This window comes from Streptomyces sp. NPDC006134 (genome assembly GCF_040628835.1).
Taxonomy (GTDB): domain Bacteria; phylum Actinomycetota; class Actinomycetes; order Streptomycetales; family Streptomycetaceae; genus Streptomyces.
In genome coordinates this window covers 1-56,183 of record NZ_JBEXTV010000033.1, presented here as the reverse complement: position 1 = coordinate 56,183, position 56,183 = coordinate 1, and the positions used below count along the sequence as shown (strand labels likewise).

The window sequence follows — 56,183 nt, the reverse complement described above, 5'->3', positions numbered from 1 at the left end:
CCGAGCTGCGGTGATCATACTTCTATCGTGACCGATCCCCGGCCCCTGACCAGGGAGCATGTCTCTATGGGGACATAAGCTGGGGTTATGAGCAACACGGCAGAACGGGAGGACTCCGCGCGGACGCCCACCGGTTCGCTGGCCCACCGGGTGCCGGACCTCGGAGCCTTGGAGCTGCTGCTGGCGGTGGCGCGGCTGGGCAGTCTCGGCGGGGCCGCGCGCGAGCTCGGCATCACCCAGCCGGCCGCCAGCAGCCGCATCCGCTCCATGGAACGCCAGCTGGGCGTCGCCCTGGTGGACCGCTCGCCGCGCGGGTCCCGGCTCACCGACGCCGGCGCGCTGGTCACGGACTGGGCGCGGCGGATCGTGGAGGCGGCGGAGGCGTTCGACGCGGGGGCGCAGGCGCTCAGGGACCGCAGGGACTCGCGGCTGCGGGTGGCGGCGAGCATGACCATCGCCGAGTACCTGCTGCCGGGCTGGCTGCTCGCGCTGCGCGCCCAGCGGCCGGACACGGCGGTGTCGCTGCTGGCCGGGAACTCGACGGCGGTGGCCCAGCGGCTGCTGGCCGACGAGGCCGACCTCGGGTTCGTGGAGGGGCTCAGTGTCCCCTCCGGCCTGGACTCCACGGTGATCGGCCACGACCGGCTGATCGTCGTCACCGCCCCCGCCCACCCCTGGGCCCGCCGCCGGCGCCCGCTGGCCGCCGAGGAGCTCGCGTCGACCCCGCTGATCCTGAGGGAGAAGGGCTCCGGCACCCGCCAGGTCCTCGACGCCGCCCTGGGCGGCCTCGCCCGCCCGCTGATCGAGCTCTCCTCGACCACCGCCGTGAAGGCGGCGGCGGTCGGCGGCGCCGGCCCCGCCGTCCTCAGCGAACTCGCCGTCGGCGAGGAGCTGGCGATGCGGCGCCTGGTGAGCGTCCCCGTGGCGGACGTCTCCCTCGCCCGCGACCTGCGCGCCGTCTGGCCGACGGGCCACCGCCCGGCGGGCCCGGCCCGGGAGCTGCTGTCCCTGACGCGCGGATGAGACCCCGGCGCGCGGGTGCGGCCTCAGCCCGGCGCCCCGGCCGCCTCCACCAGCGCCCGCATCACCCGTACGTCCTCGCCCATCTCCGGGTGCCACTGCACGCCCAGCACCCAGGGGCCGGACGGGAGCTCCACGGCCTCCACCGTCCCGTCCGCCGCGTGCGCCGACGCCACCAGGCCCGCGCCGAGGCGGTCCACCGCCTGGTGGTGGAAGACCGGTACGGAGATCTCCTCCGGGACGACGGCGGCGTACCGCGTGCCCGGGACCGGCACGACGGGGTGGCGGCCGAAGACGCCCGGGGTCTCGGCGTGGCCGTCGAGATGCTGGACGAGGGTGCCGCCGAGGGCGACGTTCAGCAGCTGCATGCCGCGGCAGATGCCCAGCAGCGGGACGTCCCGCGCCAGGGCCGCGTCGATCAGGGCCAGCTCCCAGGCGTCCCGGGCCCGGTCGGGCGGGCCGGTGCGCGGGTCGGGTACGGCGCCGTAGCGGGCCGGCTCGACGTCCGGGCCGCCCGCGATCACCAGCCCGTCCAGCCGGGCCACGGCCGCGCCGGCGTGCTCCGGCGCGTCCGGCGGGAGCATCGCCGCCAGGCCGCCCGCCCGCTGCACCAGCCGCGGATACCCGGCGGGCAGCAGCGCCGCCTCCAGCTCCCACACGCCCCAGCGCGTCCCGGACTCCAGGTACGTACTGACGCCGATCAGCGGCCTGCCCGTCACCCGACCTCCCTGCAATGGACCGATCCCATACCTTTGCCGAAGCGCCCGCGGCACGGCAAGGCGGGGCCCACGGCTCCCGCCCTCGCCCTCACGCACGCGCTCACGCCAGGAACCCGCGCAGCAGCGCCGCCGTCCCCGCGCAGTGCTCCCGCATGACCTCCCGCGCCCCGTCCTCGTCCCCGTCGAGCACCGCCTCGACCAGCGCGGTGTGCTGGCGCTGGGAGTGCTCCAGGTTGCGGACCAGCAGGGGGATGCAGTCGAGGAGGCCGTTCACCGTCGCCCGCACCGCCGCGTACTGCGCGGCCAGCGACGGCGATCCGCACAGCTCGGCGAGGGTGAGGTGCAGCATCGTGTCCGCGCGGCGGTAGCCGGCCGGCGCCACGTCGTGCGTCCCGGCCAGCGCCCGCCGCAGCCGCTTGGCCCGTCCGCCGTCCCGGCCGCGCGCGGCGCACAGCCCGGCCGCGCCCACCTCCAGCACCTCCCGGAAGCGCAGGACGTCCTCCAGGTCGACCCCGGCGACCCGGCGCCGCAGCTCGTCCTCGCCGCCCGCGTCCGCCCGCGGCAGCACAAACGTTCCGCCGTACCGCCCGCGCCGCGACTCCACCAGCCCCTGCTCGTGCAGCACCCTCAGCACCTCGCGCAGCGTCACCCGGCTGATCCCCAGCCGCTCGGCCAGTTCCCGCTCGGCCGGCAGCCGCTCGCCCTCCGCCACCAGCCCCAGCCGCACGACCTGGAGGATCTGCTCCAGCGCCTCCTCGAAGCCGTTGCCCGCGCGCACCGGCCGCAGCACCGGCGCCAGCCGGTCCGCCACCGTGCCGCCGCCCCTCTCCTCCGCCACGCGGACGCGCCCCCTTCCCAAGCAATGGTTCCCGGCCATACCTTAAGGGCCGGTTCACGGCTCCCGGCCGGCCCAGCGCGCAGCAGCCCCAAGGAGGCTCTCCCGTGGCAGACCGCACCGCGCCGCTCGGCGTCGAGGAACTGCACGCCCTCGTCGCCGGCGGGGACATCGACACCGTCGTCCTGGCCTTCCCCGACATGCAGGGACGCCTCCAGGGCAAGCGGTTCGCCGCGCGCTTCTTCCTCGACGAGGTCCTCCACCACGGCACCGAGGGCTGCACCTACCTCCTCGCCGTCGACGCCGAGATGAACACCGTCGACGGCTACGCCATGTCCTCCTGGGACCGCGGCTACGGCGACTTCGCCCTGCACCCCGACCCGGACACCCTGCGCCGTATCCCCTGGAACGAGGGCACCGCGCTGCTCGTCGCCGACCTCGCCTGGGGCGACGGCTCCCCGGTCGCCGCCGCGCCCCGCCAGATCCTGCGCCGCCAGCTGGAGCGCCTCGCCGGGCACGGCCTGACCGCCCGGGTCGGCACCGAGCTGGAGTTCATCGTCTTCAAGGACACCTACGAGCAGGCCTGGGACGCCGGCTACCGGGGGCTGACCCCGGTCAACCGGTACAACATCGACTACTCCGTCCTCGGCACCGGCCGCGTCGAGCCCCTGCTGCGCCGCATCCGCAACGAGATGGCCGGCGCCGGCCTCACCGTCGAGTCCGCCAAGGGCGAGTGCAACCCCGGCCAGCACGAGATCGCCTTCCGCTACGACGAGGCCCTCGTCACCTGTGACCAGCACGCGATCTACAAGACCGGCGCCAAGGAGATCGCCGCCCAGGAGGGCGTCTCCCTCACCTTCATGGCCAAGTACAACGAACGCGAGGGCAACTCCTGCCACATCCACCTCTCGCTCGCCGACGGCGACGGCCGCAGCGTCATGGCCGGGGACGGGCCCGGCGGCATGTCCGCCCTCATGCGGCACTTCCTCGCCGGACAGCTCGCCGCGCTGCGCGACTTCTCCCTCCTCTACGCCCCGAACATCAACTCCTACAAGCGGTTCCAGCCCGGCTCCTTCGCCCCCACCGCCGTCGCCTGGGGCCACGACAACCGCACCTGCGCCCTGCGCGTGGTCGGCCACGGCCGCTCCCTGCGCTTCGAGAACCGGCTCCCCGGCGGCGACGTCAACCCCTACCTGGCGGTCGCCGGGATGGTCGCGGCCGGACTGTACGGCGTCGAGCGGAAGCTGGAGCTGCCCGAGCCCTGCCCCGGAAACGCCTACACCGCCGGTTTCGCGCACGTCCCGACCACCCTGCGCGAGGCCGCCGGGCTCTGGGAGAACAGCCCCCTCGCCCATGCCGCCTTCGGCGACGAGGTCGTCGCCCACTACCGGAACATGGCCCGCGTCGAACTGGACGCCTTCGACGCCGCCGTCACCGACTGGGAGCTGCGCCGCTCCTTCGAACGCATGTGAGGCCCTCTCGTGTCCGATGCCCTGCCCGACGAACCTTCCGACGAGTTCTCGGACGAACTCTCCGACGAACTCTCCGACGACCTGCCCGGTGAGCTGCGCGTCCTGAACCCCGCGACCGAGGAGACCGTCGCCACCGTCCCCGCCGCCGGCCCGGCCGACGTCGACGCCGCCGTCACCCGGGCCGCGCGGGCGCAGGCCAGGTGGGCCGCCCTCGCCCCCGGCGACCGGGCCCGGCTGCTGCGCCGCTTCGCCGCCACCGTCGACGACCACCTGGAAGAGCTGGCCCGCCTGGAGGTCCAGGAGGCCGGCCACACCCTCGGCAACGCCCGCTGGGAGGCGGCCAACGTCCGCGACCTGCTCGACTACGCCGCCGGGGGAGTGGAGCGGCTGACCGGACGCCAGATCCCGGTCCCCGGCGGCCTCGACGTCACGATCCTCGAACCGCTCGGCGTCGTCGGCGTCATCGCCCCCTGGAACTTCCCCCTGCCCATCGCGGCCTGGGGCACGGCCCCCGCCCTCGCGGCGGGCAACGCGGTCCTCCTCAAACCCGCCGAGACCACCCCGCTCACCGCCCTGCGCCTGGCCGAACTCGCCCTGGCCGCCGGACTGCCGGAACACCTGTTCCAGGTGCTGCCCGGCCACGGCCCGGTCGCGGGCGACGCGCTCGTCACCCACCCCGGCGTCGCGAAGATCGTCTTCACCGGGTCGACGGCGGTCGGCAGACAGGTGCTGGCCAAGGGCGCCGCCCACCTCAAGCGCGTCACCCTCGAACTCGGCGGCAAGAGCCCCAACATCGTCTTCGCCGACGCCGACCTGGAGGCCGCCGCGGCCGCCGCCCCCATGTCCTTCCTCGACAACGCCGGCCAGGACTGCTGCGCCCGCACCCGCATCCTCGTCCAGCGCGCCGTCCACGACCGCTTCCTCGGCCTGCTCGCCCCCGCCGTCGAGTCCGTCGTCGTCGGCGACCCGGCCGACGAGCGCACCCAGATGGGTCCGCTGATCTCCCGCCGCCAGCTCCGGCGGGTCCGCTCCTACGTCCCCGAGGACGCCGCCGGCATCCGTGGCAAGGCCCCCGAGGGCCCCGGCTTCTGGTATCCGCCCACCGTCCTCACCGGCGTCGGCCCCCGCGCACGCGTGGCCGTCGAGGAGGTCTTCGGCCCCGTCGCCGTCGTCCTCCCCTTCGACGACGAGGCCGACGCCGTCCGCCTCGCCAACGCCACCGACTACGGCCTGTCCGGCTCGGTCTGGACTCGCGACGTCGGCCGCGCCCTGCGCGTCGCCCAGGCCGTCCGCGCCGGGAACCTGTCCGTCAACTCCCACTCCAGCGTCCGCTACTGGACCCCGTTCGGCGGCTTCAAGCAGTCCGGCCTCGGCCGCGAGCTCGGCCCGGACGCCCTGACCGCCTTCACCGAGACCAAGAACGTCTTCATCAGCACGGAGGGCCCCGCACAGTGACCGCGCAGACCCCAGCCCCACAGACCCCGGACGCCGTCTGCCGCCGCCTGGCCGGCCGCACCGCCGTCGTCACCGGAGCCGGCAGCGGCATCGGCCTCGCCTCCGCCCGCCGCCTCGCCTCCGAGGGCGCCCACGTGGTGTGCGGCGACATCGACGAGGAGCGCGGCAAGGCGGCGGCCGAGGAGACCGGCGGCACCTTCGTCCGGGCCGACGTCACCGACCCCGGACAGGTCGAGGCCCTGTTCCGGGCGGCGTACGACACCTACGGCAGCGTCGACGTCGCCTTCAACAACGCCGGCATCTCCCCGCCCGACGACGACTCCATCCTGGAGACCGGCCTGGAGGCGTGGAGGCGCGTCCAGGAGGTCAACCTCACCTCCGTCTACCTGTGCTGCAAGGCCGCCCTGCCCTACATGCGGCGCCAGGGCAAGGGCTCCATCATCAACACCGCCTCCTTCGTGGCCCGCATGGGCGCGGCGACCTCGCAGATCTCGTACACGGCGTCCAAGGGCGGCGTCCTCGCCCTCTCCCGCGAACTGGGCGTGCAGTTCGCCCGCGAGGGCATCCGCGTCAACGCCCTGTGCCCCGGCCCGGTCAACACCCCCCTGCTCCGGGAGCTGTTCGCCAAGGACCCGGAGCGCGCCGCGCGCCGCCTCGTCCACATCCCCGTCGGCCGGTTCGCCGAGGCCGAGGAGATCGCCGCCGCCGTCGCCTTCCTGGCCAGCGACGACTCCTCCTTCGTCAACGCCACCGACTTCCTGGTGGACGGCGGGATCTCCGGCGCCTACGTCACCCCCCTGTAGGCCGGTGCCCGGACGGCGCTCAGAGGAACGTACGGCCCTCGCCGCGGTACGTCGGCACGGTCGCCGTCACCCGGTCGCCCTCCACCAGGTGCAGCGCGTCGAACCGCTCGCACAGCTCACCGGCCTTGGCGTGCCGGAACCACACCTTGTCCCCGACGAGGAGGTCGTCGGCGGGGAAACCGAGCAGCGGCGTCTGCACCTCGCCGGCCCCCTCCCGGGGGTCGTACCGCAGCCCTTGGGGCAGATACGGCTCCGGAAGCCGGTCCGCCCCGGGGGCCCCGGAGGCCGGATACCCCCCGCCGAGGACCGTCACCACCCCCATCCCCGGCCGCCGTACGACGGGCTGGGCGAACAGGGCCGCGGGACGGCCGCTGAACGACGTGTAGTCGTCGAACAGCCGCGGCACGTACAGCCCCGACCCGGCGGCGATCTCCGTGACCGCCGCCTCCGCCGCGGTGTGCTGCACACTGCCCGTGCCGCCGCCGTTGACGAACTCCAGGTCCGGCACCACCGCCCGCACCGCGCGCACCGCCTCGGCCCGCCGCCCGGCCAGCTCCCGGCGCGCGGCGGCCTGCATCAGCCGGACCGCGCGCGACCGCAGCGGCCGGCCCGCCACCGCGTCCCCGACCCCGGCGATGTGCCCCTCGTACGCCATGAGCCCCACGACCCTGAACCCCGGCCGCCGGTCCACCAGGCGGGCCAGATCGGCGAGCTGCGCGGGGGAGTGCAGCGGCGAGCGGCGGGCCCCGACGCGCACCCGCCCGCCCAGCAGCCGCAGCGACGTGTCCAACTCCAGGCAGACCCGCACCTCTTCACGGCCGTTCCCGCGCGCCTCGTCGATCAGCCGCAGCTGCGCCGGGTCGTCCACCAGCACGGTCACGGCCGCGGCCAGCTTGGGATCGGCGGTCAGCTCGGCGAAGGAGGCCCGGTCCGCCGACGGATAGGCGAGCAGTACGTCCTCGACACCGGACCGCGCCAGCCACAGCGACTCGGCCAGCGTGAACGACATGACGCCCGCGAACCCGTCCCGGGCCAGGACGCGTTCGAGCAGCGCACGGCAGCGCACGGACTTGCTGGCGACGCGGATCGGCTTGCCCCGGGCACGCCGGACCAGGTCGTCGGCGTTGGCGTCGAACGCCTCCAGGTCGACGATGGCCAGCGGGGCGTCGAGATGGGCGGTGGCCCGGTCGTAACGGGCCCGGTCGGCGGGGCGCGCGGTCATGAACGCAGCCTGCCAGACAGGATTACCGCAGGGTAGGGGGACGATCCGGGCCAAAGCCGCGGTCGCCCGGACCGGTTCCCCTCCGGGGGGCGGCACGCCGTAAAGTGACGCGCACGCACGGCGGAACGACTCCTGCCGGAGGTCCGTACCGGGATGACGGTCCGGTCGTGCGGGTATGCGTGTCCGGCAGGAGCAGTGCCCGCCGGGCCAGGGCAGGAGGACCCGCGCCCGCGCACGAGGAAGACGCAGCGGCCCGGGCACGAGGAAACGGGGGGTGCATGAGCACGGACGCGCGACGCGCCTCCTTCCCCCCACGCCCCGCGACCCCGCCACGCCCCGGCACCCCCGAGCGCCCGCCGCAGCCGGCCGCCACGGGCCGCCCCGCACCGGCTCCCGCCGACGCCCCCGGCACCCGGCTCCCGCACCCCGGCCCCATGCCCCCGCCGCAGGCCCCCGCGCCGCAGCCGGCCGCCACGGGCCACCCCGCACCGGTCCCTTCCGGCGCCGTGACCCCGTCGCGCCCCGGCACCCCCGTGCCCCCGCCGCAGGCCCCCGCGCCGGTCCCTTCCGGCACCGCGGACACCCGTGTCCCGGCCGCAGGTCCCACGCCTCCTCCACCTCCTCCGCCGCCCCCGGCGTCCGCCCGCTTCCCGGACGCGCCGCCGGCGGTCGGCTCCCGGGCACCGGGCGGGACGCCCGGCCCGCCGGTCCCGGGTACCGCCGTACCCACCCGCCCGGACGGGCGGCCGCAGGCACCGGCACCCCGCCCCGGCGCCTCCCCCGAGACGCCGTCCGAGACGACCACCGAGCTGCGCCCGGCGCGCCCCACCGACGGCACCGGCGAGCCGCGGCCCCGGGCCACCACCGCTCCACCGCACCCGGCGCCCCGTACCGGCCGCCCCGCCGAGAGGCCCTCCGAGACCACCGCCCGGCTGCGCCCGGTCCCGGCCGGAGCCGCCCTCGGCGGCACGGGCGCGCCCAACGGCGCGCGGGGCGAACGCGGCGGCCCGGGCGACGGGCACACGCCCCCTCCCATATCCACCGGCGCGGTCCCCGCCACCCCGGCTCCCCGGCCCCAGTCCCAGCCCCGGAACACGCCCGCCCCCGGCGTCGGCCGCCCCCTCACACCGTTCGGCCCGCCGCCCGAGCAGTACGGCGCGCCCCAGCAGTACGGCGCGTACGACGGGCAGGCCCGGCCCCGCCGCTTCGGCGGCCGGGGGCGCCCCCAGATCGTCGCGGCCACCGTCTGCCTCGTCCTCGGAGTGGGCCTCGTCGGCGGCGCCGTCACCGGCAGCTGGCTCACCGGGGACGGCGGGGAGGACGGCGCCCGCGGCGCGTTCGCCGCGGCCGGGGACCTGTGGCACAGCGTGCCGGTCGACCGGCTCTTCCCGCCGACCGTCCAGGGCCGGGGCGCCGGCCCCGGCGGCGCCGACCGCACCTGGACGCGGATCGCCGTCGCCCCGGACAGCGGCTGCGCGGACGCCTTCGACCCGCTGCTGCGCAAGGTCCTCGCCCCGGCCGGCTGCGCCCGCCTGCTGCGCGCCACCTACACCGACGCCACCCAGAGCCACGTCACCACCGTCGGCCTGCTCTTCACCCGGGCCGACGCCGCCACGACGGCCTCGCTGGCCCGCCGCTTCGAGAAGGAGGGCCTGGCCCGCCGCAGCGACCTCATGCCTCTGCCGTACGCCGCGAAGGGCACCGCCGCCGCCGGCTTCGGCGCCGGGCAGCGGGCCTCGTGGACCGTCTCCGTCCTCACCGACGCCCCCGTCGTCGTCTACGCCGTCTCCGGCTGGGCCGACGGCCGCACCGTCGACGACCCGCAGCCCGCCGAGGAGGCCATGGAGTCCGGCGCCACCACCGCCCCCGCCCAGGCCGGCCTCGGCCACGAGGCCCGCGGCCTCGCCGACCGCATCGAACGGAGCCTGCGCAAGCACGCCGCCTCCGCCACGGAGCAGCCCTCGTGACCGTCCCGTCCCGCCGTGCCGCGGCCCTCGGCGTCCTCCTCGCCGCCGCCCTCGCCCTCGTCCCGCCCACCACCGCGTACGCCGACGGCATCCGCGCCAAGCAGTGGGCCCTGGACGCCCTGCACACCCGGCAGATCTGGCGCACCACCAAGGGCGAGGGCGTCACCGTCGCCGTCCTCGACACCGGCGTCGAGGCCGACCACCCCGACCTCGCCGGAAACGTCCTCACCGGCAAGGACATGGTCGGCTTCGGAGCGAAGCAGGGCGACCGCGCCTGGGCCCGCCACGGCACCGCGATGGCCGGGATCATCGCCGGCCACGGACACGGCCCCGGCGGCGCCGACGGCGTCATGGGCGTCGCCCCCGAGGCGAAGATCCTGCCCGTGCGCGTCATCCTGGAGGACGCCGACCCCTCCCGCGCCGAGGCCCGCAAGACCCGCGGCAACGCCCTCGCCGACGGCATCCGCTGGGCCGCCGACCACGGCGCCGACGTCATCAACCTCTCCCTCGGCGACGACTCGGCCTCCGCCCACCCCGAAGCCGCCGAGGACGAGGCGATCCAGTACGCCCTGCGGAAGGGCGTGACCGTCGTCGCCTCCGCCGGCAACGGCGGCGAGAAGGGCGACCACATCTCCTACCCGGCCGCCTACCCGGGCGTCATCGCCGCGACCGCCGTCGACCGCTACGGCACCCGCGCCTCCTTCTCCACCCGCCGCTGGTACGCCACCGTCAGCGCCCCCGGCGTCGACATCGTGATCGCCGACCCCGACCACCGCTACTACGAGGGCTGGGGCACCAGCGCCGCCGCCGCGTTCGTCTCCGGCGCCGCCGCCCTCCTCAAGGCGGCCCACCCCGGCCTCACCCCCGCCCAGGTCAAGCGGCTCCTCGAAGACACCGCCCGGGACGCCCCCGCCGACGGCCGCGACGACTCCCGCGGCTTCGGCTTCATCGACCCCGCCGCCGCCATCGAGGCCGCCGGCCGCCTGAAGCCGGAGGGCCTGAAGCCGGCGGCGTACGGCGAGGAGTACTTCGGCCCCGGCCCGGACACCGACCACGCCGAGGACGGCACCGCCGCCTGGGCGGCCCCGCTCGCGGGCGGCACCGGCGGCGTCCTGCTGGTCACGGCGGCCGTCCTGTGGCGCGGGCGCCGCACCCGCCACGACAGCCTCTGACGCACCCGGCCACGCCGGCCTCCGGCACACCCGGCCACACCGGCCCCGGCGCCCCCGGACGGACCCGCACGAACCCCGCCGCCTCCCCCCGATAGGGTCGGGGACCGTGGCGAACAAGAACATCCCCGACTCCGGCTTCTCCGACGACGACGGCTCCGCCGACCCCCGGCTGAGCGCGGCGCTCGCCGCCTGGGCCGAGGACCGCACCGCCGTCGGCCCGGTCCTTCAGGCCCTCAAGGGCGCCCGGCTGCTCGTCCCCGTCGTGGCCGTGCTCGGCGAGGTCGAGGAGGACGAGAGGGGGCTGCGCCGCGAGAAGACCAGCGAGATGGCCGTCCCCACCCTGAAGGCCGCGGGCCGCACCGCCCTGCCCGCCTTCACCTCCACCGACACCCTCGCCCGCTGGGACCCGGCGGCCCGCCCCGTCGCGGTCCCCCTGCACCAGGCCCTCCAGGCCGCCGCGCACGAGAAGGCCGACACGATCGTGCTGGACCTGGCCGGACCGGTCCCGTTCGAACTGACCGGGCCCGCGCTGCTGGCGCTCGCGGAGGGCCGTACGACGACCGACCCGCTCGCCGACCCGGCCGTCGTGGAGGCCGTGCGCGGCGCCGTGGCCGCCGAGCCCGCCGTCCTGCGCGCCCACCTCGGCCCGGGACAGGCCGACGGCACCCTCGCCCTCGTCCTCGACCCCGCCGCCGCGCCGGCCGAGGCCGCCCGCGCGGTCGCCGGGCGCCTGGCCGCCGACGAAACGCTCAGGGCCCGCCTGGTGCGCGGCCTCGACCTGGCACTGCTGCCGGCCGGAGCGACGCCGCCGGGCGAGCCCTTGTACGTACGTCGGTGAAGCGTCGGTGAATCAGGCGGTCGACCGGGCGGGTCAGCCGTAGACGGGGCCCGTGTACTTCTCCCCGGGACCCTGGCCCGGCTCGTCCGGGACGAGCGAGGCCTCGCGGAACGCCAGCTGCAGCGACTTCAGGCCGTCGCGCAGCGGCGCCGCGTGGAACGAGCTGATCTCGGTCGCGCTCGCGTCCAGCAGACCGGCCAGCGCGTGCACCAGCTTGCGGGCCTCGTCCAGGTCCTTGTGCGCGTCACCCTCCTCGGTCAGACCGAGCTTCACCGCGGCGGCGCTCATCAGGTTCACGGCGACCGTCACGATCACCTCGACCGCCGGGACCTCGGCGATGTCGCGGGTCATGGCGTCGAAGTCGGGCGTCTCAGGAGGGGTCTCACTCATGCCCACACGATAGGGCCCGCCGCGGGTCCTCTTGACAGCAGGCGGCCGGGAGACACCGGGTTAGCGCACGCATCCCGGAACTGCTAACCTGGTGTAACGACCGGTCGGACGTCATGCCAGGGCACTGCCCCACGGCGACGGCGCCCGACCCACAAGTGGAGGCTTCCGAACTCCCACCTGGCCGTCCCCCGGGACGGCGGGTCACCGGTCAGGCGGTCCCGCTCCTGCGGCGACCGGCCCGAAAGCGCGCCCCGCGGTCACGCGGCGGTGTTCCGGTAGTTCGCGGAGCCCCGTTGTGATCGTCCGGGGCATTTTTTCTGTCTCGGCGCGGTTAGGTCTAACGAACACAGACGTTACGCGGCTGTCCGCCAGACCGTCGCGTGGTGCTACCGAGGAGGATCCATCAGCGCCGAGCCCCGCATCAACGACCGGATTCGCGTTCCCGAGGTGCGACTTGTCGGTCCCAGCGGCGAGCAGGTCGGGATTGTCCCGCTTGCCAAGGCCCTGGAGCTTGCGCAGGAGTACGACCTCGACCTCGTCGAGGTCGCGGCGAACGCCCGTCCGCCCGTGTGCAAGCTCATGGACTACGGGAAGTTCAAGTACGAGTCGGCCATGAAGGCCCGTGAGGCGCGCAAGAACCAGGCGCACACGGTCATCAAGGAGATGAAGCTCCGGCCGAAGATCGACCCGCACGACTACGACACCAAGAAGGGTCACGTCGTCCGGTTCCTCAAGCAGGGCGACAAGGTCAAGATCACGATCATGTTCCGTGGTCGCGAGCAGTCCCGGCCCGAGCTGGGCTACCGGCTGCTGCAGCGCCTCGCGGAGGACGTCCAGGACCTCGGTTTCGTCGAGTCGAACCCGAAGCAGGACGGCCGCAACATGATCATGGTCCTCGGTCCGCACAAGAAGAAGACCGAGGCGATGGCCGAGGCTCGCCAGGCGCAGGAAGCCCGGAAGGCCGAAGCGAAGGCCAACCCCGGCCGCTCGATGAACGCCGCGGACCCCGGCGCCGCCAACGCCGAGGCCCCGGCCGACGCTTCCGCCGAGGCGTGATCCCCGGGGGCGCGAGCCCCCAAGGACGTAACCGAAACAAGAGCGACGCTCCACCGTGCCCGGTTGTTCGTGACCGGGCACCGGAGCGCCACCGACGAGGAGAGAACGGCGCTATGCCGAAGAACAAGTCGCACAGCGGTGCCAGTAAGCGCTTCAAGATCACCGGCTCCGGCAAGGTGCTCCGTGAGCGCGCCGGCAAGCGCCACCTGCTCGAGCACAAGTCGTCCCGCGTGACGCGTCGCCTCACCGGCAACGCCGAGATGGCCCCGGGCGACGCCGCGAAGATCAAGAAGCTTCTCGGCAAGTGACGCGGCGGCGCCTTCTCTGAGCGCCGTACGTCAGGACCGGGACCCCATCGATTCCGGGCCGCGTGAGCACCACCGCGGCCCCGCTACAAGGAGTTAACAAGTGGCACGCGTCAAGCGGGCAGTCAACGCCCACAAGAAGCGCCGGGCGATCCTCGAGCAGGCCTCCGGCTACCGCGGTCAGCGCTCGCGCCTGTACCGCAAGGCCAAGGAGCAGGTCACCCACTCGCTGGTCTACAACTACAACGACCGCAAGAAGCGCAAGGGCGACTTCCGTCAGCTGTGGATCCAGCGCATCAACGCCGCTGCCCGCGCCAACGGCATCACGTACAACCGCTTCATCCAGGGCCTGAAGGCCGCCAACGTCGAGGTCGACCGCAAGATCCTCGCCGAGCTGGCCGTCAACGACCCGAACGCGTTCGCCGCGCTCGTCGAGGTCGCCCAGAAGGCGCTGCCGAGCGACGTCAACGCGCCGAAGGCCGCGTGACGCGCCGGCCCTGAGCCGACGTGACGAAAGGGACCCGCAGGCCGGCCCGGCCTGCGGGTCCTGCCGTGTCCGTGAACCGCCGAACCCCAAGGTGAACCGCATGCCCCCCGCCTCCCCCGAGCTGATCTCCCCCCGCTCCCCGCGCGTCCTGGCCGCACGGCGGCTGGCCAAGCGGAACTTCCGGGGCAAGGAACGGCTCTTCCTCGCCGAGGGGCCGCAGGCGGTACGGGAGGCGGCCACGCACCGGACCGGCGGGACCTCCCCGCTCGTCGAACTGTTCGCCACCCCCGAGGCCGCGGACCGCTACGCCGACATCATCGGCGCCGCCCGCGACGCCGGCGCCCGCGTCCACCTCGCCGCCGAGCAGGTCATCGCCGACATCTCCACCACCGTCACCCCGCAGGGACTCGTCGGCGTCTGCCGGTTCCTGGACACCCCCTTCGACGACATCCTCGCCGCCCGCCCCCAGCTCGTCGCCGTCCTCGCCCACGTCCGCGACCCCGGCAACGCCGGCACCGTGCTGCGCTGCGCCGACGCCGCCGGAGCCGAGGCCGTCGTCCTCACCGACGCCTCCGTCGACCTGTACAACCCCAAGGCCGTGCGCGCCTCCGTCGGCTCCCTGTTCCACCTGCCCGTCGCCGTCGGCGTCCCCGTCGAGCGGGCCGTGGCCGGGCTGAAGGACACCGGCGTCCGCGTGCTGGCCGCCGACGGCGCGGGCGAGTGCGACCTGGACGCCGAGCTCGACCGCGGCACCATGGGCGGGCCCACCGCCTGGGTCTTCGGCAACGAGGCCTGGGGGCTGCCGGAGGAGACCCGCGCCCTCGCCGACGCCGTCGTCCGCGTCCCCATCCACGGCACGGCCGAGAGCCTGAACCTCGCCACCGCCGCCGCCGTCTGCCTGTACGCGTCCGCGCGTGCACAGCGCGCCGCCGGAGGGTGCCGCTCCGTCACCAAGAGCTAGTAGGGTGACCTGCTCGGGGCCCCTGCACGGCGGAGAGGTGGGGTACGGGGATGAGCGTCGGCACGAGCAGCGCACCGGGATCACGGGAGGCGCGGCGACCGCCCGCGCCCCGGCCGCCCGGTGACCTCGCCGACCTCGCGGGCCTGGGCATCGGCCCCGACGACCTGCCCGACGGCCTCGTCGTCGCCGACGAGCACGGGCGGGTGATCTGCTTCAACGCCGCCGCCGAGCGCATCACCGCCCGGCGCGCCGCCGACGCCCTCGGACAGCCACTGGAGACGGCCCTCCCGCTGGAGGACCTGGAAGGCCGCCGCTGGTGGCAGCTGACCGACCCCTACGGCGGGCTCGCCATCCGCGTCCGCCAGCCCGAGCGCAACCTGCTGCTGCCCGGCGGGCGCGAGGTGCTCGTCTGCGCCCGCTACGTCCGCACCCGGCCCACCGGCCCCGTCCGCCGCGTCGTCGTCACCCTGCGCGACACCGAGGCCCGCCGCCGCACCGAGCGCAGCCACGCCGAGCTGATCGCCACCGTCGCCCACGAACTGCGCTCCCCGCTCACCTCCGTCAAGGGCTTCACCGCCACCCTGCTGGCCAAGTGGGAGAGGTTCACCGACGAGCAGAAACGGCTGATGCTGGAGACCGTCGACGCCGACGCCGACCGCGTCACCCGGCTCATCGCCGAACTGCTCGACATCTCCCGCATCGACTCCGGGCGGCTGGAGCTGCGCCGCCAGCCCGTCGACATCGGCGCCGCCGTCGGCCGCCACATCCAGGCCTACGTCGCCGCCGGCCAGCCCGCCGACCGCTTCCTGCTCCGCGTCGAGCAGCCCCTGCCCGATCTGTGGGCCGACCCCGACAAGATCGACCAGGTGCTCAGCAACCTCATCGAAAATGCCGTGCGGCACGGCGAGGGAACTGTCACGATCGACGTCACGCCCGCGCCGTCCCCCCGGGAGGGGGAGGACACCGGCACGTCGGTCACGGTGAGCGACGAGGGGCCCGGCATCCCGGAGGAGTCCATGAACCGCGTCTTCACCCGCTTCTGGCGGGGCAGCAAGCGCGGCGGCACCGGCCTCGGGCTCTACATCGTCAAGGGCATCGTCGAGGCCCACGGCGGCACCATCACGGTCGGCCGCGCCCCCGGCGGCGGCGCCGAGTTCCGATTTACGCTGCCCGTGAGCGCTCCGGCCTATCTGACCTGAGCAGCCCGCGGGCTCATCCGTCCACCCCCACCCCGTTAGACTCGGCCTTTGGCACCTTTGTGTCCTGCACGCCGCCCTGTGAGTCGGTGACGGGGACCACCAGCCAGCCAATCGGAAGCACGGGAAGAGATGTCGGCACCCAATAAGTCGTACGACCCTGTCGAGGTCGAGGCGTTGAAACCGGAAGAGATCGAGCGCATGCGGGACGAGGCGCTCGCCGCCTTCGCCGCCGCGGACTCCCTCGACGCGCTCCACGAGGCGAAGGTCGCCCACACCGGCCCGGCCTCCCCGCTGGCCCTCGCCAACCGCGAGATCGGCGCCCTGCCCCCGCACGCCAAGGCCGAGGCCGGCAAGCGCGTCGGCATGGCCCGCGGTGCCGTGAACAAGGCCCTCGCCGCCCGTCAGGAGGAACTGGAGGCCGAGCGGGACGCGCGCGTCCTGGTCGAGGAGGCCGTGGACGTCACGCTGCCCTACGACCGTGTCCCGGCCGGCGCCCGCCACCCGCTGACCACGCTGTCGGAGCGCATCGAGGACATCTTCGTGGCCATGGGCTACGAGGTCGCCGAGGGCCCCGAGGCCGAGGCCGAGTGGTTCAACTTCGACGCCCTGAACATCGGCCCGGACCACCCGGCCCGCGGCGAGGCCGACACGTTCTTCGTGGCCGGCCCCGACGGCACCGCCGAGTCCGGCGTCGTGCTGCGCACCCACACCTCGCCCGTGCAGATCCGCTCGGCGCTCGACCGCGAGCTGCCGGTCTACGTGATCTGCCCCGGCCGCGTGTACCGCACCGACGAGCTGGACGCCACCCACACCCCGGTCTTCCACCAGGTCGAGCTGCTCGCGATCGACGAGGGCCTGACCATGGCGGACCTCAAGGGCACCCTGGACCACATGGTCCAGTCCCTGTTCGGCGAGGGCATGAAGACGCGGCTGCGGCCGAACTTCTTCCCCTTCACCGAGCCGAGCGCCGAGATGGACATGCTCTGCTACGTCTGCAAGGGCGAGTCCGTCGGCAACCCCGACCGGCCCTGCCGCACCTGCTCCAGCGAGGGCTGGATCGAGCTGGGCGGCTGCGGCATGGTCAACCCGCGGGTGCTCACCGCCTGCGGCATCGACCCGGAGAAGTACAGCGGCTTCGCCTTCGGGTTCGGGATCGAGCGGATGCTGATGTTCCGCCACAACGTCGAAGACATGCGAGACATGGTCGAGGGTGACGTCCGGTTCACCCGGCCCTTCGGGATGGAGATCTGATGCGGGTCCCGCTTTCTTGGCTGCGGGAGTACGTCGACCTGCCGGCCACCGAGACCGGCCGTGACGTCCAGGCCAAGCTCATTTCGGCCGGTCTGGAGGTCGAGACGGTCGAGCAGCTCGGCCACGACCTCAAGGGCCCGCTGGTGGTCGGCCAGGTGCTGACCATCGAGGAGCTGGAGGGCTTCAAGAAGCCGATCCGCTTCTGCACCGTCGACGTCGGCCGGGCCAACGGCACCGGCGAGCCGCAGGAGATCGTCTGCGGCGCCCGGAACTTCTCCGTCGGCGACAAGGTCGTCGTCGTGCTCCCGGGCGCGGTGCTGCCCGGCGGCTTCGAGATCGCCGCGCGCAAGACCTACGGCAAGGTCTCGCACGGCATGATCTGCTCCAGCGACGAGCTGGGCATGGGCGACGACGGCACCAAGGGCATCATCGTGCTGCCGCCGGAGACCGAGGTCGGCCGGGACGCCATCGAGCTGCTGGAGCTGGTCGACGAGGTCCTCGACATCGCCGTCACCCCCGACCGGGGCTACTGCCTGTCGATCCGAGGCGTCGCCCGCGAGACCGCCATCGCCTACGGCCTGCCGCTGCGCGACCCGGCCCTGCTCGACGTGCCCGCGCCCAACGCCTACGGCTACCCGGTGAAGATCGCCGACCCCACGGGCTGCGACCGCTTCACCGCCCGCACGGTGACCGGCCTCAGCCCCGAGGCGCGCTCCCCGATCTGGCTCCAGCGCCGCCTGCAGAAGGTCGGCATGCGCCCGATCTCGCTCGCCGTCGACGTCACCAACTACGTGATGATGGAGCTGGGCCAGCCGCTGCACGCCTACGACCGCAATCTGGTCCAGGGCGCGATCGGCGTGCGCCGCGCCGAGCCCGGCGAGAAGATCACCACCCTCGACGGCGTCACCCGCACCCTCGACGCCGAGGACCTGGTCATCACCGACGAGCGCGGCCCGATCGGGCTCGCCGGCGTCATGGGCGGCGCCAACACCGAGATCGCCGACCACGATGCCGCCGAGAACGGGGCGAACGCGACGACGGACGTGGTGATCGAGGCGGCGCACTTCGACGCGGTCTCCATCGCCCGCACCGCCCGCCGCCACAAGCTCTCCTCCGAGGCGTCCCGCCGCTTCGAGCGCGGCGTCGACCCGCAGGCCGCCGCCGCTGCCGCCCAGCGCACCGTCGACCTGCTGGTCCTCCTCGCGGGCGGCACCGCCGAGGCCGGCGTCACCGAGGTCATCGCCCCGTCCGCGCCGCGCACCATCACCATCCCGGCCGACCACCCCGACAAGGTCGCGGGCGTCGCCTACGGCCGGGAGACCGTCGTACGGCGGCTCCAGGAGATCGGCTGCGACGTGTACGGGCAGGACGAGCTGATCGTCACCGTCCCGTCCTGGCGGCCCGACCTCACCGACCCCAACGACCTGGCCGAAGAGGTCATCCGCCTGGAGGGCTACGAGAACCTGCCCTCCACGCTGCCCAGGCCGCCGGCCGGCCGCGGGCTGACCCGCCGCCAGCGGCTGCACCGCCGCGTCGGCCGCGCCCTGGCCGGGGCCGGGTACGTCGAGGCGCCGAACTACCCCTTCGTCAGCGAGCAGGTCTTCGACCAGCTCGGCCTGGCCGCCGACGACCCGGCCCGCCGCGTCGTCAAGCTGGTCAACCCGCTCAGCGACGAGGAGCCCGCGCTGCGCACGTCGCTGCTGCCGGGCCTGCTCGGCGCGCTGCGCCGCAACGACGGCCGCGGCAGCCACGACCTCGCGCTGTTCGAGACCGGCCTGGTGTTCCAGCCCCGCGAGGAGCGGCGCGCCGCCCTCCGGCTGCCCGTCGACCGGCGCCCGTCCGGCGAGGAACTCGCCGCTCTGAACGCCGCGCTGCCCGACCAGCCGCGCCACGTCGCCGTCGTCCTCGCCGGCGCCCGCGAGCAGGCCGGCTGGTGGGGCAAGGGCCGCCCGGCCGACTGGGCCGACGCGGTCGAGGCCGCCCGGACCGTCGCCCGCGAGGCCGGCGCCGAGCTGATCGTCCGCAAGGGGCAGTACGGGCCGTGGCACCCCGGCCGCTGCGCCGAGCTCGCGGTCGCCCTCGACGGCACCGAGCGGGTCGTCGGCCACGCCGGCGAGCTGCACCCGCGGGTCCTCAAGGCCCTGGGCCTGCCCGCGCGCACCTGCGCGATGGAGCTGGACCTGGACGCCGTGGAGCGGGCCGGCGACGCCCTCCCGCAGGCGCCGGGCATCTCCACCTTCCCGGTCGCCACGCAGGACGTCGCCCTGGTCGTCGACGGCTCCGTGCCGGCCGCGGAGGTCGAGGCGGCCCTGCGCGAGGGCGCCGGCGAACTGCTGGAGTCCATCCGGCTGTTCGACGTCTACGAGAACGCCGGCCAGCTCGGCGAGGGCCGCAAGTCCCTGGCGTACGCGCTGCGGTTCCGCGCGGCGGACCGGACGCTGACCGTCGACGAGGCGTCGGCGGCCCGCGACGCCGCGGTCGCCCTGGCGGGCGAGCGCACGGGAGCCGTGCTGCGCGGCTAGGCGCACGTGGGAGCGCGGTGGCCCGGCCGCGGCGCTCCCACGCCCCTCGGGAGCGTGACAGTCACCTCACACGATCGAGTGAGATCCCTGGGCGATCCGGCCCTTTCGGGCCATGCGGTCGACAGAATCGGACCGGCCTTTCGAGGCCGGTCCGTCTGTGCTGTCAGGGCCTACATGGGGGGCCATCGGCATGATCCGCATCAGGGCTGGGGTTCCCCGCAGGACAGGGCGGCCCCGGACGAACCACCCGGCGCCCGCCCCCGGGACGGGCCGGAGGGATCTGCGCGAGGCCGTCGGCAGAGCCGTCCGCCGGGCCGCGCGCCAGGCCGATCGGCCACCACGGCGCCGGATGCTGCGCCTCGGCCTCCCCGCGACCTGGGGTGCGGTGGCGGTCACCTACCGGCTGACCTGCCCGCTCGCCCACCAGGAGGGGATCGGCGCCCGGCTCGTCAGCAGTGCCGTGCTCTTCGTCGTCGGCACCGGGCTGGTCCTGCACATCCGGCGCACGCTGCTGCGCGAACTGCGCCAGGCCCGCCGGATCGCGGGCGCCGCCCAAGGGGTGCTGCTGCGCCCGCCGCCCCCGCGCATCGACGGGCTGAGCGTCGCCGCCGCCCAGCTCTCCGCCGACCCCGGCGCCGCGATCGGCGGCGACCTGTACGAGGCCGTGGCCACCGAGTACGGCGTACGGGTGGTGATGGGCGACGTCCGCGGCCACGGCATCGCCGCCCTCGGCACGGCCGCCGCCGTGCTCGGCAGCTTCCGCGAGGCCGCGTACGACGAACCGGAACTGGACCGCGTCCTGCGCCGGCTCGACCGCGCCCTCGCCCGGCACCTGCGCGAACGCGCCCGCGCCGAGCACCCCTCCTCGGGCCTGCCCCCGGCGAACCCGGTCGCCGAGGAGTTCGTCACCGTCCTGCTGCTGGAGATCGGCCCGGACGGCGAGGTCCGCGCCCTGAACTGCGGCCACCCCTGGCCGTACCGCCTGGCCGGGCCCCGGGCCGAACCGCTCGCCTGCGCGGAACCCCTGCCTCCGCTCGGGCTGTTCCCCCTCCCGGCCGAGCTGCCCGTCACCCCCTGCGGCCGCCTCCTGCCGGGCGAGGCGCTCCTGCTGCACACGGACGGCGCGGAGGACGCGCGGGATGCCGAGGGGCGCTTCTTCTCGCTCCCCGAGGTGCTGGCGCACGCCGTACGCGATCCGCAGGCCCCACCCCAGGCCCTGCTCACCACGGTGCTCACCGCCCTCCTGCGCCACACGGGTGGCGCCCCGTCCGACGACGTCGCCCTGCTGATGCTGCGCAACGACCGAGCCCCGACGGCGCCCCCCGACGGCGGCCCTCGCGGCACGGCCGCGCGGGCGGGCCACACCACGCCTTGTCCGCAGCCGACCAACCAGCTGCGGTAGCGGGCCGCGCCCCGCGCGGGTGCCACCGGCGCCGCCGTCCGCCCCGCCACGGAGTGTCGGGCAGTCGGCCGGGCGGACGGCGTGCACGGGCCGCCGCGTAGGGAGGGGGGAGCCGACGGCCCGGCCGGCCTCTTGCGAGGCAGTTCAGTCAACCGGCCCACCACGCTCCGCGACAGCGCGCGCACGGCGCGGATTCGCGCACTCCGTTCACACCCCGTGTGAAACAGCCTGTGCGAAGCCGGGACCGCTCCGAAGACGGACCCACTACTCTGACGGCACCAGCCACCCGGGGGGCACCCATGCAGCCCAACACTCTCCTCGACGCGATCCTGGACGAGGCCGGGATCTCGCACGCGGGACTCGCCGCACGCGTCAACCAGGCCGGACGCGAACGCGGTCTGGCCCTCAGATACGAACACACCGCCGTGGCGCGCTGGCTGAAGGGGCAGCGCCCGCGCGGCCAGGTGCCCGACCTGATCTGCGAGGTGCTCGCGGCCCGGCTCCAGCGGCCCGTCACCCTCGACGACATCGGCCTCGGCGTGCCCGGCGGGCCGTCCGCCCCGCACACCGGCGCGCTGTCCGGCTTCGTCGAACGCGCCACCGCGCTGTGGCGCTCCGACCAGCAGCGGCGCCCCCACCTGCTGGGCGCGCCCGCGGTCACCGGCACGCCCGCCGTGATGCCGGTGTGGGAGTGGGAGAACCCGCCCGAGGACACGGACGTCTCCCGCGGCGGCCGGCACCGGGTCACCCCGGCCGACATCGAGACGCTGCGCGCCGCCCGCGCCCACTACGAGCAGATGTACCGCAAAGCCGGCGGCATCGCGACGCGCGCCCGGATCGTCGGATTCCTCAACGCCGAGGCCGCCCCCCTGCTGCGCGGCGGCTACACCGACGCCACGGGCCGCCAGCTGCACCGGGCCACGGGCGGGCTGGTGGCCATCGCGGGCATCTGCGCCTACGACTCCGACGCGCACGGCCTCGCCCAGCGCTACTTCCACCAGGCGCTGCGCCTGGCGAAGGCCAGCGGCGACCGCGGCCTGGGCGCCTACGTCATCGCGCTGCTGGTCAACCAGGCGCTGTTCATGAAGGAGTACCGCCAGGCCGTCGCCTTCGCCGAGGCCGCCCTGCGCACCGCCGGCAAGCACATCACCCCGGCGCTCGCCTCGGACCTGTACGCGATGCAGGCCAAGGCGTACGCCCACCTCGGTGACGGCTCCAGTGCGCTGTCCTGCATCCGGCGGGCCGAGCAGGCCGCCGAGCGCATCCGGCGCGGGTACGAACCCGACGAGACGGGCTATGTGCAGCCCGGCCTGGTCAACGTCCAGGTGGCGGAGGCGCTGCTCAGCCTCGGCGAGCTCGCCGCCGCGCGGGAGCACGCCGCGGCGGCCGTGGACAACCCCGCCCACGACCGGGGCCGGGTGCACCGGCTCGCCATGCTCAGCACGATCGAACTGCGGCAGGGCGACGCCGACCGGGCCGTGGCGACCGCGGTGGAGATGGCCGAGCGGGCCCGCGGCATGGAGTCCCAGCGCCTGCGCGACCGGCTGCGGGCGGTACGCGAGCATCTCGCGCGCAGCGGCTGCGCCGGCACGGCGGAGGCGGCCGAGCTCATCGACGGGGCACTGCGCGTACCGCTGTGATCCGCGGTCCGCCACGATGCGGGATCTGCGCCCGGCGCTGCGCCCTGAGCGGTCGCCGTGCGCCTGCTGCCACACCGCTATGGCTGCGATATTGCCATCTACTCGGCGGAAGGTGGCAGAACCGTGCAGTGGACGAAACAGAACGAACAAATCGTGTACGCAAACCGCTGGTTCAGCGTCAACCTCGCGGATGTCGAGCTGCCGGACGGCCGGCATCTCGACCACTTCCTGATCAGGCTGCGGCCCGTCGCCGTGGCCACGGTGGTGAACGAGGCCAACGAGGTCCTGCTGCTGTGGCGGCACCGCTTCATCACCGACAGCTGGGGCTGGGAACTCGCCGCGGGCGTCGTCGAGGACGGCGAGGACATCGCCGCGGCGGCGGCCAGGGAACTGGAGGAGGAGACCGGCTGGCGGCCGGGACCCCTGCGGCACCTGATGAGCGTGGAGCCGTCCAACGGGCTCACCGACGCCCGGCACCACGTCTACTGGGCCGACGAGGCCGAGTACGTCGGGCACCCCGTGGACGACTTCGAGTCGGACCGCAGGGAGTGGGTGCCCCTGAAGGTCGTCCCCGACCTGGTCGCCCGCGGGGAGGTCCCGGCCGCCAACATGGCGGCCGCGTTACTCCTGCTGCACCACCTCAGGCTCGGACAGGACGTCATGCCCTGATCCCCCCCGGACCCCGGTGTTCTCCGGTCCGGCCCTCCGGCTAGCGGCCGAACGCCTGCCAGAGCGCCACGACGAGCGCGCCCACGGCCGTGAGGACGGTGACCGCGGGCAGCGGCCAGCGGGCGCGCTCCAGGCCGGTGACCCGGGTGTTCAGCTCATCCAGTTCCTTGGCGGTCTCCTCGGTGCGGTGACGCAGCAGGGCCAGTCCGCCTTCGACGCGGGCGTACGCCACGTCGAGGCGGCGCCGTAACTCTGCGAGTTCGCCGTGGACGACCGGATGCTCGGGATCGATGGTCACGATCCACTCCTTTCCGTAGTGCTCCATAGGGGAATCACATCCCTTGCCTGCGCAGAGCGAGTCAACCGTCCTGGTGGGCGCCTGGGGAGCGTGTGCGCAGGGCATATGCGGGCCCGGCGCGCACACGGTGTGTGAATGCCGCGGGCCCGGCACCCTTTCCGGTGCCGGGCCCGTGACTGGCCGAAAACTGACCGTGCGTAGTCGGCCGGAGGTCTCTCGGCTGTAGCTGAGGTCTCTCAGCCGTAGGTGTAGAAGCCGGAGCCGGACTTCCGGCCCAGCCGCCCGGCGTCGACCATGCGCTGGAGCAGCGGGGGAGCGGCGTACAGGGGCTCCTTGTACTCCTCGTACATGCTGTGGGCGACCGAGGCGACCGTGTCCAGGCCGATCAGGTCGGCCAGCTTCAGCGGGCCCATCGGGTGGGCGCAGCCCAGCTCCATGCCGTTGTCGATGTCCTCGCGGCTGGCGATGCCCGACTCGAACATCCGGATCGCGGAGAGCAGGTAGGGGATCAGCAGCGCGTTCACCACGAACCCGGAGCGGTCCTGGGCGCGGATCGCGTGCTTGCCGAGCACCTTCTCGGCGAACAGCTGCGCCCGGCTGAGCGTGCCCTCGGAGGTGGTGAGGGCGGGGATCAGCTCGACCAGCTTCTGCACCGGGGCCGGGTTGAAGAAGTGGATGCCGACGACGTGGTCCGGCCGGGAGGTGGCGACGGCCAGCTTCACCAGCGGGATGGAGGAGGTGTTGGAGGCCAGGATCGCGTCCGGGCGGACCACGATCTGGTCGAGCACCTGGAAGATCTCGGTCTTGACCTGCTCGTTCTCGACGACGGCCTCGATCACCAGGTCACGGTCGGCGAACTCGCCGAGGTCGGTGGTGAAGCTCAGCCGCGCCTGCGTCGCGTCCCGCTCCTCCTCGGTGATCTTGCCGCGTTCGGCGGCCTTGGCCAGGGAGTTGAACACCCGGGTACGGCCGATCTCCAGGGCCTCGCCGGTGGTCTCCGCCACCTTCACGTCCAGGCCGGCGCGGGCGCACACCTCGGCGATGCCCGCTCCCATCTGACCGCAGCCGACCACGCCGACGCGTGCGATATCTCCCGAGATGCCGGTCACATCGTCCCTTTCGCTGATCTGTGGCTGTGGCAGGTTCCCGGGGTCCCCGGCGCCTGCTCCGATCGTGCACGTTACCTGTGGAGTGCCGCCGATCGGGCGCCCGGGTCGGGCATGCTGGAGCGCCGAGACGATCCGTGACCGTGCGGATCCGCAGTGTTGTGGGGGTCTTCCCATGAGCCGAATGAGCCGAGTGTCACGTCGGGCGTTCGCGGTGGCCGCGTTGTCGGCCCTCACGATGGTGCCCTCCGCGGCGGCGGCGCCCGGGCGGCGGCGCCGGGTGATCACCGAGATGCGGGGCATGTGGCTGGCGACCGTGGCCAACCGCGACTGGCCGTCCAAGGCGGGGCTGAGCGCGTCCGCGCAGCGCGCCGAGCTGATCGCCCACCTGGACACGGCGGTGCGCTGCCGCCTGAACACGGTGGTCTTCCAGGTGCGGCCGACGGCCGACGCGCTGTGGCCGTCGCCGTACGAGCCGTGGTCGCAGTACCTGACCGGCACCCAGGGCAAGGACCCGGGCTGGGACCCGCTGGGCACGGCGGTGGCGGAGGCGCACGCCCGCGGTCTGGAGCTGCACGCCTGGTTCAACCCGTACCGCGTCGCCAACCACGCCGATCCGGGGCGGCTGGCGGCCGGCCACCCGGCCCGCGAGCACCCGGAGTGGGTGGTGCCGTACGGCGGGAAGCTCTACTACAACCCCGGGCTGCCCGAGGTCCGCGCCTTCGTCGAGGACGCGATGCTGGACGCGGTGGCCAAGTACGACGTCGACGCCGTCCACTTCGACGACTACTTCTACCCCTATCCGGTGGCGGGCCAGACCTTCGACGACGACGCCGCCTGGGCCGCCCACGGCGGCGCCTTCGGCAGCCGGGCCGACTGGCGCCGGGACAACATCGACCGGCTGGTGCGGGAGACGGCGGCCCGGGTGAAGGAGATCCGGCCCACGACCCGGTTCGGGATCAGCCCGTTCGGGGTGTGGCGCAACGCCGCCACCGACGCGCGCGGCTCGGACACGCGGGCGGGCGTGCAGACGTACGACGACCTGTACGCCGACACCCGTACGTGGGTGCGCGAGGGCTGGATCGACTACGTCGTGCCGCAGCTCTACTGGAACATCGGCCTGGCCGCCGCCGACTACGCGAAGCTGGTGCCGTGGTGGGCCGAGGTGGCGCGGGGCAGCCGGACCCAGCTGTACGTGGGGGAGGCGCTGTACAAGGCCGGCGACCCGGCGCAGCCCGCCGCCTGGCAGGACGCGGCCGAGCTGTCCCGCCACCTGACGCTGGCCGGGGAGTACGCGCAGGTGCGCGGGCACGTGTTCTTCGCCGCCAAGGACGTGGCGGCGGACCGGATCGGGGCGATGGCGCGGGTGGCCGCCGACCACTACGGGCAGCCGGCCGGCCCCCCGCGCTGATCCCCGTGGTCCCCCGCGATCCCTCGCGGTCTCCTACTGCTGGTACGGCTGGTACTGCTGGATGTGGGTCTCCTTGTGGCGGATCTCGGAGTCGGGGCCGGGGGAGCAGACGGCCTCGTGCCCGTCCTCGAACCGGACGCGGTACGGAGGATTGCCCTCCTGGCCCATGACTTCGACGATCTCGGCGACCTTGTCGTGCTGACCGACCACCCTGCCGTGCTGGACAAGCCGGTCGCCCACGGTTGCACGCATCTGCGGGGCCTCCTCACCATGTGCGGGAGCAGCGGTCCGTGGCCTCGAGTCTACGGCGCGGGGGCCGGACGCGTACCCGCGCGCACGCGCCGCTCAGCCTCGCGCCCGCTGTGTGACGGCGATGCACACGAGCACCGCCGCGGCCGTCAGCGGGGCGGCCACCGTCAGGTGCTCGCCCAGGAGCAGCACCGACCACACCAGTGTGAGCAGGGGCTGGGCCAGCTGCAACTGGCTGGCCTTGGGGATGCCGATGGCCGCCATGCCCCGGTACCAGACGACGAGGCCGACGAACTGCGAGCCCGCCGCCAGCCACAGCACACCGGTCACGCTGTGCGCGGTCAGGTGCACGGGCTCGTACGCGAGGGCCACCGCGGTCGCCGGCACGGCGAGCGGCAGGCACAGCACCAGCGCCCAGCCGATGACCTGCCAGCCCGGCATGACCCGGGCCAGCCGGCCGCCCTCGGTGTAGCCGGCCGCGCACACCAGCAGCGCCGCGAAGAGGTAGGCGTCGGCGGTGGTCAGCGCGCCTCCGCTCTGCTGCACGGTGAAGGCGATCACCGCGGCGGCCCCGGCCAGCGCCGCGATCCAGAAGGTGCGCGAGGGGCGGGTGCCGACGCGCAGGGCGGACAGCAGGGCGGTGGTCAGGGGGAGCAGGCCGACGACGACGGCGGCGTGCGCGGTGGTCGACGTCTGCAGGGCGAGCGTGGTCAGCAGCGGGAAGCCGAGCACCACGCCCGCGCCGACGACCGCGAGGCCCGCCCGGTGGCGGCGGTCGGGCAGCGGGACGCGCAGGAAGAGCAGGCAGGCTCCGGCGATCAGTGCCGCGAGGACGCTGCGCACGGCGACCAGGGACCAGGGCCCGAAGCCCTCCAGTCCCCAGGCGGTGGCGGGGAAGGTGAGGGAGAAGGCGGTGACGCCCAGGGCGGCCTGGAGGGTGCCGAAGCCGGGGCGGACCGGCTCGCTGTCGGCCGGCTTGCCGCCCACCGGTTCAGCACCGGCCGGCTCGCTGCCGACCGCTATCGTCGTGGCCGTAGTAGCGCTACTGTGTGCTCTCATGCAAGAGCGTAGCAGTGTCGATGAGCTGGCGGAACGGCTGCGACGGGAACTGGACCGCTACTCGCCGGGTGGAAAGCTCCCGTCGAGTCGCGCCCTCGTCGAACGGTTCCGGGTGAGTCCCGTGACCGTCTCGCGGGCCCTCGCGCAGCTGGCCGCCGAGGGGCTGGTGGTGACCCGGCCCGGCGCCGGGGCGTTCCGCGCGCGGCCCCGCCGGCCCGCCGCGCCCGCCGGGGACACCTCCTGGCAGGAGGTCGCCCTCAGCGCCGACGCCACCGCCGATCCCGTCCCGCGCTCCGTGGACGCCTCCGGGGTCATGGCCACGCTGGCCGTCCCGTCCGCCGGCGTCATCGAGTTCACCGGCGGCTATCTGCACCCCTCGCTGCAGCCGGAGCGGGCGATGGCGGCGGCGCTGTCCCGGGCGGGGCGGCGGCCCGGCGCCTGGGGCCGGCCGCCCGTGGAGGGGCTGCCGGAGCTGCGGGAGTGGTTCGCGCGCAGCATCGGCGGAACCGTCACCGCCGCGGAGATCCTGGTCACCTCCGGCGGCCAGTCCGCGCTGACCACGGCCCTGCGGGCGCTGGCCCCGCCCGGCGCCCCCGTCCTCGTCGAGTCCCCCACCTACCCCGGCATGCTGGCGATCGCCCGCGCCGCCGGACTGCGCCCGGTGCCGGTCCCCGTCGACGCGGACGGGGTGAAGCCGGACCTGCTCGCCGACGCCTTCCGGGCGAGCGGCGCCCGCGTCTTCGTCTGCCAGCCGCTGTTCCAGAACCCCACCGGCGCCGTCCTCGCCCCCGAGCGGCGCGGCGAGGTGCTGCGCATCGCGCGCGAGGCCGGTGCCTTCGTCGTCGAGGACGACTTCGTGCGGCGGCTGGTGCACGAGGACGCGGGGCCGCTGCCGCGCCCGCTCGCCGCCGACGACCCCGACGGCGTGGTCGTCCACGTCTGCTCGCTGACCAAGGCGACCTCGCCCAGCTTCCGGGTGAGCGCCCTGGCCGCGCGCGGGCCGGTGCTGGAGCGGCTGCGCGCGATCCAGGTCGTCGACACCTTCTTCGTGCCCCGGCCCCTGCAGGAGGCGGCGCTCGAACTGGTCGGCTCGCCCGCCTGGCCGCGCCATCTGCGGGCCGTCTCCGCCGAGCTGAGGGTCCGCCGGGAGGCGATGACGTCCGCGCTGCGCGCGCACCTGCCCGGCCTCGCCCTGCCGCACATCCCGTCCGGCGGCTACCACCTGTGGCTGCGCCTGCCCGACGGTGCCCACGAGTCCGTTCTGGCGGCGGCGGCCCTGCGCGCGGGCGTGGCGGTCTCCGCGGGCCGCCCGTACTTCAGCGCCGAGCCTCCGGCGGGCCACGTCCGGCTGAGCTTCGCGGCGGTGGCGGGCACCGGGGAGATCTCGGAAGGGGTGCGCCGGTTGCGCGCGGCCTGCGACGAGGTCTGTCCGGGGCCGGGAAACCGTTCGACACAGGGGGTCTGAGCTGCCAGGATCCGGCCATGACCGAGACGCCGGGTCTCCCCGAGGGCTACGAGATCTCCACCGACCCCGACCGGATCGACGCCGGGCGTGTGCACCGGTGGCTGTCCACCGACGCGTACTGGGCGCTCGGCCGCGACCGGGACAAGCAGGACCGGGCGATCGCGGCCTCGCTCAACTTCGGGGTGTACGACGTGGCGTCGGGGCAGCAGGTGGCGTACGCCCGGGTGGTGACCGACCGGACCACCTTCGCCTGGCTGTGCGACGTGTACGTCGACCCCGCGGCGCGCGGCAAGGGGATCGGTACGGCGCTGGCGGCGGCCGTGCGCGAGCATCTGCGGCCCTGCGGGCTGCGGCGCGTCCTGCTCGCCACGCACGACGCGCACGGCGTCTACGCGAAGGCCGGTTTCACCGCGCTGGAACGGCCGGACCAGTTCATGGCCCTGGCGTTCGAGTGACGGGCTCCTGCGCCCGCGTGTAGTCGGTGACGAGCACCAGGTCCTTGGCCGGCCCGCCCACGCGCCACACCGTCCGCCACCGGTCCGCGCCCCGGACGGTGAACTCGCCGCGGTAGAGGTCCGCCGCGCAGGGGTGCTCCGCGACATGGTGCCCGGTGGCCAGATCCAGGCCGTGGAAGGGGCGGCCGTCCGCGAAGCGCACGTCCGCCGTGCCCGGCGCGGACCCCGGCAGGAAGCGCAGCGTCCGCTCGGCGGGGCGGGACACGTCCCGCCAGGTGAACGTGCCGCTCTCGTGGCTGAGCAGACCGCCGCCGGCCAGCGGGGAGAACACGGTGACGCCCTCGAAGCGGCCGTCGTCCCCGCTCGCCAGGTCCCGCGCCGACCGCGTCGTGCGCCACCGACCCGCGAGGTACGCCAGCACGTCCGGCACCGGCCGGAATCCGCCCGCCCCGTCCCGCTCCCCGTCCATCCGGTCCCGCTCTCCCTCCGCGCCCGCGCGCACATCCATTGCCGCGCGACCCATTGACGCCTGTGCGCCCCCTCCCTATCTTGCCGTTCGAAGTGCTGACCGACGTTTGATATATCGAACAACTCCTCCTCTAGAGCCGCGGAGTACTCATGTCACGCACACGCTGGAGACTCGGTCTCGGCGTCACCGCCCTCCTGACGGCAACGGCCCTGCTGCCCGTCCCCGCGCACGCCGGGGACGTCACCGACTACACGATCACCGTCGACCCTGCCGCCCGGGGCGCGGCCATCGACGACACGATGTACGGCGTCTTCTTCGAGGACATCAACCGGGCCGCCGACGGCGGCCTCTACGCCGAGCTGGTGCAGAACCGGTCCTTCGAGTACGCGCCCGCCGACAACGCCTCCTACACCCCGCTGACGTCCTGGACGGTCACCGGCACGGCCGAGGCCCGCAACGACTCCGGCCGCCTCAACGAGCGCAACCGCACCTACCTCTCCCTCGGCGCCGGCTCCTCCGCCACCAACTCCGGTTACAACACCGGCATCCGCGTCGAGCAGGGCAAGAAGTACGACTTCTCGGTGTGGGCCCGCGCCGAGGGCGGCACCACCCTCACCGTCGCCCTCCAGGACGCCGCGGGCGCCCTGGCCACCGCCCGGCAGGTGGCGGTGAAGGGCGGCTGGGCCCGGTACGAGGCCACCTTCACCGCGACCCGCACCAGCAACCGCGGCCGGCTCGCCGTCGCCACCACGCACGCCGCGGCCCTGGACATGGTCTCGCTCTTCCCGCGCGACACCTACAAGAACCAGCCGAACGGCCTGCGCAAGGACCTCGCCGAGAAGATCGAGGCCCTGCGCCCGGGCTTCCTCCGCTTCCCCGGCGGCTGCCTGGTCAACACCGGCTCCATGAAGGACTACAGCGAGGCCAGCGGCTGGGAGCGCAAGCGCGCCTACCAGTGGAAGGACACCATCGGCCCCGTCGAGCAGCGCGCCACCAACGCCAACTTCTGGGGCTACAACCAGAGCTACGGCCTCGGCTACTACGAGTACTTCCGCTTCGCCGAGGACATCGGCGCCATGCCGCTGCCCGTCGTCCCCGCCCTGGTGACCGGCTGCGGCCAGAACAAGGCCACCGACGACGAGGCACTGCTGAAGCGGCACATCCAGGACACCCTCGACCTCATCGAGTTCGCCAACGGCCCGGCGACCTCCACCTGGGGCAAGGTCCGCGCCGAGATGGGCCACCCGAGGCCCTTCCACCTCACCCACATCGGCGTCGGCAACGAGGAGAACCTCCCGGACGAGTTCTTCGCCCGCTTCCAGAAGTTCCGCGCCGCCATCGAGGCGAAGTACCCGGACATCACCGTCGTCTCCAACTCCGGCCCCGACGACTCCGGCACGGTCTTCGACACAGCCTGGAAGCTGAACCGCGAGGGCAAGGTCGACATGGTCGACGAGCACTACTACAACAGCCCCCAGTGGTTCCTCCAGAACAACGACCGCTACGACTCCTACGACCGCGGCGGCCCCAAGGTCTTCCTCGGCGAGTACGCCTCCCAGGGCAACGCCTGGAAGAACGCCCTCGCCGAGGCCGCGTTCATGACCGGCCTGGAGCGCAACGCGGACGTCGTCAAGCTCGCCTCCTACGCCCCGCTGCTCGCCAACGAGGACTACGTCCAGTGGCGGCCCGACATGATCTGGTTCAACAACCGCGCGTCCTGGGGCTCGGCCAACTACGAGGTCCAGAAGCTGTTCATGACCAACACCGGCGACCGGGTCGTCCCGTCGAAGGCGTCCGGCACGCCGGACGTCAGCGGCCCCATCAGCGGCGCCGTGGGCCTGTCGACGTGGGCGACCAGCGCCGCGTACGACGACGTGAAGGTCACCGCCGCGGACGGCTCGACGCTGCTGAGCGACGACTTCTCCGGTGACGCCTCGCGGTGGAAGCACGTGGGCGGCGGCAGCTGGAGCGTCCAGGACGGCCAGTACGTCCAGACGGACGCCGCCGCCGAGAACACCCTGGTCACCGCGGGCGACCCGGCCTGGAAGGACTACGACCTGCACGTGAAGGCCACCAAGAAGTCCGGCAAGGAGGGCTTCCTCGTCGCCTTCGGCGTCAAGGACACCGGCAACCACTACTGGTGGAACCTCGGCGGCTGGAACAACACCCAGTCCGCCGTCGAGCAGACCTCGGACGGCGGCAAGTCGACGCTGATCTCCAAGGCCGGGTCGATCGAGACGGGCCGCGCCTACGACATCGACATCAAGGTGCGGGGCCGCCAGGTCACCCTCTACCTCGACGGGCAGGAGTGGGGCCGCTTCACCGACGACAAGCCCGCCGAACCGTTCCGCCAGGTCGTCACCCGGGACGCGCGCACCGGCGAGCTGATCGTCAAGGTCGTCAACGCCCAGGACACGGCGGCCCGTACGGCGATCGACCTCGGCGGCGCGCGGACCGCCTCCCGGGCCGAGGTCACCACGCTGGCCGCCGACCAGGACGCGGTCAACACCGAGACGGACACGCCGGTCACCCCGGTGACCTCCACCTTCTCCGGTGTGTCGGACCGGTTCACGTACACCTTCCCGGCGAACTCGGTCACGTTCCTGCGGATTCCGCGGCGGTAGCGCCTACGCCCCCGCCCGGCCGCCGCGGTGACACGGCGGCCGGGCGGAGGGGCCGCGTCCGGCCCCGGGGACCGTGGCCGGCGTCCGCGTTCACCGCGGCAGGCCCGGACGCCCTGTCGCTTTCCGCTTCACGCCTCGGCCGGGGACGCCCCCGGCGTCCGGCGGGGCGGCGTCGTGGCCGCCGGAAGCTCCCGCAGCGTGCGGACGGGGGAGCAGAAGACCGGCAGGAAGGCGCCCGCCAGGCAGATCGCCCCGGCCCAGACGGCCACGCGTACGCCCGCCACCTGGCCGACGAGACCGCCGAGCGCGGAACCGACCGCCAGGGCACCGGTGAGCAGGAACCGGAAGGTGGCGTTCATGCGGCCGAGCAGCGGGTCCGGGGTCAGGTGCTGGCGCAGGGTGACGCCGAGGACGTTGTCGATGCCCGTCTTGGCCATGGCCGCCAGCCACCCGGCGCCCGCCACCCACAGCCACGGCCCGTCACCGATCAGCCCGACGGCGAACGCGGCGGGCGCGAACCAGAGTCCGGCCAGCCCCAGGGCGCGGCCGTGGCCGAGGCGCCCGGCGAGGCGGCGGGCGAGACCGGCGCCGAGCAGGAGGCCCACGCCGCCGGCCGCCCAGTACGTCCCGAGCGCCCCGGCGGGCAGGCGCAGTTCGCGGGTGAACAGCACCGGCAGCACGGCATTGATCATCTGCACGCCGAGGTTGGTGAGGGCCGCGGTGAACGCCAGCGCCCGCAGTTCGCGGCTGCCGAGGACGTGACGCAGCCCTTCGGCCACCTCCGTCCGCAGCCGGCGCCGGCCGGCGGCCACGGCGGGAGCGCCTCGCCGGCCGATGCCCGTCAGACCGGCCGCGGAGGCCAGGTAGGCGACGGCGCCGCCGAGGATCGCCAGGGGCGCCGTGAAGAGCTGGACCAGGAAGCCGCCGGCGCCGCGGCCGGCGATGTTGGCGCCGGCCATCAGGCTCACCAGGGCGGCGTTCGCCGGGACGAGGCGCTCGCGGCCGACCAGTTCGGGCAGGACGCTCTGCGAGCCGACCTCGAAGAAGACCGTGGCGCAGCCGTTCAGCAGCACCACCGCGTACAGCTGCGGCAGCGACAGCACGTCCAGCCACCAGGCGAGCGGGACCGAGGCGAACAGCACGGCGCGGGCGGCGTCGGCGGCCACCAGCACCCGGCGGCCGGGCAGGCGGTCCACCCAGGCGCCCGCGGGCAGACCGATGAGGAGGAAGGCGGCGGTGGACAGCGCGGCCAGCGCACCGGCCTGGCCGGGGCCCGCGTCGAGGACGGTGACGGCGAGCAGCGGGATCGCCACGTAGCCGACGTTGGTGCCGAGATGGCTGAGGGCGCCGGCGGCGAACAGCACGCGGAAGTCGCGCAGCCGCCACGGGGAACGGGGTCTTTCGTTCATGCGCGCCACCGTGGGCGATCACGGGCCGCCACCTCCATTCATTTAGCCTGGGCTGAATGATCGAAATAGAGCTCGGTCTGGAGGACGTGGCCCGTACCCGCTTCGCGATCTCCCCGTTATGGGAGGTCGTGTGCAGCGTCCGGGTCCTCAAGGGCGCGGACGGGCACGGCCTGCACCGCGCCTGGGCCGGACAGGTCCGCCCGCGGCTGGCGGCGGCGGACCTCGACCTCGGGCCGCTGTTCGACCTGGTCCCGGTGCCCACCCGCTCGCCGTGGGCCGGCCGGGTACCGGGATTCCTCTGCCCGCCGCCCACCACGCCGCTGCCGTCCCTGGACGTGGAGCTGGCCACGGTCCGGGCCACCCCGCCGGAAGTGCTGCGTACGACGGCCGAGGTGCCGCCCGCGCGGATGGCGGCCCTGCGCGCCGACCCGGCGGCCGGGCTCGGACGGCTGGCCGACGTGATCGAGGCGTACTGGGAGCTGGCCCTGGAACCGTACTGGTCCCGCATCCTCACCCTGCTGGAGGACGACATCCGCTACCGCGCCGGCCGCCTGGTCGACGGCGGCGCCCAGCACCTGTTCGCGGACCTCGATCCCCAGGTCACCTGGGCCGCGGGCAGGCTGCACCTGGAGCACCGCAGCGCGCGTGGAGCGCGCCGGCTCGACGGCCGGGGCCTGCTGCTGATGCCGTCCGCCTTCGTATGGCCGCGCGTGTTCTCCGTGCTCGACGAACCGTGGCAGCCCTCGCTGCGTTATCCGCCCCGCGCGGTCGGCACGCTCTGGCACCGGCGGCCCGCGACCGTGTCCGACGCTCTGGCGGCGGTGCTCGGCCGCTCCCGGGCCACCCTCCTGACCGAGCTGACCGCCCCCGCCTCGACCACCGGCCTCGCCCGCCGCACCGGGCTGACCCCCGGCGGCGTCTCCCAGCACCTGACGGCCCTGCGCAACGCCGGGCTGGTCAGCGCCCACCGGGCGGGCAGAGAGGTGCTCTACGCACGCACCCGGGCCGGGGAGACCGTGGTGGAAGCCGCCGGCGCGGGGCCACCGCCGCCCGCGGACCCCGCGTGAAACCGGCACGCGCCGCGGCCGGGCGCTTCGGCCGGCCGGAGAGGCCGGCAGGCGCCCGGCCGCGGCGCGCGCCGGCCCGGCCACGTCGGCCTGCCGTCCGAGGCGGCGCTCGATGTGCTCCAGGGCCTGGTTCAGATGCTCCAGTACTCCCGGTCTCCTTCCTCTTTCCCGACCGCCACGCCAGGCGGCGGGCGCCCCGCCGGACCCGGCATTCCGTGCCCGACCGGGTCGGGTGCGACCGGTCTTCACTCCTCGGCGGGCCGGGCACGGTGCCCGCGGTGGCCGGCCCCGTACGGTATTGCATAAACGTGCATCGATACGTATAGTCATGCCATCCAGGAGGAGGGTTTCCATGGTGGTACGAGCGGCAGTGGCCGGAGCGAGCGGATACGCGGGCGGAGAACTGCTGCGCCTGCTCCTGGCCCACCCCGAGGTCGAGATCGGCGCCCTGACCGGCAACTCCAACGCGGGGCAGCGGCTGGGCGCGCTCCAGCCGCACCTGCTGCCGCTGGCCGGACGGGTGCTGGAGCCGACCACCCCCGAGGCCCTCGCCGGACACGACGTCGTCTTCCTGGCGCTGCCGCACGGCCAGTCCGCCGCCGTCGCCGAGCGGCTCGGCCCGGACGTGCTGGTCGTCGACATGGGCGCCGACTTCCGGCTGAAGGACGCGGCCGACTGGGAGCGGTTCTACGGCTCCCCGCACGCCGGCACCTGGCCCTACGGCCTGCCCGAACTGCCGGGCGCCCGCGCCGCGCTGGAGGGGTCCAAGCGCATCGCGGTGCCCGGCTGCTACCCGACCGCCGTCTCCCTCGCCCTCTTCCCGGCCTACGCGGCGGGCCTGGCCGAGGCCGAGGCGGTGATCGTCGCCGCGTCCGGCACCTCCGGCGCGGGCAAGGCGCCCAAGCCCCACCTGCTGGGCAGCGAGGTCATGGGCTCGATGTCGCCGTACGGCGTCGGCGGCGTCCACCGGCACACCCCGGAGATGATCCAGAACCTCTCCGCGGCGGCCGGCGAGCCCGTCTCCGTGTCGTTCACGCCGACCCTCGCGCCGATGCCCCGCGGCATCCTCGCCACGTGCAGCGCCAAGGCGCGCGACGGCGTCACCGCGGACTCCGTGCGCGCCGCGTACGAGAAGGCCCTCGCCGACGAGCCCTTCGTCCACCTGCTCCCCGAGGGGCAGTGGCCCGCCACCGCGTCCGTGTACGGTTCCAACGCCGTTCAGGTGCAGGTCGCCCACGACGCGGCCGCGGGCCGCATCATCGCCGTCAGCGCCATCGACAACCTGACCAAGGGCACCGCGGGCGGTGCCGTCCAGAGCATGAACATCGCCCTCGGCCTCCCCGAGGAGCTCGGACTTTCCACGATCGGAGTCGCACCGTGAGCGTCACGGCAGCACAGGGGTTCCGGGCGGCGGGCATCGCCGCCGGGATCAAGGAGAACGGCAGCCCGGACCTGGCCCTCGTGGTCAACGACGGGCCGCGCCGCGCCGCCGCGGGCGTCTTCACCTCCAACCGCGTCAAGGCCGCGCCCGTCCTGTGGTCCGAGCAGGTCCTCAAGAGCGGGCAGCTCGCGGCCGTCGTCCTCAACTCCGGTGGCGCCAACGCCTGCACCGGCCCGCAGGGCTTCCAGGACACCCACGCCACCGCCGAGAAGGCCGCCGAGGTGCTCGGCTGCGGCGCCGGCGAGGTCGCCGTCTGCTCCACCGGCCTCATCGGCGTCCTGCTGCCGATGGACAAGCTGCTGCCCGGCGTCGAGACCGCCGCCGCCCGGCTGTCCGAGCACGGCGGAGAGAAGGCCGCCATCGCCATCAAGACCACCGACACCGTCCACAAGACGTCCGTGGTCACCAAGGACGGCTGGACCGTCGGCGGCATGGCCAAGGGCGCCGGCATGCTCGCGCCGGGCCTGGCCACCATGCTGGTCGTGATCACCACCGACGCCGACCTCGACAGCGCCGTCCTCGACAAGGCGCTGCGCGCCGCCACCAGGGTCACCTTCGACCGCGTCGATTCCGACGGCTGCATGTCCACCAACGACACCGTGCTGCTGCTCGCCTCCGGCGCCTCCGGGATCACCCCCGGATACGCCGAGTTCGCCGAGGCCGTGCGGACCGTCTGCGACGACCTGGGCCGGCAGCTCATCGGCGACGCCGAGGGCGCCAGCAAGGACATCAAGGTCGAGGTCGTGGGCGCCGCGACCGAGGACGACGCCGTCGAGGTGGGCCGCTCCATCGCCCGCAACAACCTCCTCAAGTGCGCCCTCCACGGCGAGGACCCCAACTGGGGCCGGGTGCTCTCCGCCATCGGCACGACCAAGGCCGCCTTCGAGCCCGACCGGCTGAACGTCGCCATCAACGGCGTCTGGGTCTGCAAGAACGGCTCCGTCGGCGAGGACCGCGACAAGGTCGACATGCGCTACCGCGAGGTCCACATCGTCGCCGACCTCGCCGCCGGCACCGAGACCGCCACCATCTGGACCAACGACCTCACCGCCGACTACGTCCACGAGAACAGCGCCTACTCCTCATGAGCGACATGAGCAACGGAACGACGCGCAGACACACCGCGCTCCCCAAGGCCCGCATCCTCATCGAGGCGCTGCCCTGGCTGACCCGCCACCGCGGCAAGACCGTCGTCATCAAGTTCGGCGGCAACGCCATGGTGGACGAGGACCTGAAGGCCGCCTTCGCCCAGGACGTCGTCTTCCTGCACCACGCCGGCCTCAAGCCGGTCGTCGTGCACGGCGGCGGCCCCCAGATCAGCGCCGCGCTCGACCGGCACGGCATCGTCAGCGAGTTCAGGGCGGGCCTGCGCGTCACCACCGAGGACGCCATGGACGTCGTACGGATGGTGCTGGCCGGGCAGGTGCAGCGGGAGCTGGTCGGGCTGCTCAACCGGCACGGCCCGCTCGCCGTCGGCCTCACCGGCGAGGACGCGCACACCATGACCGCCGTCAAGCACCGGCCCGAGATCGACGGCGAGCCCGTCGACATCGGGCGGGTCGGCGAGATCACCGAGATCGACACCGGCGCGATCGAGGCGCTGCTGGCCGACGGCCGCATCCCGGTCGTCTCCTCGATCGCCCGTTCCCAGGACGACGGACATGTCTACAACGTCAATGCTGATACGGCGGCTGCGGCACTCGCTGCGGCACTGGGCGCCGAGACCCTCATGGTCCTCACCGACGTCGAGGGCCTCTACGAGGACTGGCCGCACTCCGACGAGGTGATCAGCCGCCTCACCGCGTCCCAGCTGGAGAAACTCCTGCCGGAGCTGTCCAGCGGCATGGTCCCGAAGATGGAGGGCTGCCTGCACGCCGTACGCAACGGCGTGCACACCGCCCGCGTCATCGACGGCCGGGTCCAGCACTCGATCCTGCTGGAGATCTTCACCGACGAGGGCATCGGCACCATGGTCGTGCCCGACGACAGCGAGCAGACCGAGCAGACCGATCAGAGCGCTCAGGGGGAGTCGTGAGCAACGAGGAACTGACCGCGCGGTGGCAAGGCGCGCTCATGGACAACTACGGCACCCCGCGGCTGCCCCTCGTCCGCGGCGAGGGCGTGAGGCTGTGGGACGCCGACGGCAAGGAGTACCTCGACTTCGTCGGCGGCATCGCGGTCAACGCCCTCGGCCACGCCCACCCGGCGATCGTGGAGGCCGTCAGCCGGCAGATCGCCTCCCTCGGCCACGTCTCCAACCTCTTCGTCGCCGAGCCGCCCGTCGCCCTCGCCGAACGGCTGCTCCAGCTCTTCGGCCGCAGCGGCAAGGTCTTCTTCTGCAACTCCGGCGCCGAGGCCAACGAAGGCGCCTTCAAGATCGGCCGGCTGACCGGACGGACCCGCATGGTCGCCACCCACGGCGGCTTCCACGGCCGCACCATGGGCGCCCTCGCGCTCACCGGCCAGCCCGCCAAGCAGGAGCCCTTCCTGCCGCTGCCCGGCGACGTCACCCACGTGCCCTACGGCGACGCCCAGGCGCTGGCCGCCGCGGTCACCGAGGAGACGGCCCTCGTCGTCATCGAGCCCGTCCAGGGCGAGAACGGCGTCGTCGTCCCGCCCCCCGGCTACCTCAAGGCGGCCCGCGCCATCACCGCCGCCACCGGCTCGCTGCTGGTGCTGGACGAGGTGCAGACCGGCATCGGACGGACCGGGACCTGGTTCGAGTACCAGGCCCACGAGGGCGTCCTGCCCGACGTCGTCACCCTCGCCAAGGGCCTGGGCGGTGGCCTTCCGCTCGGCGCCACCGTCGCCTTCGGCCGCGCCGCCGAGCTGCTCCGGCCGGGCCAGCACGGCACCACCTTCGGCGGCAACCCGGTCGCCTGCGCCGCCGGCCTCGCCGTCCTCGACACCATCGCCCGCGAGGGACTGCTGGACAACGTCAAGCGGCAGAGCGAGAAACTGCGCGGCGGGATCGAGGCGCTGGGCCACCCCCTGGTCGCCCACGTCCGGGGCGCGGGCCTGCTCCTGGGTATCGTGCTCACCGAGCCGCTCGCGCCGCAGGTGCAGCAGGCGGCCCAGGACGCCGGGATCCTCGTGAACGCGCCTGCACCCGATGTCGTACGGCTGATGCCGCCGCTGAATCTCGGCGACGATGCGGTGGGCGCCTTCCTCGGGGCGCTGCCCGGCATCCTGGACGAAGCCCACGGGGACGGACGATCCGGAGAATGAGACGACGATGAGCCAGGCGCAGGACCACGGACAGCACCCCGGGCCTGCCGTGCCGCAGACCCGCACCGCACGCCACCGCCGGATCGTGGACATCCTCAACCGGCAGCCGGTGCGCTCCCAGAGCCAGTTGGCGAAACTCCTCGCCGACGACGGGCTGAGCGTCACGCAGGCGACGCTCTCCCGGGACCTGGACGAGCTGAACGCGGTGAAGATCCGCAACACCGACGGCGACCTCATCTACGCGGTCCCGAGCGAGGGCGGCTTCCGCACCCCGCGCGCGCCGCTGGGGGAGTCGGCCAAGGAGGAGCGGATGCGGCGGCTCTCCCAGGAGCTGCTGATCTCCGCGGAGGCGTCCGCGAACCTCGTGGTCCTGCGCACCCCGCCGGGGGCGGCGCAGTTCCTGGCCTCGGCCATCGACCAGGCGGAGCTGCACGACATCCTCGGGACGATCGCCGGTGACGACACGCTGCTGCTGATCAGCCGGAACCCGGACGGGGGCCAGGCGCTGGCGGACCACCTGCTGCGGCTGGCGCAGAACGGCGGCTGACCGGCCGGTCCCGTCCCTGCCTCAGAGCCCCGAGCAGAAGGAGTCCGATCAGCTCGCGGCGTCCGGTGCCTTGCGAGCGTGCGTGCCAGGCATCGCGAGCCGGGCGCCCCTTCTGTCCGGGGCTCTCAGTACCGCGTGATCGCCGTCGCCCCGCCCGACGTGCCGATGGCGAGGTGCGGCCGGGCCGCCGGGTCGGCCCAGGCCAGGATCCGGCGCATCGCCCCCGCCGGCACCGACACGCACCCCGCCGTCGCCCCCCGCCCGTTCACGTGCAGGAAGATGCCCGCGCCGCGCCCGCGCACCGGACGGTCGTAGTTGAAGCCGACGACGAGCGCGTGCGCGTACTGCGTGCCGTACGTGATGAGGTGCTCGGCCTCGGCGGCGGCGCAGTCGGCCGGGCGGGGCTCGGTCCAGCGGTTGTAGGAGCGGGAGCCGTTGTCCTGGCACCACCAGGAGTCCTGCCGCACCGGGCGGTAGGGGTACGCCGTGCCGCGCGGCGCCGGCGCGATGCCGAAGGCGTACGGCAGGCCGTACAGCCCGGTGGGCGTGGTGTTCGTGCCCTGCCGCCGCGCGGCGCCCTCCACCAGCCCCTTCGCCCCGAAGCGGGCGGGCGCGGAACCGGCCTTCACCCACCGCCCGCCCCGGCGGTCCCACCAGGTGACCGTGCCCGTGGTGGAGCCGGTCCGCGGGGCGACGGCGGTGATCAGCTGACGGCCGCCGCCGGTGTCGGCCATCCGCTCCGGCAAGGGCTTCGCCGGCGGCCCGCCGGCGGGCGCGGCACCGAGCGCGAGGAGGGACGCGGAGACGAGGACGGCGACGACGCCGGGGCGTGCGGGGCGCATGGCTCAGACCGTAGACGGGGGCAGCGGCAACGGCAGCCCGGGAAGTCCGTCCAGGCTGGTCGCTATGTGCTCCTTCTTGGCGAAGTAGGCGCTGAGCGAGGCGTCGTCCTCGCGGGCGAAGCGCTTGCCGTGCAGGTCGCGGTCGTCCTCGTACGTCATGAGGGGGACCGCGTACCCGCAGGAGTCGCGGATCAGCTCGGCCGTCACGACGACGATCGCGCGCAGGCCGTGCCGGGCGGGGTCGATGTCCGGGAAGCGGGCGAGCAGGTCCTTGAAGCGCGGGTCGTCCCTGAGGACCGCCTCGCCGCGGCCGTGCACGCGGACGATGTTCGGCGGGCCCTGGAACGCGCACCACATCAGGGTGATCCGGCCGTTCTCCCGCAGGTGGGCGATGGTCTCGGCGGTGGAGCCGGCGAAGTCGAGGTAGGCCACCGTGCGGTCGTCGAGCACCGCGAAGGAGCCCTTGAGCCCTTTGGGGGAGAGGTTGACCGTGCCGTCGGCGGCCAGGGGCGCCGTGGCGGTGAAGAAGAGGGGCTGGGACTCGATGAAGGTGCGGAGCCGGCCGTCGATGCGCTCATAGGTCTTTCCCATGACTGAGATCGTAGACGTCATTACTTCGCCTGACTAATGAATTCGCCGATCCGCTTCCGCTCTCGCCGGGCGCCTCCGGAGGCGGATTGACGAATCATGCGGACTCCTGCATACTCATGCATATCAGCGAATGCACTGTGAGGAGAACCCCGTGACCGAGCGCGTCGTACTCGCCTACTCCGGCGGTCTGGACACCTCCGTCGCCATCGGCTGGATCGCCGAGGAGACGGGCGCCGAGGTCATCGCCGTTGCGGTCGACGTCGGCCAGGGCGGCGAGGACCTGGACGTCATCCGCAAGCGCGCGCTCGCCTGCGGCGCCGTCGAGGCCGAGGTCGCGGACGCCAGGGACGAGTTCGCCGACGAGTACTGCCTCCCGGCGATCAAGGCCAACGCCCTGTACATGGACCGCTACCCGCTGGTCTCCGCCCTGTCCCGCCCGGTGATCGTCAAGCACCTGGTCGCCGCCGCCCAGAAGCACGGCGCCACCACGGTCGCCCACGGCTGCACCGGCAAGGGCAACGACCAGGTCCGCTTCGAGGCCGGCATCGTCGCCCTCGCCCCCGACCTGAAGTGCATCGCCCCGGTCCGCGACTACGCCATGACCCGCGACAAGGCCATCGCCTTCTGCGAGGAGAAGGGCCTGCCGATCGCGACCACCAAGAAGTCGCCGTACTCCATCGACCAGAACGTCTTCGGCCGGGCCATCGAGACCGGCTTCCTGGAGGACATCTGGAACGCGCCGATCGAGGACATCTACGACTACACCCAGAACCCGGCCCTCCCGCGCGAGGCCGACGAGGTGGTCATCACCTTCGAGCGGGGCGTCCCGGTCGCCATCGACGGCAAGCCCGTCACCGTGCTCCAGGCCATCCAGCAGCTCAACGAGCGCGCCGGCGCCCAGGGCGTGGGCCGGATCGACATGGTCGAGGACCGCCTCGTCGGCATCAAGTCCCGCGAGGTGTACGAGGCGCCGGGCGCGATCGCCCTGATCACCGCCCACCAGGAGCTGGAGAACGTCACCGTCGAGCGCGAACTGGCCCGCTACAAGCGCCAGGTCGAGCAGCGCTGGAGCGAGCTGGTCTACGACGGCCTGTGGTTCTCCCCGCTCAAGCGCGCCCTGGACGGCTTCGTCGAGGAGGCCAACCAGCACGTCTCCGGCGACATCCGGATGACCCTGCACGGCGGTCGCGCGGTCGTCACCGGCCGGCGCTCGCAGTCGTCGCTGTACGACTTCAACCTCGCCACCTACGACACCGGCGACACCTTCGACCAGGCCGCGGCCAAGGGCTTCATCGACATCTACAGCCTGTCGGCGAAGATCGCCGCCAAGCGGGACCTGGCGTAAGAGTCCCGAACAGGAGGGGCGCCCGGCGACCCCTCGCACGCATCAGCTTGGCCGCCGCCTCCCCACTCACCGATCGCTCACGGATCACGCACGGGTGGGGAGGCGGCGGCACATCCGGATCTCCCGCAGACCCTCCCGAGGAGCAACGCAAGTGAGCAGCAACAGCGGTGACGTACGGCTCTGGGGCGGCCGTTTCGCCGACGGTCCCGCCGAGGCCCTGGCGAAGCTGTCCGCCTCCGTCCACTTCGACTGGCGGCTGGCGCCCTACGACATCGCCGGTTCCCGCGCCCACGCGCGCGTGCTCCACAAGGCGGGGCTGCTCACCGAGGACGAGCTGACCCGCATGATCGCCGGGCTCGACGAACTGGAGGCGGACGTCGCCTCCGGCGCCTTCACCGGCACGATCGCCGACGAGGACGTCCACACCGCCCTGGAGCGCGGCCTGCTGGAGCGGCTCGGCCCCGACCTCGGCGGCAAGCTCCGCGCCGGCCGGTCGCGCAACGACCAGGTGGCCACCCTCTTCCGGATGTACCTGCGCGACCACGCCCGGATCATCGGCGGCCTGATCGCCGACCTCCAGGACGCGCTGATCGGCCTCGCCGAGGCCCACCCGGACGTGGCGATGCCCGGCCGCACCCACCTCCAGCACGCCCAGCCGGTGCTCTTCGCCCACCACGTCCTCGCCCACGTCCAGGCCCTGTCCCGGGACGCCGAGCGGCTGCGCCAGTGGGACGAGCGCACGGCCGTGTCGCCGTACGGCTCCGGCGCGCTGGCCGGGTCCTCCCTCGGCCTGGACCCGGAGGCGGTCGCGAAGGACCTCGGCTTCGAGCACGGCAGCGCGGCCAACTCCATCGACGGCACCGCCTCCCGCGACTTCGCCGCCGAGTTCGCCTTCGTCACCGCGATGATCGGGGTGAACCTCTCCCGCATCGCCGAGGAGGTCATCATCTGGAACACGAAGGAGTTCTCCTTCGTGACCCTGCACGACGCCTTCTCCACCGGCTCGTCGATCATGCCGCAGAAGAAGAACCCGGACATCGCCGAGCTCGCGCGCGGCAAGTCCGGCCGCCTGATCGGCAACCTGACCGGCCTCATGGCGACCCTCAAGGCCCTCCCGCTCGCCTACAACCGCGACCTCCAGGAGGACAAGGAGCCGGTCTTCGACTCCATCGACCAGCTGGAGGTCCTGCTGCCGGCCCTCACCGGCATGATGGCCACGCTCACCGTCCACCGCGAGCGGATGGAGGAGCTGGCCCCGGCCGGGTTCTCCCTCGCCACCGACATCGCCGAGTGGCTGGTGAAGCAGGGCGTCCCCTTCCGGGTCGCGCACGAGGTCGCCGGCGAGTGCGTGAAGGCCGCCGAGGCCGAGGGCAAGGAGCTCGACGACCTGACCGACGAGCAGTTCGCCAAGATCTCCCCCCACCTCACCCCCGAGGTCCGCTCGGTCCTGAACGTCCCCGGCGCCCTCGCCTCCCGCAACGGCCGCGGCGGTACGGCGCCGGAGGCCGTCGCCGTCCAGCTCGCCGAGGTCAAGGCGGACGTGGAGCAGCAGCACGCCTGGGCGCGGGCCAAGGGGAGCGCCCGCTAGGACCGGGGAGCGGGGAACGGGGAGCGCCCGCCAGGACCGGGGAGCGGGGAACGGGGAGTGGCGAGCTGCCCGCTCCCCGCACCCGCCACCCCACCGCACGAACCACCCCTGAGGCGAAGGTCATCCCGGGTTACGTTGGTCGGAAACCCTGCCGGACCCGACCCCGGAGCCCGCGATGCCCTTCGCCCGCCTGGCCACCGCCACGACCCCGACCTGCCACATCGGCCTCGGACTCGCCGCCGTCGGCCGCCCGGGCTACATCACCCTCGGCCGCGACACCGACCTCGGAGAGGACCGCGGCGTCGAGGCGCTGCGCAGGCGCACCCACGAGCTCCTCGACGCCGCCTACGCGCAGGGCGTCCGGTACGTCGACGCCGCCCGCTCCTACGGCCGCTCCGAGGAGTTCCTCGCCGAGTGGCTCCGCGCCCGCCCCGAGGCCACCGACGTGGTGGTCGGCAGCAAGTGGGGCTACACCTACACCGCCGGCTGGTCCACCGACGCCGAGCGGCACGAGGTCAAGGACCACAGCGTCGCCGCGTACGAACGCCAGCGCGCCGAGACCGACGCCCTGCTCGGCGACCGGCTCGACCTCTACCAGATCCACTCGGTGACCCCGGACAGCCCCGCCCTCACCGACGAGGACCTGCACGCCCGGCTGGCCGAGGCCGCCGCCCGGGGCGTCAGCGTCGGCTTCTCCACCAGCGGTCCCGCCCAGGCCGACGCCATCCGCGCCGCGCTCGCCGTCACGGTCGGCGGCGAGCCCCTCTTCCGTACCGTCCAGTCGACGTACAACCTGCTGGAGACCTCCGCCGGCCCCGCGCTCGCCGAGGCGCACGACGCCGGGCTCACGGTGATCGTCAAGGAGGGCATGGCCAACGGGCGGCTCGCCGGGCCGCACGCGCCGGACGCCCTGAAGTCCGTGGCCCGGGAGACCGGCATGGGCTGCGACGCGGTCGCCCTCGCGGTGATCCTGCGGCAGCCCTGGGCCGGCGTCGTCCTCTCCGGCGCCGTGACCACCGCCCAGCTCGCCTCCAACCTGCACGCCCCCGCCGTCGACCTGGACGACGGCCACCTTTCCCGGCTGGCCGCTCTCGCCGAGGACCCCCGCGCGTACTGGGAGCGGCGCGGGCAGCTGCCCTGGCACTGACCGCACCCGCCCTGACCAGGCGCTTTGAGTCACACATACTCGTAATGAGACAAGAATGTCTCATGTGGGCTATGGTTGTCTCATGGCTGTCGACCGTGACCACGTGCTGCGCAGTGCCGCGGCCCTGCTGACCCGCAAATCCACCGCGACCATGGACGAGGTCGCCAAGCACGCCGGGATCAGCCGGGCCACCCTGCACCGCCACTTCGCCGGGCGCGACGCGCTCGTGCGCGCGCTGGAGGCGCTGTGCATCGCCGAGTGCGAGGCCGCGGTGGACCGGGCCCGGCCGGACGAGGGCAGCGCGAGCGACGCCGTACGGCGGCTGGTGCGCGAGATCGAGCCCGTCGCCGGACTGCTCGCCTTCCTCTACAGCGAGAGCCAGCTCTTCGAGGGCGGTGCGCAGCACGAGGGCTGGACCCGGCTCGACGCGCGCATGGCCGAGCTGTTCCGGCAGGGCCAGCGAAACGGCGAGTTCCGGATCGACCTCAGCCCGGTCTGGCTCACGGAGGCCCTCTACGGGCTGATCGCCTCGGGCGCCTGGGCCGTACTGGACGGCCGGGTGGCCGCCAAGGACTTCCCCCACATGATCGCCGAGCTGTTGCTCGGCGGTGCGACACGGAGAGAGGAATCATGACCAGCACCCTGCAGCCGGCGCCCACGGCGGAGGTGAAGCGGCCGGGCCGCTGGCTCGCCCTCGCCGTCCTCGTGCTGGCCGTGCTGCTGGTGGCCGTCGACGCGACCGTCCTCGGTCTCGCGACCCCCTACATCAGCGAGGACCTCAGGCCCTCCGGCACCCAGCTGCTGTGGATCGGCGACGTCTACTCGTTCGTCATCGCCGGACTGCTCGTCTCCATGGGCAGCCTCGGCGACCGCATCGGCCGCAAGCGGATCCTGCTCCTCGGCGCGACGGCGTTCGGCGCGGTCTCCGTCCTGAACGCCTACGCGACCACGCCCGAGCTGATGATCCTGGCCCGGGCCCTGCTCGGGGTCGCGGGCGCCACCCTGATGCCGGCCACCCTCGCCCTGATCCGCAACCTCTTCCACGACCCGCGCGAGCGCAGCCTCGCCGTCGGCATCTGGGGCGCCACCGCCTCCGCCGGCACGGCGGTCGGCCCGATCGCCGGCGGATTCCTGCTGGAGCACTTCTGGTGGGGGTCGGTCTTCCTGATCAACCTGCCGGTGATGGCGGTCCTCGTCCTCGTCGGCGTCAAGATGCTGCCGGAGTCCCGCAATCCGGACCCGGGCCCCTGGGACCTGCCCAGCGTCCTGCTGTCGCTGGCCGGTGTGGTCGGCGTCGTGTACGCGGTCAAGGAGACCGCCGCACACGGCTTCGCGTGGGCCACGCTCGCCGCGGGCCTGCTGGGCGCCGCCGCCCTGTACGGGTTCGTCCGCCGTCAGTTCACCCTGCCGGCCCCGCTGCTGGACATGCGGCTGTTCCGCAACCGCGGCTTCAGCGGCGCCGTCCTGGCCGACCTGCTGACCATCCTGGGCCTGTCCGGCCTGGTGTTCTTCCTCTCCCAGTACCTGCAACTCGTGCAGGGCAGGCGGCCGTTCGAGGCGGGGCTGGCCGAACTGCCCGCCGCCGTCGGCGCGGTGGCGGCCGGTCTGATCGCGGGCCGCGCGGCCCGGCGCTTCTCGGTGCGGGCCGTGGTCTCCGGCGGACTCGCCGCGGTCGGCACGGCGCTCGCCGCGCTGACCGTCATCGGCCAGTCCACCGGCTACCCGCTGCTGGGCGCGGCGCTGCTGGTCGTCGGCGTCGGCGCCGGGTTCTCGTTCACCGTCACCGCCGACGTGATCCTCTCCAGCGTGCCCAAGGAGCAGGCGGGCGCCGCCTCCGCGGTCTCCGAGACGGCGTACGAGCTCGGCGCGGCCCTCGGCATCGCCCTGCTCGGCTCGATCGTCACCGGCGTGTACCGGGACTTCACCGGCCCGGCGGGCACCCCGGCCGCGGCCCACGAGTCGCTGGGCGGAGCCGTGGAGGCGGCCGCCCGCCTGCCCGCCCCCACGGCGTCGGCGATGCTGGACGCGGCCCGGCAGTCCTTCGTCGACGGCCTGGCCCTCGCGGCGGGCGCCGGCGCGGTGGTCCTGCTGGCGGCGTCCGTGGCGGCCTGGTTCCTGCTGCGCGGGCAGAAGCTGGAGGACGGCGTCGAGCACGGGTGACCGTGCGGCCGCCCCGAGGGCCCGCCCCACGCACCGGGACCCGCCTCCGCCGGGGCGGGGCCCGATGCGCGGGTGCGTGGGTGCGTCGGTACGTGGGTGCGCCTGGAGGTTTGGGCCGGAAGGCGGGTCCTGATACGCGGGTGCGTCCGGGGCTCGGGCCGGAGGGCGGGTCCCGGTACGCGGGGAGGGCCCGGGGCTCGGGCCGGGAGGCGGGTCCCGGTACGCGGGGAGGGCCCGGGGCTCGGGCCGGGAGGCGGGTCCCGGCGGGGGCGCGCCCGGCGGCCCGGTCCGCGGAGTGCGCCCGGTGCGGGACGGGCGGAACCGCGGTGCGGCCCCGAGGGCGGGTGCCGGACACGGCGACGGCGGGCCGCCCGGGAGGCGGCCCGCCGTCGCCGTGTGCCCGGTGCCGGCGCGCTACGCGGCCTTCTTCGCCTTCGTGGCGTACATGTCCACGTACTCCTGCCCCGACAGCCGCATGACCTCCGCCATCACGGAGTCGGTCACCGCCCGCAGCACGTACCGGTCGCGGTCCATGCCCTCGTACCGCGAGAACTCCATCGCCTCGCCGAAGCGGACCGTGACCTTGCCCGGCCGCGGGATGCCCCGGCCGCCGGGCTGGAGCTTGTCGGTGCCGATCATCGCGAACGGCACCACGGGCGCGCCGGTCATCAGGGTGAGCCGGGCGATGCCCGTACGGCCGCGGTAGAGGCGGCCGTCGGGGGAGCGGGTGCCCTCGGGGTAGATGCCGAACACCCGGCCCTCCTCCAGCACCCGGCGTCCGGTCATCAGCGCCGCCACACCGCCGTTCGCGCCGTCCCGGTCCACGGGGATCATGCCGACGCCGGTGAAGAACCACGCCATCAGCCGGCCCTTGAGGCCCTTGCCGGTGACGTACTCGTCCTTGCCGATGAAGACCACCTGGCGCTTGGTGACCAGGGGCAGGACGATCGAGTCGATGAACGTCAGATGGTTGCCGGCCATGATCACCGGGCCGTCGGCCGGGATGTGCTCCGCGCCCTCCACCTGTGGGCGGAACATCAGGCGCATGATCGGACCGAGCACTGCCTTGATGAGCGCGAAGCGGGACAACGGGCCCTCCGGTTGTCAAGAGAGTGTCGAGCGGTGTCGAGCGGTGTCTGGGGTACGTCGAGGAACGCGGTGCGAGTCTGTGCAGGTGAGGACATTACTCGCGGTCCATGGGGCGACGCACGTCGGGTTCACCGAGGTCTTACGCACTGTTGACGCGCGTTCACCTGCGGGGCCGCGCCGTCACACGGCGGCAACCCGGCCGGAACGATGTGAGGCACGTCGCGTCCCCAGGGCGTGAGCCCGCGGTGTCCGTCGTGGCCGTCCTCGTCGCCGTCCGCGTACCCCGTCCCGCCGCGGTCAAGCCGACGAACCGTCAGACACCGCCGCGCGTACGCCATCCCCCGTCACCCCGGTGTTCCCTCAGGGGTCTCCCGTCCGTCACGTGCGCGCCCCTACGATCGGCGCGCACCGCAGGAGCCGACGGCAGGAGGGCGCTCATGGGAACGCAGGAGACGGACGAGCGGGCGGGCGGAACCGGGCGGCGGGCGCTCCTCGGCGCGGCCGTGCTCGGCGCGGGCGGAGCCGTCCTCGGTCTGCCCGGCACGGCGAGAGCCGCCGGCACCCGGCACGGCGGCACCGGCCTGAAGGGGCTGCCCGTCCCGACGGTCATCGGGCACCGGGGCGCCAGCGGCCACCGGCCCGAGCACACTCTCGGCGCCTACCAGCTGGCCCTGGACATGGGCGCCGACATCGTCGAGGCCGGCGACCTGGTCCCCACCCGGGACGGCCACCTCGTCTGCCGCCACGAACCCGAGATCGGCGGCACCACGGACGTCGCGGACCACCCCGAGTTCGCCGGCCGCAGGCGGACCAAGACGCTCGACGGCGTGGCCACCACCGGCTGGTTCACCGAGGACTTCACCCTCGCCGAGCTCAAGACGCTCCGCGCCACCGAGCGCATCCCCGCCAACCGCCCCCACAACACCCTGTACGACGGCCGCTGGGAGATCCCCACCTTCGAAGAGGTGCTCCGCTGGCAGGACGAGCAGACCCGGCGGCGCGGCAAGCAGGTCTGGATCTACCCCGAGCTCAAGCACCCCACCTACTTCCGCAAGCTGGGCCTCGGCCTGGAGGAGCGGGTCGCCCGCGCCCTGCGCAGGCACGGCAAGGACGGGAAGCACTCGCCGGTCGTCCTGCAGTCCTTCGAGCCGACCAGCGTCCGGCGCCTGGCCGGGCTCGTCGGCAACCCGCTGGTCGTGCTGCTGTCCGGCGCCGGCACCCGCCCCTGGGACTTCGTCGAGACGGGCGACCCGCGCACGGTCGCCGACCTCGTCACCCCCGAGGGCCTGAAGGAGATCGCCTCCTACGCCCGGGGCATCGGCCCGACCCTCGACCTGGTCGTCCCGCGTGACTCCGCCGGCCGTCTGAAGGAGCCGACCACCCTCGTCCGCGACGCCCACCGGGCGGGCCTGCTCGTGCACCCGTACACCCTGCGCAACGAGAACCCCTTCCTGCCCGCGGACTTCCGCAAGGGCACCGATCCCGACGCCTACGGCGACGTCTTCGGCGCCTACCGGGCCTACTTCGCCACCGGCATCGACGGCATCTTCACCGACCACCCGGACACCGGGCTGCTGGCCCGTGAGGACTTCGTCAACCGCTGAGCCCGACGACCCCCGGTCGGGTGACCTTCCGGCCGTCCGGGCAACTCCCGCCCGGACGGCCGGGTCATAGCGCATATGACGCACGACCTGGTCGCCGCCCTGCGCCCGCTGCTCACCGCCGAGGCCTCCGCGGAGGCATATGCCTCCGGGGCCGAACCCGGCGACCTGGAACAGGCGGTCTGGCTCCGCCTCCTGGAGCGACTGAAGGCCGACGGCCCACCCCGCGACCCCCACGGCTGGCTGCGCAACGCGGTCCGCTCCGAGGTGCGCCGCAGCCGCCGCACCGCCCGTCTCGAACGGCCGTACGAGGTCGAGCCCGCCGACGACTCCGCCCGCGACCCCGAGGTGCTCGCTCTGGCCGCCGCCCGCCGCCGGGCCCTGCGCGAGGCGGTGCGCCGCCTGCCCGGCCGCTGTCCCCGGCTGATGGAGGCCCTGCTGTCCCCGAAGGACCTGACATACCGGGAAATCGCGGGGGAGTTGGGTATCTCACAGGGCAGTCTTGGGCCGGAACGCTCCAGATGTCTGGGATGTCTGCGGCGCCTGCTCGCCCCGGAGGTTGCGGTCCGCTGACGACGGGGATAGGAGTGGGGGACGACAGGCGATCAGATGAGCGGGAGGCGTGCGCACATGGGCATGAGCGTGACCATCTCTGCGGCGACCGAGCAGGATGCCGAACAGATCTTCCGGCTGCAGTACCTCTGCTTCCAGAGCGAGGCGGCGCTGTACGGCAACTACCGCATCGACCCGCTCGTCCAGACCCTGGACTCCGTCCGCGAGGAGGTCGCCCGGGACTGCGTCTTCGTGGCGCGGCTCGGCGACGAGGTGGTCGGCTCGGTGCGCGGCCGGGTGACCGAGGACGGCGCCGCGTCCATCGGCAAGCTCTGCGTCCACCCTCGCCTCCAGGGGCACGGCATCGGCGCCCGCCTGCTCAGGGCGGCCGAGTCGGCCCTCGCCGAGGAGCGCGGCGCCACGCGCTTCCGTCTTCACACGGGACACCGCAGCGAGGGCAGTCTGCGCCTGTACCGCCGCGTCGGCTACGAGACGGTCGGCACCGCGCGGGGCGCGGACGGCGTCCCGATGGTCGTGCTGGAGAAACGCGCGGAGACGTACGCGACGACGGCCTGACCTCCGGGCCGGGCCGGGCTGCCGGGCCCCGGCCGCTCAGCCGGCGGCGGCCCGCCGCTGCCGGCGCGCGCCCTTGCGCAGCCAGTACAGGGCGGACAGCGGCAGCAGCACGGGGATGAAGACGTAGCCCATCCCGTAGTCCGACCACACGGTCGCGTCCGGGAAGGCCGACGGATCGGCCAGGGTCCAGGTGCCCACGGTCACCACCCCCACCAGCTCGGCGGCGCAGCACACCAGCGCCGCCCTGCGGGCCCTCTCGCCGCCGCGCACCAGGGAGTACGTGATGAAGCCGTACACCAGCCCGGCCACCGCCGACAGGGAGTATGCGAGCGGCGCCCGGTCGAACTCGGTGGCGATCTGGTAGACGGAACGCGACACCGCGCCCACGACCATCACGCCGTACAGCCAGACGAGCAGAATCCCGGGGCCGCCGACGAGACGCGTCCGCGCCGGCTCCTCCCGCGTGTCCCGCGCATCCTGCGTGGCCGCCATCTCAGCCTCCCCAGATGTCGTAGAGCCGCACTTCCAGCACGGCCAGGACCACACCGCCGGCCGCGACCGTCACCGAGCCCCAGCGGGTGCGCTCGGCCAGCGACATGAACCCCGCCGCCGGGATGCAGGCGAAGGCCCCCAGCAGATACGCCACGAAGATCGTCGTGCCCTGCTCCGGCTTCTCGCCCCGCGCCAGCTGCACGATGCCGACCGCCAGCTGGCCCAGGGCCAGCAGCGTCACCACGGCCATCCCGATGAAGTGCCAGTCCTTCGTCGGCTGATCACGGTAGGCCGCCCAGCCGCACCATGCGGCGAGCAGCAGCGCGGCGACGCCGGTCGCCAGCGTCAGGACGTCAAGCATGGCAGCGACCCTATTACGGCCCGAAAGGTCCCCGGTGCCCGGCCCCGGCCCGATCCCTGCCCTGGTCCGATCCGGGCCCGTTCCCGGCGGCGGCCCGATCCCGCCCCGGCCCCGGCCCCGGACTCGATCCCGGTGGCGGCCCGCGCCCGGAGACCGACGGCCCGCGCCCGGGGAGCGACGGTCTGCGCCCGGGGAGGGGACGGCCCGTGCCCGGGGGCCGGCGACCGTGGCGTTGGCCACAACCCGCCTCGCCCGCCCCTTCGGCGCGGGGCCGGCGGGCGGGCGCCCGCCGCCCCATCGATCCTGGTCGTCACCGGGAGGCAGGCGCGCGCCGTCCGTTCCCGGCGCCCGCCCGCCGATATGCCCGGTGTCCACATTGCGGACAGCGGTGTCCGGTCGTGTCCATACGTCTGCTTTACTGATCGCATGACCACGACGAGCGACCGCACCCCTGCGACCGAGGCGACCATGACGCCCGGTGCTCGTTGTCTGTGTATGCGTCGAATGTGCGCCTTCTAGAGGGCCCCTGCACCATCCGAGCCTCGCGCCCCGAAGCGAGTGCCGCTCGCGTCCGCCGTCGCGCCCCGCGCGGGCGACCGAGCCGCCCCCACTGCCGGACGGCAGGGGGGTGCCCCCCTCGCGCACACGTTTCTCCCCGGTTCGACCGCCCTGGCGAGAACCGTGCCGCGTTCCGAAGACCCCCGAAGAACAACGCCCGTGCCGGCGCCCACGCACGCGCCGCGCACTCGACAGTGACGGAAACCCACGTGATCACCACCACGGGCCTCACCAAGGTCTACCGCTCGCGCGGCCGTGAGGTCACCGCCCTCGACGGCGTCGACCTGCACGTCCGTGAAGGCGAGGTGTACGGCGTCATCGGCCAGTCCGGTGCCGGCAAGTCCTCGCTCATCCGCTGCATCAACCTCCTGGAGCGCCCCACCTCCGGCACGGTCACCGTCGCCGGGCAGGACCTCACCGCGCTCGCCGGCCGCGGACCCAGGGCCGGCCGGGAACTGCGGCAGGCGCGCAGCCGTATCGGCATGGTCTTCCAGCACTTCAACCTGCTGTCCACCCGGACCGTGCAGGACAACGTCGAACTGCCCCTGGAGATCCTCGGCGTCTCGGGCAGGGAACGGTCCCGCAAGGCGCTGGACCTGCTCGACCTGGTCGGCCTCGCCGACAAGGCCAGGGCCTACCCCGCCCAGCTCTCCGGCGGCCAGAAGCAGCGCGTCGGCATCGCCCGCGCCCTGGCCGGCGACCCCAAGGTGCTGCTGTCCGACGAGGCCACCAGCGCCCTGGACCCGGAGACCACCCGCTCCATCCTGACGCTGCTGCGCGACCTGAACCGGCAGCTCGGCCTGACCGTCCTGCTCATCACCCACGAGATGGACGTCGTCAAGACCATCTGCGACTCGGCCGCCCTCATGGACAAGGGCCGCATCGTCGAGTCCGGCACCGTGAGCGAACTGCTCGCCACCCCGGGCTCCGAGCTGGCCGCCGCGCTGTTCCCGGTCGGCGGGGAGCCCTCCGCCGACGACCGCACCGTCCTCGACGTCACCTTCCACGGCGAGGCCGCCACCCAGCCGGTCATCTCCCAGCTCGCCCGCACCTACAACATCGACATATCGATCCTCGGTGCCGCCATCGACACCGTCGGCGGCCTCCAGATCGGCCGGATGCGCCTGGAACTGCCCGGCCGCTACGAGGACAACGTCGTACCGGTCGGCTTCCTGCGCGAACAGGGCCTGCAGGTCGACGTGATCGACACGGCCGCCGCGGCCGGTGCGGCGGCCGTCGCGGCCGACGCGGTGAAGGACGACCAGCCCGTGCCGGCGAAGGAAGGTGCCAAGTGACCTGGTCCGAGATGCAGCCGCTGCTGGAACAGGCGTGTCGGGAGACGCTCGTCATGGTCGGCTGGTCCACCGTGATCGCCGTCGTCGCCGGCCTCCCGATCGGCGTCCTGCTCGTCCTCACCGACAAGGGCGGCCTGCTGCAGAACACCGTGGTGAACAAGGTCGTCGGGCAGATCGTGAACGTCGGCCGCTCGATGCCGTTCATCATCCTCATGGTCGCGCTGATGAACTTCACCCGCTGGATCACCGGCACCACCATCGGCAGCGAGGCCGCGATCGTGCCGCTCGCCATCGGCGGCATCCCCTTCTTCGCCCGCCTGGTGGAGACGGCCGTCCGCGAGGTGGACAACGGCCTCGTCGAGGCCGTCCAGGCCATGGGCGGCAACACCTGGACGATCGTCCGCAAGGTCCTCGTCCCCGAGGCGCTCCCGTCGCTGATCGCCAGCACCACCACCACGGTCATCGCCCTCATCGGCTACTCGGCGATGGCCGGCACCGTCGGCGGCGGCGGCCTCGGCGACCTCGCCGTCCGCTACGGCTACCAGCGCTTCGAGACCGGCCTGATGTGGATCACCGTGGCGATCCTCGCCGTCGTCATCTCCCTCATCCAGTTCGCCGGCGACTACGCCGCCCGCACCCTGCACCGCCGCGGCGGCCGCTCGGGCCCCGCGCCCAGGCTGCGGCTGCTGAAGGCCAAGGAGCCCGCGGCGGCCGACATCCAGAAGGTCGCGTAACCGCCGGGCACCTCCCACGGACTCCCCGTTCCCGCCGCAACCGTGGACACGGGGTCGCACCACCCACAAGGAAAGGCACTTTTCGTGCGTAACACCGCCAAGATCACCACCGCCGTCCTCGCCGTCTCGGCCCTCACCCTCGGGCTGACCGCCTGCGGCTCGGACAAGGACTCCGCCTCCGACACCTCGGGACCGCTGGTCGTCGCCGCGACCCCCGTCCCGCACGCCGAGATCCTCACCTACGTCAAGGACAACCTGGCGAAGAAGGAGGGCCTCGACCTGGAGGTCAAGGAGTTCACCGACTACGTCACGCCGAACACGGCGACGGAGGACGGCTCGGTGGGCGCCAACTACTTCCAGACCGAGCCGTACCTGGCGGACTTCAACAAGAAGAACGGCACCCACCTGAAGTCCGTCGCCTCGGTGCACCTGGAGCCGCTCGGCCTGTACTCCAAGAAGGCCGACAAGCCCGGCGACCTGAAGAACGGTGCGACCATCGCCGTCCCCAACGACACCGTGACCGAGGCCCGCGCCCTGCAGCTGCTCGCCGCCAACGGGCTGCTCACCCTCAAGGACGGCGTCGGCACCGAGGCCACCCCCGCCGACATCGTCGAGAACCCCAAGAACCTCAAGTTCAAGGAGCTGGAGGCGGCCCAGACCCCGCGCTCCCTGAACGACGTCGACGCGGCCGTCATCAACGGCAACTACGCCCTGGAGGCGGACCTCAAGCCCGCGAAGGACGCCCTCGTCCTGGAGTCCGCCGAGAAGAACCCGAACGTCAACCTCCTCGTGGTCAAGGAGGGCAACGAGGACGACCCGCGCGTGAAGAAGCTCGCCAAGCTCCTCACCTCCCCCGAGGTGAAGAAGTTCATCGAGGACAAGTACGCCGGGTCCGTGATCGCCTCCTTCTGACCCGCCGCCTCGCCACACACGGGGTCGGCTCCGCCCGGCGGAGCCCCCCCCCGGGGGGGGGTGGGGGGGGTCAATATGGGTTGGTGGGGGGTGAGCAGGGCCGCGAGGTGCAGAAGGCCCCCAAGGT

The 56,183-nt window shown here is 73.7% G+C and carries 54 protein-coding genes (1 of these 54 running past the window's edge); 38 read left to right on the top strand and 16 right to left on the bottom strand.

Annotated features, from left to right (window positions below; all coding sequences use genetic code 11):
* Positions 1-18, bottom strand: the 5' end (the start) of a protein-coding gene (locus tag ABZ340_RS21945; protein WP_358783476.1) for a TDT family transporter. Its footprint begins 1,140 nt before the window's first position; only the first 18 of its 1,158 coding nucleotides appear in the window; it begins with the start codon at positions 16-18; its stop codon lies off the left edge, out of view.
* A gap of 69 nt (positions 19-87) precedes the next feature.
* Here ABZ340_RS21945 and ABZ340_RS21940 point away from each other — a divergent pair, with 69 nt between their 5' ends.
* A complete protein-coding gene (locus tag ABZ340_RS21940; protein ID WP_358783475.1) occupies positions 88-1,023 on the top strand; it encodes a LysR family transcriptional regulator in 936 nt (311 codons plus the stop codon).
* 23 nt (positions 1,024-1,046) lie between these two features.
* Here ABZ340_RS21940 and ABZ340_RS21935 read toward each other — a convergent pair whose 3' ends face one another.
* Together ABZ340_RS21935 and ABZ340_RS21930 are read right to left on the bottom strand one after the other, a co-directional pair.
* A complete protein-coding gene (locus tag ABZ340_RS21935) occupies positions 1,047-1,739 on the bottom strand; it encodes a gamma-glutamyl-gamma-aminobutyrate hydrolase family protein (protein ID WP_358783474.1) in 693 nt (230 codons plus the stop codon).
* A gap of 100 nt (positions 1,740-1,839) precedes the next feature.
* On the bottom strand, positions 1,840-2,550 hold the full coding sequence (locus tag ABZ340_RS21930; protein WP_358783509.1) for an FCD domain-containing protein: 711 nt from the start codon (positions 2,548-2,550) through the stop codon (positions 1,840-1,842).
* A gap of 131 nt (positions 2,551-2,681) precedes the next feature.
* Here ABZ340_RS21930 and ABZ340_RS21925 point away from each other — a divergent pair, with 131 nt between their 5' ends.
* The 3 genes from ABZ340_RS21925 (at position 2,682) to ABZ340_RS21915 (ending at position 6,304) form a co-directional block, all read left to right on the top strand.
* Complete coding sequence (locus tag ABZ340_RS21925) at positions 2,682-4,046, top strand: glutamine synthetase family protein (protein WP_358783473.1); 1,365 nt, start codon at positions 2,682-2,684, stop codon at positions 4,044-4,046.
* Positions 4,047-4,127: 81 nt separating this feature from the next.
* Complete coding sequence (locus tag ABZ340_RS21920; RefSeq protein WP_358783508.1) at positions 4,128-5,501, top strand: aldehyde dehydrogenase family protein; 1,374 nt, start codon at positions 4,128-4,130, stop codon at positions 5,499-5,501.
* On the top strand, positions 5,498-6,304 hold the full coding sequence (locus tag ABZ340_RS21915; RefSeq protein ID WP_358783472.1) for a 3-oxoacyl-ACP reductase: 807 nt from the start codon (positions 5,498-5,500) through the stop codon (positions 6,302-6,304). Before ABZ340_RS21920 ends, ABZ340_RS21915 begins: the two co-directional genes overlap by 4 nt.
* Positions 6,305-6,323: 19 nt before the next feature.
* On the opposite strand, the gene ABZ340_RS21910 is transcribed toward ABZ340_RS21915, so the two are convergent.
* Positions 6,324-7,526 carry an amino acid deaminase/aldolase gene (locus ABZ340_RS21910; protein ID WP_358783471.1) on the bottom strand — a complete coding sequence of 401 codons (1,203 nt, stop codon included), beginning with the start codon at positions 7,524-7,526 and terminating at the stop codon, positions 6,324-6,326.
* A gap of 278 nt (positions 7,527-7,804) precedes the next feature.
* Between ABZ340_RS21910 and ABZ340_RS21905 the strand changes: the two genes are divergently transcribed.
* From ABZ340_RS21905 to ABZ340_RS21895, 3 genes are all read left to right on the top strand, one after another.
* Positions 7,805-9,493, top strand: coding sequence for a hypothetical protein (locus ABZ340_RS21905; RefSeq protein WP_358783470.1), 1,689 nt, complete (start codon positions 7,805-7,807; stop codon positions 9,491-9,493).
* Positions 9,490-10,665, top strand: coding sequence for a type VII secretion-associated serine protease mycosin (gene mycP, locus ABZ340_RS21900; protein ID WP_358783469.1), 1,176 nt, complete (start codon positions 9,490-9,492; stop codon positions 10,663-10,665). Before ABZ340_RS21905 ends, mycP begins: the two co-directional genes overlap by 4 nt.
* A gap of 106 nt (positions 10,666-10,771) precedes the next feature.
* Entirely contained in the window at positions 10,772-11,503 is a 732-nt protein-coding gene (locus ABZ340_RS21895; protein ID WP_358783468.1) for an SseB family protein, read from the top strand.
* Between the two features lie 33 nt (positions 11,504-11,536).
* Here the strand turns inward: ABZ340_RS21895 and ABZ340_RS21890 are convergent, their stop codons facing one another.
* Positions 11,537-11,893 carry a DUF1844 domain-containing protein gene (locus ABZ340_RS21890; protein WP_358783467.1) on the bottom strand — a complete coding sequence of 119 codons (357 nt, stop codon included), beginning with the start codon at positions 11,891-11,893 and terminating at the stop codon, positions 11,537-11,539.
* Positions 11,894-12,295: 402 nt separating this feature from the next.
* On the opposite strand from ABZ340_RS21890, the gene infC reads away from it, so the two are divergent.
* The 10 genes from infC (at position 12,296) to ABZ340_RS21840 (ending at position 23,385) form a co-directional block, all read left to right on the top strand.
* Entirely contained in the window at positions 12,296-12,949 is a 654-nt protein-coding gene (infC, locus tag ABZ340_RS21885; RefSeq protein WP_164397799.1) for a translation initiation factor IF-3, read from the top strand.
* A gap of 113 nt (positions 12,950-13,062) precedes the next feature.
* Entirely contained in the window at positions 13,063-13,257 is a 195-nt protein-coding gene (rpmI, locus tag ABZ340_RS21880) for a 50S ribosomal protein L35 (protein WP_003977225.1), read from the top strand.
* Positions 13,258-13,357: 100 nt separating this feature from the next.
* Entirely contained in the window at positions 13,358-13,741 is a 384-nt protein-coding gene (gene rplT / locus ABZ340_RS21875; protein ID WP_003977226.1) for a 50S ribosomal protein L20, read from the top strand.
* 100 nt (positions 13,742-13,841) lie between these two features.
* Positions 13,842-14,702 carry an RNA methyltransferase gene (locus ABZ340_RS21870; protein ID WP_358783466.1) on the top strand — a complete coding sequence of 287 codons (861 nt, stop codon included), beginning with the start codon at positions 13,842-13,844 and terminating at the stop codon, positions 14,700-14,702.
* A 50-nt stretch (positions 14,703-14,752) separates the two neighbouring features.
* Complete coding sequence (locus ABZ340_RS21865; protein WP_358783465.1) at positions 14,753-15,901, top strand: ATP-binding protein; 1,149 nt, start codon at positions 14,753-14,755, stop codon at positions 15,899-15,901.
* A gap of 174 nt (positions 15,902-16,075) precedes the next feature.
* Positions 16,076-17,152 (top strand): phenylalanine--tRNA ligase subunit alpha, encoded by a 1,077-nt coding sequence (gene pheS / locus ABZ340_RS21860; protein ID WP_358783507.1) that lies wholly within the window; start codon positions 16,076-16,078, stop codon positions 17,150-17,152.
* Positions 17,152-19,674: a phenylalanine--tRNA ligase subunit beta gene (pheT, locus tag ABZ340_RS21855; protein ID WP_358783464.1), complete on the top strand. Its 2,523-nt coding sequence runs from the start codon at positions 17,152-17,154 to the stop codon at positions 19,672-19,674. The genes pheS and pheT overlap by 1 nt, the downstream gene beginning before the upstream one ends.
* A gap of 349 nt (positions 19,675-20,023) precedes the next feature.
* On the top strand, positions 20,024-21,076 hold the full coding sequence (locus ABZ340_RS21850) for a PP2C family protein-serine/threonine phosphatase (RefSeq protein WP_358783463.1): 1,053 nt from the start codon (positions 20,024-20,026) through the stop codon (positions 21,074-21,076).
* 299 nt (positions 21,077-21,375) lie between these two features.
* On the top strand, positions 21,376-22,716 hold the full coding sequence (locus tag ABZ340_RS21845) for a transcriptional regulator (protein ID WP_358783462.1): 1,341 nt from the start codon (positions 21,376-21,378) through the stop codon (positions 22,714-22,716).
* A 123-nt stretch (positions 22,717-22,839) separates the two neighbouring features.
* Positions 22,840-23,385 (top strand): NUDIX domain-containing protein, encoded by a 546-nt coding sequence (locus tag ABZ340_RS21840; RefSeq protein WP_358783461.1) that lies wholly within the window; start codon positions 22,840-22,842, stop codon positions 23,383-23,385.
* Positions 23,386-23,425: 40 nt separating this feature from the next.
* On the opposite strand, the gene ABZ340_RS21835 is transcribed toward ABZ340_RS21840, so the two are convergent.
* Together ABZ340_RS21835 and ABZ340_RS21830 are read right to left on the bottom strand one after the other, a co-directional pair.
* Complete coding sequence (locus tag ABZ340_RS21835) at positions 23,426-23,683, bottom strand: hypothetical protein (protein WP_358783506.1); 258 nt, start codon at positions 23,681-23,683, stop codon at positions 23,426-23,428.
* A 236-nt stretch (positions 23,684-23,919) separates the two neighbouring features.
* Complete coding sequence (locus tag ABZ340_RS21830) at positions 23,920-24,792, bottom strand: 3-hydroxybutyryl-CoA dehydrogenase (RefSeq protein WP_358783460.1); 873 nt, start codon at positions 24,790-24,792, stop codon at positions 23,920-23,922.
* A gap of 181 nt (positions 24,793-24,973) precedes the next feature.
* On the opposite strand from ABZ340_RS21830, the gene ABZ340_RS21825 reads away from it, so the two are divergent.
* On the top strand, positions 24,974-26,200 hold the full coding sequence (locus ABZ340_RS21825; RefSeq protein ID WP_358783459.1) for a family 10 glycosylhydrolase: 1,227 nt from the start codon (positions 24,974-24,976) through the stop codon (positions 26,198-26,200).
* A 33-nt stretch (positions 26,201-26,233) separates the two neighbouring features.
* Here ABZ340_RS21825 and ABZ340_RS21820 read toward each other — a convergent pair whose 3' ends face one another.
* Both ABZ340_RS21820 and ABZ340_RS21815 read right to left on the bottom strand, forming a co-directional pair.
* A complete protein-coding gene (locus ABZ340_RS21820) occupies positions 26,234-26,452 on the bottom strand; it encodes a DUF1918 domain-containing protein (RefSeq protein ID WP_358783458.1) in 219 nt (72 codons plus the stop codon).
* A gap of 93 nt (positions 26,453-26,545) precedes the next feature.
* Complete coding sequence (locus ABZ340_RS21815; protein WP_358783457.1) at positions 26,546-27,508, bottom strand: DMT family transporter; 963 nt, start codon at positions 27,506-27,508, stop codon at positions 26,546-26,548.
* Here ABZ340_RS21815 and ABZ340_RS21810 point away from each other — a divergent pair.
* Together ABZ340_RS21810 and ABZ340_RS21805 are read left to right on the top strand one after the other, a co-directional pair.
* Positions 27,507-28,973 (top strand): PLP-dependent aminotransferase family protein, encoded by a 1,467-nt coding sequence (locus ABZ340_RS21810; RefSeq protein WP_358783456.1) that lies wholly within the window; start codon positions 27,507-27,509, stop codon positions 28,971-28,973. The genes ABZ340_RS21815 and ABZ340_RS21810 overlap by 2 nt on opposite strands.
* A 17-nt stretch (positions 28,974-28,990) precedes the next feature.
* The gene (locus ABZ340_RS21805) at positions 28,991-29,428 is read left to right on the top strand and encodes a GNAT family N-acetyltransferase (protein WP_358783455.1); all 438 of its coding nucleotides are present in this window, start codon (positions 28,991-28,993) and stop codon (positions 29,426-29,428) included.
* On the opposite strand, the gene ABZ340_RS21800 is transcribed toward ABZ340_RS21805, so the two are convergent.
* Complete coding sequence (locus ABZ340_RS21800) at positions 29,406-29,897, bottom strand: DUF6314 family protein (RefSeq protein WP_358783454.1); 492 nt, start codon at positions 29,895-29,897, stop codon at positions 29,406-29,408. The genes ABZ340_RS21805 and ABZ340_RS21800 overlap by 23 nt on opposite strands.
* Positions 29,898-30,046: 149 nt before the next feature.
* Between ABZ340_RS21800 and ABZ340_RS21795 the strand changes: the two genes are divergently transcribed.
* Positions 30,047-32,521 carry an alpha-L-arabinofuranosidase C-terminal domain-containing protein gene (locus tag ABZ340_RS21795; protein ID WP_358783453.1) on the top strand — a complete coding sequence of 825 codons (2,475 nt, stop codon included), beginning with the start codon at positions 30,047-30,049 and terminating at the stop codon, positions 32,519-32,521.
* Between the two features lie 128 nt (positions 32,522-32,649).
* Here ABZ340_RS21795 and ABZ340_RS21790 read toward each other — a convergent pair whose 3' ends face one another.
* A complete protein-coding gene (locus tag ABZ340_RS21790) occupies positions 32,650-33,930 on the bottom strand; it encodes an MFS transporter (protein ID WP_358783452.1) in 1,281 nt (426 codons plus the stop codon).
* Positions 33,931-33,986: 56 nt separating this feature from the next.
* Between ABZ340_RS21790 and ABZ340_RS21785 the strand changes: the two genes are divergently transcribed.
* From ABZ340_RS21785 to ABZ340_RS21760, 6 genes are all read left to right on the top strand, one after another.
* A complete protein-coding gene (locus tag ABZ340_RS21785; RefSeq protein ID WP_358783451.1) occupies positions 33,987-34,997 on the top strand; it encodes a DUF5937 family protein in 1,011 nt (336 codons plus the stop codon).
* A gap of 352 nt (positions 34,998-35,349) precedes the next feature.
* A complete protein-coding gene (gene argC, locus ABZ340_RS21780; protein ID WP_358783450.1) occupies positions 35,350-36,378 on the top strand; it encodes an N-acetyl-gamma-glutamyl-phosphate reductase in 1,029 nt (342 codons plus the stop codon).
* Positions 36,375-37,526, top strand: a complete 1,152-nt coding sequence (argJ, locus tag ABZ340_RS21775; protein WP_358783449.1) for a bifunctional glutamate N-acetyltransferase/amino-acid acetyltransferase ArgJ — start codon at positions 36,375-36,377, stop codon at positions 37,524-37,526. The genes argC and argJ overlap by 4 nt, the downstream gene beginning before the upstream one ends.
* A gap of 5 nt (positions 37,527-37,531) precedes the next feature.
* Positions 37,532-38,473 (top strand): acetylglutamate kinase, encoded by a 942-nt coding sequence (gene argB, locus ABZ340_RS21770; protein WP_358783448.1) that lies wholly within the window; start codon positions 37,532-37,534, stop codon positions 38,471-38,473.
* Positions 38,470-39,666 carry an acetylornithine transaminase gene (locus ABZ340_RS21765; RefSeq protein WP_358783447.1) on the top strand — a complete coding sequence of 399 codons (1,197 nt, stop codon included), beginning with the start codon at positions 38,470-38,472 and terminating at the stop codon, positions 39,664-39,666. Before argB ends, ABZ340_RS21765 begins: the two co-directional genes overlap by 4 nt.
* A 7-nt stretch (positions 39,667-39,673) precedes the next feature.
* Positions 39,674-40,213 (top strand): arginine repressor, encoded by a 540-nt coding sequence (locus ABZ340_RS21760; protein ID WP_044380253.1) that lies wholly within the window; start codon positions 39,674-39,676, stop codon positions 40,211-40,213.
* Positions 40,214-40,338: 125 nt separating this feature from the next.
* Here ABZ340_RS21760 and ABZ340_RS21755 read toward each other — a convergent pair whose 3' ends face one another.
* Together ABZ340_RS21755 and ABZ340_RS21750 are read right to left on the bottom strand one after the other, a co-directional pair.
* Entirely contained in the window at positions 40,339-41,055 is a 717-nt protein-coding gene (locus ABZ340_RS21755; protein ID WP_358783446.1) for a L,D-transpeptidase family protein, read from the bottom strand.
* A gap of 3 nt (positions 41,056-41,058) precedes the next feature.
* The gene (locus tag ABZ340_RS21750) at positions 41,059-41,646 is read right to left on the bottom strand and encodes a pyridoxamine 5'-phosphate oxidase family protein (protein ID WP_358783445.1); all 588 of its coding nucleotides are present in this window, start codon (positions 41,644-41,646) and stop codon (positions 41,059-41,061) included.
* Positions 41,647-41,797: 151 nt separating this feature from the next.
* Between ABZ340_RS21750 and ABZ340_RS21745 the strand changes: the two genes are divergently transcribed.
* The 5 genes from ABZ340_RS21745 to ABZ340_RS21725 all read left to right on the top strand — a co-directional run bounded on the left by ABZ340_RS21745 (position 41,798) and on the right by ABZ340_RS21725 (position 47,886).
* On the top strand, positions 41,798-42,991 hold the full coding sequence (locus ABZ340_RS21745; protein WP_358783444.1) for an argininosuccinate synthase: 1,194 nt from the start codon (positions 41,798-41,800) through the stop codon (positions 42,989-42,991).
* Positions 42,992-43,142: 151 nt separating this feature from the next.
* Positions 43,143-44,579, top strand: coding sequence for an argininosuccinate lyase (gene argH / locus ABZ340_RS21740; RefSeq protein ID WP_358783443.1), 1,437 nt, complete (start codon positions 43,143-43,145; stop codon positions 44,577-44,579).
* A 175-nt stretch (positions 44,580-44,754) separates the two neighbouring features.
* A complete protein-coding gene (locus ABZ340_RS21735; protein ID WP_358783442.1) occupies positions 44,755-45,726 on the top strand; it encodes an aldo/keto reductase in 972 nt (323 codons plus the stop codon).
* An 82-nt stretch (positions 45,727-45,808) separates the two neighbouring features.
* On the top strand, positions 45,809-46,360 hold the full coding sequence (locus tag ABZ340_RS21730; RefSeq protein ID WP_358783441.1) for a helix-turn-helix domain-containing protein: 552 nt from the start codon (positions 45,809-45,811) through the stop codon (positions 46,358-46,360).
* Positions 46,357-47,886: an MFS transporter gene (locus tag ABZ340_RS21725; protein ID WP_358783440.1), complete on the top strand. Its 1,530-nt coding sequence runs from the start codon at positions 46,357-46,359 to the stop codon at positions 47,884-47,886. Before ABZ340_RS21730 ends, ABZ340_RS21725 begins: the two co-directional genes overlap by 4 nt.
* Before the next feature lie 414 nt (positions 47,887-48,300).
* Here ABZ340_RS21725 and ABZ340_RS21720 read toward each other — a convergent pair whose 3' ends face one another.
* Entirely contained in the window at positions 48,301-48,975 is a 675-nt protein-coding gene (locus ABZ340_RS21720; protein ID WP_358783439.1) for a lysophospholipid acyltransferase family protein, read from the bottom strand.
* Between the two features lie 437 nt (positions 48,976-49,412).
* Between ABZ340_RS21720 and ABZ340_RS21715 the strand changes: the two genes are divergently transcribed.
* The 3 genes from ABZ340_RS21715 to ABZ340_RS21705 all read left to right on the top strand — a co-directional run bounded on the left by ABZ340_RS21715 (position 49,413) and on the right by ABZ340_RS21705 (position 51,704).
* Positions 49,413-50,579, top strand: coding sequence for a glycerophosphodiester phosphodiesterase (locus tag ABZ340_RS21715; RefSeq protein ID WP_358783438.1), 1,167 nt, complete (start codon positions 49,413-49,415; stop codon positions 50,577-50,579).
* Positions 50,580-50,654: 75 nt separating this feature from the next.
* Positions 50,655-51,149, top strand: coding sequence for a sigma-70 family RNA polymerase sigma factor (locus ABZ340_RS21710; RefSeq protein WP_358783437.1), 495 nt, complete (start codon positions 50,655-50,657; stop codon positions 51,147-51,149).
* Positions 51,150-51,206: 57 nt separating this feature from the next.
* Positions 51,207-51,704: a GNAT family N-acetyltransferase gene (locus tag ABZ340_RS21705; protein WP_358783505.1), complete on the top strand. Its 498-nt coding sequence runs from the start codon at positions 51,207-51,209 to the stop codon at positions 51,702-51,704.
* A gap of 36 nt (positions 51,705-51,740) precedes the next feature.
* Here the strand turns inward: ABZ340_RS21705 and ABZ340_RS21700 are convergent, their stop codons facing one another.
* Together ABZ340_RS21700 and ABZ340_RS21695 are read right to left on the bottom strand one after the other, a co-directional pair.
* A complete protein-coding gene (locus ABZ340_RS21700) occupies positions 51,741-52,196 on the bottom strand; it encodes a hypothetical protein (protein WP_358783436.1) in 456 nt (151 codons plus the stop codon).
* 1 nt (position 52,197) lies between these two features.
* Positions 52,198-52,557, bottom strand: a complete 360-nt coding sequence (locus tag ABZ340_RS21695; RefSeq protein ID WP_358783435.1) for a hypothetical protein — start codon at positions 52,555-52,557, stop codon at positions 52,198-52,200.
* Between the two features lie 767 nt (positions 52,558-53,324).
* Here ABZ340_RS21695 and ABZ340_RS21690 point away from each other — a divergent pair.
* The 3 genes from ABZ340_RS21690 (at position 53,325) to ABZ340_RS21680 (ending at position 56,056) form a co-directional block, all read left to right on the top strand.
* Positions 53,325-54,410, top strand: coding sequence for an ATP-binding cassette domain-containing protein (locus ABZ340_RS21690; protein WP_358783434.1), 1,086 nt, complete (start codon positions 53,325-53,327; stop codon positions 54,408-54,410).
* On the top strand, positions 54,407-55,144 hold the full coding sequence (locus ABZ340_RS21685) for a methionine ABC transporter permease (RefSeq protein ID WP_358783433.1): 738 nt from the start codon (positions 54,407-54,409) through the stop codon (positions 55,142-55,144). The genes ABZ340_RS21690 and ABZ340_RS21685 overlap by 4 nt, the downstream gene beginning before the upstream one ends.
* 84 nt (positions 55,145-55,228) lie before the next feature.
* On the top strand, positions 55,229-56,056 hold the full coding sequence (locus ABZ340_RS21680; protein ID WP_358783432.1) for a MetQ/NlpA family ABC transporter substrate-binding protein: 828 nt from the start codon (positions 55,229-55,231) through the stop codon (positions 56,054-56,056).
* Positions 56,057-56,183: the final 127 nt, after the last annotated feature.

Excerpts from the sequence above, each read along its gene's own strand:
- ABZ340_RS21805 (WP_358783455.1), top strand. The coding sequence starts at position 28,991 with ATGACCGAGACGCCGGGTCTCCCCGAGGGCTACGAGATCTCCACCGAC.
- pheT (WP_358783464.1), top strand. The coding sequence starts at position 17,152 with ATGCGGGTCCCGCTTTCTTGGCTGCGGGAGTACGTCGACCTGCCGGCC.
- ABZ340_RS21725 (WP_358783440.1), top strand. The coding sequence starts at position 46,357 with ATGACCAGCACCCTGCAGCCGGCGCCCACGGCGGAGGTGAAGCGGCCG.
- ABZ340_RS21795 (WP_358783453.1), top strand. The coding sequence starts at position 30,047 with ATGTCACGCACACGCTGGAGACTCGGTCTCGGCGTCACCGCCCTCCTG.
- ABZ340_RS21890 (WP_358783467.1), bottom strand. The coding sequence starts at position 11,893 with ATGAGTGAGACCCCTCCTGAGACGCCCGACTTCGACGCCATGACCCGC.
- ABZ340_RS21755 (WP_358783446.1), bottom strand. The coding sequence starts at position 41,055 with ATGCGCCCCGCACGCCCCGGCGTCGTCGCCGTCCTCGTCTCCGCGTCC.
- ABZ340_RS21700 (WP_358783436.1), bottom strand. The coding sequence starts at position 52,196 with ATGGCGGCCACGCAGGATGCGCGGGACACGCGGGAGGAGCCGGCGCGG.
- ABZ340_RS21815 (WP_358783457.1), bottom strand. The coding sequence starts at position 27,508 with ATGAGAGCACACAGTAGCGCTACTACGGCCACGACGATAGCGGTCGGC.
- ABZ340_RS21870 (WP_358783466.1), top strand. The coding sequence starts at position 13,842 with ATGCCCCCCGCCTCCCCCGAGCTGATCTCCCCCCGCTCCCCGCGCGTC.
- ABZ340_RS21715 (WP_358783438.1), top strand. The coding sequence starts at position 49,413 with ATGGGAACGCAGGAGACGGACGAGCGGGCGGGCGGAACCGGGCGGCGG.
- rpmI (WP_003977225.1), top strand. The coding sequence starts at position 13,063 with ATGCCGAAGAACAAGTCGCACAGCGGTGCCAGTAAGCGCTTCAAGATC.
- ABZ340_RS21800 (WP_358783454.1), bottom strand. The coding sequence starts at position 29,897 with ATGGACGGGGAGCGGGACGGGGCGGGCGGATTCCGGCCGGTGCCGGAC.
- ABZ340_RS21760 (WP_044380253.1), top strand. The coding sequence starts at position 39,674 with ATGAGCCAGGCGCAGGACCACGGACAGCACCCCGGGCCTGCCGTGCCG.
- ABZ340_RS21710 (WP_358783437.1), top strand. The coding sequence starts at position 50,655 with ATGACGCACGACCTGGTCGCCGCCCTGCGCCCGCTGCTCACCGCCGAG.
- ABZ340_RS21850 (WP_358783463.1), top strand. The coding sequence starts at position 20,024 with ATGCTGCGCCTCGGCCTCCCCGCGACCTGGGGTGCGGTGGCGGTCACC.
- ABZ340_RS21705 (WP_358783505.1), top strand. The coding sequence starts at position 51,207 with ATGGGCATGAGCGTGACCATCTCTGCGGCGACCGAGCAGGATGCCGAA.
- ABZ340_RS21845 (WP_358783462.1), top strand. The coding sequence starts at position 21,376 with ATGCAGCCCAACACTCTCCTCGACGCGATCCTGGACGAGGCCGGGATC.
- ABZ340_RS21820 (WP_358783458.1), bottom strand. The coding sequence starts at position 26,452 with ATGCGTGCAACCGTGGGCGACCGGCTTGTCCAGCACGGCAGGGTGGTC.
- ABZ340_RS21730 (WP_358783441.1), top strand. The coding sequence starts at position 45,809 with ATGGCTGTCGACCGTGACCACGTGCTGCGCAGTGCCGCGGCCCTGCTG.
- ABZ340_RS21940 (WP_358783475.1), top strand. The coding sequence starts at position 88 with ATGAGCAACACGGCAGAACGGGAGGACTCCGCGCGGACGCCCACCGGT.
- ABZ340_RS21865 (WP_358783465.1), top strand. The coding sequence starts at position 14,753 with ATGAGCGTCGGCACGAGCAGCGCACCGGGATCACGGGAGGCGCGGCGA.
- argB (WP_358783448.1), top strand. The coding sequence starts at position 37,532 with ATGAGCAACGGAACGACGCGCAGACACACCGCGCTCCCCAAGGCCCGC.
- ABZ340_RS21910 (WP_358783471.1), bottom strand. The coding sequence starts at position 7,526 with ATGACCGCGCGCCCCGCCGACCGGGCCCGTTACGACCGGGCCACCGCC.
- argC (WP_358783450.1), top strand. The coding sequence starts at position 35,350 with ATGGTGGTACGAGCGGCAGTGGCCGGAGCGAGCGGATACGCGGGCGGA.
- ABZ340_RS21750 (WP_358783445.1), bottom strand. The coding sequence starts at position 41,646 with ATGGGAAAGACCTATGAGCGCATCGACGGCCGGCTCCGCACCTTCATC.
- ABZ340_RS21905 (WP_358783470.1), top strand. The coding sequence starts at position 7,805 with ATGAGCACGGACGCGCGACGCGCCTCCTTCCCCCCACGCCCCGCGACC.
- ABZ340_RS21825 (WP_358783459.1), top strand. The coding sequence starts at position 24,974 with ATGAGCCGAGTGTCACGTCGGGCGTTCGCGGTGGCCGCGTTGTCGGCC.
- ABZ340_RS21735 (WP_358783442.1), top strand. The coding sequence starts at position 44,755 with ATGCCCTTCGCCCGCCTGGCCACCGCCACGACCCCGACCTGCCACATC.
- ABZ340_RS21790 (WP_358783452.1), bottom strand. The coding sequence starts at position 33,930 with ATGAACGAAAGACCCCGTTCCCCGTGGCGGCTGCGCGACTTCCGCGTG.
- ABZ340_RS21810 (WP_358783456.1), top strand. The coding sequence starts at position 27,507 with ATGCAAGAGCGTAGCAGTGTCGATGAGCTGGCGGAACGGCTGCGACGG.
- ABZ340_RS21695 (WP_358783435.1), bottom strand. The coding sequence starts at position 52,557 with ATGCTTGACGTCCTGACGCTGGCGACCGGCGTCGCCGCGCTGCTGCTC.
- ABZ340_RS21785 (WP_358783451.1), top strand. The coding sequence starts at position 33,987 with ATGATCGAAATAGAGCTCGGTCTGGAGGACGTGGCCCGTACCCGCTTC.